This is a genomic window from Streptomyces scabichelini (genome assembly GCF_011045015.1).
Lineage (GTDB): Bacteria > Actinomycetota > Actinomycetes > Streptomycetales > Streptomycetaceae > Streptomyces > Streptomyces scabichelini.
On record NZ_JAAKZY010000042.1, the window covers coordinates 1 to 55930 of the forward strand.

The 55930-nt window shown below is 69.5% G+C and carries 55 protein-coding genes, 1 tRNA gene and 5 pseudogenes (1 of these 61 cut by a window edge); 30 read left to right on the forward strand and 31 right to left on the reverse strand.

The features are described from left to right. Window positions 1-300 precede the first annotated feature (300 nt). On the forward strand, window positions 301-1599 hold the full coding sequence (locus G5C60_RS15660; RefSeq protein WP_165259615.1) for an MFS transporter: 1299 nt from the start codon (window positions 301-303) through the stop codon (window positions 1597-1599). Between the two features lie 55 nt (window positions 1600-1654). Here the strand turns inward: G5C60_RS15660 and G5C60_RS15665 are convergent, their stop codons facing one another. Beyond that, window positions 1655-2566: a transketolase family protein gene (locus tag G5C60_RS15665; RefSeq protein ID WP_165259542.1), complete on the reverse strand. Its 912-nt coding sequence runs from the start codon at window positions 2564-2566 to the stop codon at window positions 1655-1657. Window positions 2567-2674: 108 nt separating this feature from the next. Continuing rightward, on the reverse strand, window positions 2675-3376 hold the full coding sequence (locus G5C60_RS15670) for a thiamine pyrophosphate-dependent enzyme (protein WP_165259544.1): 702 nt from the start codon (window positions 3374-3376) through the stop codon (window positions 2675-2677). Between the two features lie 139 nt (window positions 3377-3515). Between G5C60_RS15670 and G5C60_RS15675 the strand changes: the two genes are divergently transcribed. Next, a tRNA-Pro gene (locus tag G5C60_RS15675) sits at window positions 3516-3589 on the forward strand. A gap of 1946 nt (window positions 3590-5535) precedes the next feature. Here the strand turns inward: G5C60_RS15675 and G5C60_RS15680 are convergent. After that, window positions 5536-6072 carry a DUF4396 domain-containing protein gene (locus G5C60_RS15680; RefSeq protein WP_165259546.1) on the reverse strand — a complete coding sequence of 179 codons (537 nt, stop codon included), beginning with the start codon at window positions 6070-6072 and terminating at the stop codon, window positions 5536-5538. A gap of 319 nt (window positions 6073-6391) precedes the next feature. Here G5C60_RS15680 and G5C60_RS15685 point away from each other — a divergent pair. Beyond that, a pseudogene (locus G5C60_RS15685) lies at window positions 6392-6601 on the forward strand (MFS transporter); the annotation flags it as partial. Between the two features lie 119 nt (window positions 6602-6720). Further along, window positions 6721-7041, forward strand: coding sequence for a hypothetical protein (locus G5C60_RS51125; RefSeq protein ID WP_206439582.1), 321 nt, complete (start codon window positions 6721-6723; stop codon window positions 7039-7041). Window positions 7042-7632: 591 nt separating this feature from the next. Here G5C60_RS51125 and G5C60_RS53675 read toward each other — a convergent pair. The 4 genes from G5C60_RS53675 to G5C60_RS15710 all read right to left on the reverse strand — a co-directional run bounded on the left by G5C60_RS53675 (window position 7633) and on the right by G5C60_RS15710 (window position 11195). Then, window positions 7633-8265 carry a hypothetical protein gene (locus tag G5C60_RS53675; protein ID WP_165259548.1) on the reverse strand — a complete coding sequence of 211 codons (633 nt, stop codon included), beginning with the start codon at window positions 8263-8265 and terminating at the stop codon, window positions 7633-7635. Window positions 8266-8411: 146 nt separating this feature from the next. Further along, window positions 8412-9671, reverse strand: a complete 1260-nt coding sequence (locus G5C60_RS15700) for an Ig-like domain-containing protein (protein ID WP_165259550.1) — start codon at window positions 9669-9671, stop codon at window positions 8412-8414. A 517-nt stretch (window positions 9672-10188) separates the two neighbouring features. Then, on the reverse strand, window positions 10189-10650 hold the full coding sequence (locus tag G5C60_RS15705) for a hypothetical protein (protein WP_165259552.1): 462 nt from the start codon (window positions 10648-10650) through the stop codon (window positions 10189-10191). A 338-nt stretch (window positions 10651-10988) separates the two neighbouring features. Beyond that, the gene (locus G5C60_RS15710; protein ID WP_165259554.1) at window positions 10989-11195 is read right to left on the reverse strand and encodes a hypothetical protein; all 207 of its coding nucleotides are present in this window, start codon (window positions 11193-11195) and stop codon (window positions 10989-10991) included. Window positions 11196-11683: 488 nt separating this feature from the next. Between G5C60_RS15710 and G5C60_RS15715 the strand changes: the two genes are divergently transcribed. Then, entirely contained in the window at window positions 11684-12883 is a 1200-nt protein-coding gene (locus G5C60_RS15715) for a DegT/DnrJ/EryC1/StrS family aminotransferase (protein WP_165259617.1), read from the forward strand. 596 nt (window positions 12884-13479) lie between these two features. On the opposite strand, the gene G5C60_RS15720 is transcribed toward G5C60_RS15715, so the two are convergent. The 5 genes from G5C60_RS15720 to G5C60_RS15740 form a co-directional block, all read right to left on the reverse strand. After that, entirely contained in the window at window positions 13480-15798 is a 2319-nt protein-coding gene (locus G5C60_RS15720; protein WP_165259556.1) for a heavy metal translocating P-type ATPase, read from the reverse strand. A 111-nt stretch (window positions 15799-15909) separates the two neighbouring features. Further along, complete coding sequence (locus G5C60_RS15725; protein WP_165259558.1) at window positions 15910-16203, reverse strand: heavy-metal-associated domain-containing protein; 294 nt, start codon at window positions 16201-16203, stop codon at window positions 15910-15912. Between the two features lie 465 nt (window positions 16204-16668). Continuing rightward, window positions 16669-17559 carry a DUF5134 domain-containing protein gene (locus tag G5C60_RS15730; RefSeq protein ID WP_165259619.1) on the reverse strand — a complete coding sequence of 297 codons (891 nt, stop codon included), beginning with the start codon at window positions 17557-17559 and terminating at the stop codon, window positions 16669-16671. Window positions 17560-17772: 213 nt separating this feature from the next. Beyond that, the gene (locus G5C60_RS15735; RefSeq protein ID WP_165259560.1) at window positions 17773-18090 is read right to left on the reverse strand and encodes a hypothetical protein; all 318 of its coding nucleotides are present in this window, start codon (window positions 18088-18090) and stop codon (window positions 17773-17775) included. A gap of 10 nt (window positions 18091-18100) precedes the next feature. Then, entirely contained in the window at window positions 18101-18751 is a 651-nt protein-coding gene (locus G5C60_RS15740) for a hypothetical protein (protein ID WP_165259562.1), read from the reverse strand. Window positions 18752-19409: 658 nt separating this feature from the next. Here G5C60_RS15740 and G5C60_RS15745 point away from each other — a divergent pair. Beyond that, window positions 19410-19973: pseudogene (locus G5C60_RS15745) on the forward strand (cytochrome c biogenesis ResB family protein); the annotation flags it as partial. A gap of 95 nt (window positions 19974-20068) precedes the next feature. On the opposite strand, the gene G5C60_RS52070 reads toward G5C60_RS15745, so the two are convergent. Beyond that, window positions 20069-20236: a hypothetical protein gene (locus G5C60_RS52070; RefSeq protein ID WP_241266826.1), complete on the reverse strand. Its 168-nt coding sequence runs from the start codon at window positions 20234-20236 to the stop codon at window positions 20069-20071. A gap of 127 nt (window positions 20237-20363) precedes the next feature. Here G5C60_RS52070 and G5C60_RS52075 point away from each other — a divergent pair, with 127 nt between their 5' ends. Then, window positions 20364-20534, forward strand: coding sequence for a DUF6153 family protein (locus tag G5C60_RS52075; protein ID WP_241266827.1), 171 nt, complete (start codon window positions 20364-20366; stop codon window positions 20532-20534). Between the two features lie 76 nt (window positions 20535-20610). Beyond that, a complete protein-coding gene (locus G5C60_RS15755) occupies window positions 20611-22257 on the forward strand; it encodes a multicopper oxidase family protein (protein ID WP_165259566.1) in 1647 nt (548 codons plus the stop codon). Between the two features lie 130 nt (window positions 22258-22387). On the opposite strand, the gene G5C60_RS15760 is transcribed toward G5C60_RS15755, so the two are convergent. Then, window positions 22388-22642 carry a hypothetical protein gene (locus G5C60_RS15760; RefSeq protein WP_165259568.1) on the reverse strand — a complete coding sequence of 85 codons (255 nt, stop codon included), beginning with the start codon at window positions 22640-22642 and terminating at the stop codon, window positions 22388-22390. A 595-nt stretch (window positions 22643-23237) separates the two neighbouring features. On the opposite strand from G5C60_RS15760, the gene G5C60_RS15765 reads away from it, so the two are divergent. The 3 genes and pseudogenes from G5C60_RS15765 to G5C60_RS52080 all read left to right on the forward strand — a co-directional run. Then, on the forward strand, window positions 23238-23873 hold the full coding sequence (locus G5C60_RS15765; protein ID WP_165259570.1) for a class I SAM-dependent methyltransferase: 636 nt from the start codon (window positions 23238-23240) through the stop codon (window positions 23871-23873). Window positions 23874-23902: 29 nt separating this feature from the next. Next, a complete protein-coding gene (locus G5C60_RS15770) occupies window positions 23903-24550 on the forward strand; it encodes a DUF2218 domain-containing protein (protein ID WP_165259572.1) in 648 nt (215 codons plus the stop codon). Window positions 24551-24665: 115 nt separating this feature from the next. After that, window positions 24666-24829 (forward strand): annotated as a pseudogene (locus G5C60_RS52080) (transposase); the annotation flags it as partial. Window positions 24830-24922: 93 nt separating this feature from the next. On the opposite strand, the gene G5C60_RS15775 reads toward G5C60_RS52080, so the two are convergent. The 5 genes from G5C60_RS15775 to nicT form a co-directional block, all read right to left on the reverse strand. Continuing rightward, window positions 24923-26182, reverse strand: coding sequence for an aminotransferase class V-fold PLP-dependent enzyme (locus G5C60_RS15775; RefSeq protein ID WP_241266828.1), 1260 nt, complete (start codon window positions 26180-26182; stop codon window positions 24923-24925). Beyond that, window positions 26179-27009, reverse strand: coding sequence for an amino acid ABC transporter ATP-binding protein (locus G5C60_RS15780; RefSeq protein ID WP_165259576.1), 831 nt, complete (start codon window positions 27007-27009; stop codon window positions 26179-26181). Before G5C60_RS15780 ends, G5C60_RS15775 begins: the two co-directional genes overlap by 4 nt. Continuing rightward, the gene (locus tag G5C60_RS15785) at window positions 27006-27653 is read right to left on the reverse strand and encodes an amino acid ABC transporter permease (RefSeq protein ID WP_165259578.1); all 648 of its coding nucleotides are present in this window, start codon (window positions 27651-27653) and stop codon (window positions 27006-27008) included. The genes G5C60_RS15780 and G5C60_RS15785 overlap by 4 nt, the downstream gene beginning before the upstream one ends. Before the next feature lie 20 nt (window positions 27654-27673). After that, on the reverse strand, window positions 27674-28513 hold the full coding sequence (locus tag G5C60_RS15790; RefSeq protein ID WP_338145826.1) for a transporter substrate-binding domain-containing protein: 840 nt from the start codon (window positions 28511-28513) through the stop codon (window positions 27674-27676). Between the two features lie 315 nt (window positions 28514-28828). Further along, on the reverse strand, window positions 28829-29959 hold the full coding sequence (gene nicT, locus G5C60_RS15795; RefSeq protein WP_165259580.1) for a Nickel transporter NicT: 1131 nt from the start codon (window positions 29957-29959) through the stop codon (window positions 28829-28831). A gap of 89 nt (window positions 29960-30048) precedes the next feature. Between nicT and G5C60_RS15800 the strand changes: the two genes are divergently transcribed. Continuing rightward, a complete protein-coding gene (locus tag G5C60_RS15800) occupies window positions 30049-30408 on the forward strand; it encodes a hypothetical protein (RefSeq protein WP_241266829.1) in 360 nt (119 codons plus the stop codon). Window positions 30409-30558: 150 nt separating this feature from the next. On the opposite strand, the gene G5C60_RS15805 is transcribed toward G5C60_RS15800, so the two are convergent. From G5C60_RS15805 to G5C60_RS15820, 4 genes are all read right to left on the reverse strand, one after another. Then, on the reverse strand, window positions 30559-31434 hold the full coding sequence (locus tag G5C60_RS15805; protein ID WP_165259582.1) for a F510_1955 family glycosylhydrolase: 876 nt from the start codon (window positions 31432-31434) through the stop codon (window positions 30559-30561). Between the two features lie 32 nt (window positions 31435-31466). Continuing rightward, window positions 31467-32492 carry a C40 family peptidase gene (locus tag G5C60_RS15810; RefSeq protein ID WP_165259584.1) on the reverse strand — a complete coding sequence of 342 codons (1026 nt, stop codon included), beginning with the start codon at window positions 32490-32492 and terminating at the stop codon, window positions 31467-31469. A gap of 226 nt (window positions 32493-32718) precedes the next feature. Continuing rightward, complete coding sequence (locus G5C60_RS15815; protein WP_165259586.1) at window positions 32719-33630, reverse strand: M48 family metalloprotease; 912 nt, start codon at window positions 33628-33630, stop codon at window positions 32719-32721. After that, window positions 33627-34001 (reverse strand): BlaI/MecI/CopY family transcriptional regulator, encoded by a 375-nt coding sequence (locus G5C60_RS15820; protein ID WP_165259588.1) that lies wholly within the window; start codon window positions 33999-34001, stop codon window positions 33627-33629. The genes G5C60_RS15815 and G5C60_RS15820 overlap by 4 nt, the downstream gene beginning before the upstream one ends. A 207-nt stretch (window positions 34002-34208) precedes the next feature. On the opposite strand from G5C60_RS15820, the gene G5C60_RS15825 reads away from it, so the two are divergent. The 8 genes from G5C60_RS15825 (at window position 34209) to G5C60_RS15860 (ending at window position 43579) form a co-directional block, all read left to right on the forward strand. Next, window positions 34209-34622 carry a DUF6153 family protein gene (locus tag G5C60_RS15825; protein ID WP_338145827.1) on the forward strand — a complete coding sequence of 138 codons (414 nt, stop codon included), beginning with the start codon at window positions 34209-34211 and terminating at the stop codon, window positions 34620-34622. Between the two features lie 87 nt (window positions 34623-34709). Further along, window positions 34710-35360 (forward strand): DUF305 domain-containing protein, encoded by a 651-nt coding sequence (locus tag G5C60_RS15830; protein ID WP_165259589.1) that lies wholly within the window; start codon window positions 34710-34712, stop codon window positions 35358-35360. Between the two features lie 262 nt (window positions 35361-35622). Then, window positions 35623-36063, forward strand: coding sequence for a hypothetical protein (locus G5C60_RS15835; RefSeq protein ID WP_165259591.1), 441 nt, complete (start codon window positions 35623-35625; stop codon window positions 36061-36063). A 314-nt stretch (window positions 36064-36377) separates the two neighbouring features. Beyond that, window positions 36378-36716 (forward strand): hypothetical protein, encoded by a 339-nt coding sequence (locus G5C60_RS15840; RefSeq protein WP_165259593.1) that lies wholly within the window; start codon window positions 36378-36380, stop codon window positions 36714-36716. 106 nt (window positions 36717-36822) lie between these two features. Further along, complete coding sequence (locus tag G5C60_RS15845) at window positions 36823-37974, forward strand: PLP-dependent cysteine synthase family protein (protein ID WP_241266830.1); 1152 nt, start codon at window positions 36823-36825, stop codon at window positions 37972-37974. Beyond that, a complete protein-coding gene (locus tag G5C60_RS15850; RefSeq protein ID WP_165259595.1) occupies window positions 37974-39272 on the forward strand; it encodes an MDR family MFS transporter in 1299 nt (432 codons plus the stop codon). Before G5C60_RS15845 ends, G5C60_RS15850 begins: the two co-directional genes overlap by 1 nt. A gap of 359 nt (window positions 39273-39631) precedes the next feature. After that, window positions 39632-41224 (forward strand): phosphoglycerate dehydrogenase, encoded by a 1593-nt coding sequence (gene serA, locus G5C60_RS15855; RefSeq protein ID WP_165259597.1) that lies wholly within the window; start codon window positions 39632-39634, stop codon window positions 41222-41224. A gap of 615 nt (window positions 41225-41839) precedes the next feature. Then, window positions 41840-43579, forward strand: coding sequence for a VanW family protein (locus tag G5C60_RS15860; protein WP_420907377.1), 1740 nt, complete (start codon window positions 41840-41842; stop codon window positions 43577-43579). A 349-nt stretch (window positions 43580-43928) separates the two neighbouring features. Here G5C60_RS15860 and G5C60_RS53180 read toward each other — a convergent pair whose 3' ends face one another. Continuing rightward, window positions 43929-44063 (reverse strand): hypothetical protein, encoded by a 135-nt coding sequence (locus tag G5C60_RS53180; RefSeq protein WP_277611349.1) that lies wholly within the window; start codon window positions 44061-44063, stop codon window positions 43929-43931. Window positions 44064-44625: 562 nt separating this feature from the next. Between G5C60_RS53180 and G5C60_RS15865 the strand changes: the two genes are divergently transcribed. Further along, on the forward strand, window positions 44626-45267 hold the full coding sequence (locus tag G5C60_RS15865) for a GNAT family N-acetyltransferase (RefSeq protein ID WP_165259599.1): 642 nt from the start codon (window positions 44626-44628) through the stop codon (window positions 45265-45267). Window positions 45268-45371: 104 nt separating this feature from the next. After that, window positions 45372-46310 (forward strand): M15 family metallopeptidase, encoded by a 939-nt coding sequence (locus G5C60_RS15870; RefSeq protein WP_241266831.1) that lies wholly within the window; start codon window positions 45372-45374, stop codon window positions 46308-46310. 235 nt (window positions 46311-46545) lie between these two features. On the opposite strand, the gene G5C60_RS15875 is transcribed toward G5C60_RS15870, so the two are convergent. Continuing rightward, window positions 46546-46875, reverse strand: coding sequence for a hypothetical protein (locus tag G5C60_RS15875; RefSeq protein WP_165259601.1), 330 nt, complete (start codon window positions 46873-46875; stop codon window positions 46546-46548). Between the two features lie 65 nt (window positions 46876-46940). Here G5C60_RS15875 and G5C60_RS53680 point away from each other — a divergent pair, with 65 nt between their 5' ends. The 7 genes and pseudogenes from G5C60_RS53680 (at window position 46941) to G5C60_RS15895 (ending at window position 50828) form a co-directional block, all read left to right on the forward strand. Beyond that, the gene (locus G5C60_RS53680; RefSeq protein ID WP_338145830.1) at window positions 46941-47129 is read left to right on the forward strand and encodes a carbonic anhydrase; all 189 of its coding nucleotides are present in this window, start codon (window positions 46941-46943) and stop codon (window positions 47127-47129) included. After that, entirely contained in the window at window positions 47098-47265 is a 168-nt protein-coding gene (locus tag G5C60_RS53685) for a carbonic anhydrase (RefSeq protein WP_338145828.1), read from the forward strand. The genes G5C60_RS53680 and G5C60_RS53685 overlap by 32 nt, the downstream gene beginning before the upstream one ends. 12 nt (window positions 47266-47277) lie before the next feature. After that, on the forward strand, window positions 47278-47400 hold the full coding sequence (locus G5C60_RS54435) for a hypothetical protein (RefSeq protein ID WP_478503198.1): 123 nt from the start codon (window positions 47278-47280) through the stop codon (window positions 47398-47400). Between the two features lie 2 nt (window positions 47401-47402). Continuing rightward, a pseudogene (locus G5C60_RS54440) lies at window positions 47403-47466 on the forward strand (hypothetical protein); the annotation flags it as partial. A gap of 60 nt (window positions 47467-47526) precedes the next feature. Further along, window positions 47527-48042, forward strand: a pseudogene (locus G5C60_RS15885) (SulP family inorganic anion transporter); the annotation flags it as partial. A gap of 142 nt (window positions 48043-48184) precedes the next feature. Further along, the gene (locus G5C60_RS15890; RefSeq protein WP_338145829.1) at window positions 48185-48679 is read left to right on the forward strand and encodes a hypothetical protein; all 495 of its coding nucleotides are present in this window, start codon (window positions 48185-48187) and stop codon (window positions 48677-48679) included. An 82-nt stretch (window positions 48680-48761) separates the two neighbouring features. Continuing rightward, window positions 48762-50828: a copper resistance CopC/CopD family protein gene (locus G5C60_RS15895; RefSeq protein ID WP_165259603.1), complete on the forward strand. Its 2067-nt coding sequence runs from the start codon at window positions 48762-48764 to the stop codon at window positions 50826-50828. A gap of 22 nt (window positions 50829-50850) precedes the next feature. On the opposite strand, the gene G5C60_RS15900 is transcribed toward G5C60_RS15895, so the two are convergent. Beyond that, a complete protein-coding gene (locus G5C60_RS15900; protein WP_165259605.1) occupies window positions 50851-51576 on the reverse strand; it encodes a TetR/AcrR family transcriptional regulator in 726 nt (241 codons plus the stop codon). 108 nt (window positions 51577-51684) lie between these two features. Between G5C60_RS15900 and G5C60_RS15905 the strand changes: the two genes are divergently transcribed. Further along, complete coding sequence (locus tag G5C60_RS15905; RefSeq protein ID WP_206439574.1) at window positions 51685-53001, forward strand: MFS transporter; 1317 nt, start codon at window positions 51685-51687, stop codon at window positions 52999-53001. A gap of 7 nt (window positions 53002-53008) precedes the next feature. On the opposite strand, the gene G5C60_RS15910 is transcribed toward G5C60_RS15905, so the two are convergent. The 5 genes from G5C60_RS15910 to G5C60_RS15930 all read right to left on the reverse strand — a co-directional run. Beyond that, complete coding sequence (locus G5C60_RS15910; RefSeq protein ID WP_165259607.1) at window positions 53009-53485, reverse strand: DUF6174 domain-containing protein; 477 nt, start codon at window positions 53483-53485, stop codon at window positions 53009-53011. A 327-nt stretch (window positions 53486-53812) separates the two neighbouring features. Beyond that, complete coding sequence (locus G5C60_RS15915; protein ID WP_165259632.1) at window positions 53813-54556, reverse strand: DUF1775 domain-containing protein; 744 nt, start codon at window positions 54554-54556, stop codon at window positions 53813-53815. Then, on the reverse strand, window positions 54493-55305 hold the full coding sequence (locus G5C60_RS15920) for a hypothetical protein (protein ID WP_165259609.1): 813 nt from the start codon (window positions 55303-55305) through the stop codon (window positions 54493-54495). Before G5C60_RS15920 ends, G5C60_RS15915 begins: the two co-directional genes overlap by 64 nt. Window positions 55306-55368: 63 nt before the next feature. Then, complete coding sequence (locus G5C60_RS15925) at window positions 55369-55833, reverse strand: DUF3093 family protein (protein ID WP_165259634.1); 465 nt, start codon at window positions 55831-55833, stop codon at window positions 55369-55371. Between the two features lie 50 nt (window positions 55834-55883). Further along, window positions 55884-55930: the 3' portion of a carbonic anhydrase gene (locus G5C60_RS15930; RefSeq protein WP_165259611.1), read on the reverse strand. 526 nt of this gene lie beyond the right edge of the window; 47 of the gene's 573 nt are visible here — the last part of the coding sequence; its start codon lies off the right edge, out of view; the stop codon is at window positions 55884-55886.

A 55930-nucleotide genomic window follows, 5' to 3' on the forward strand; every position in this document is an offset into this window, starting at 1 on the left:
GCTCGGGGGCAGAGGCACAGGGGCTCGGGTGAAAGGGAGATCGGGAGACCGGAAGGGGCGGCACGGATGACCGGGACGCCACCAGGGCACGAGTCGCCGGGTCGGGATGGGGTGCGAGAGTCGCCGGGTCAGGATGTGAGGCGAGAGTCGCCCGGGCGTGACGTGGCGAAGAGTGAAGCCGCCGGGAGGTCCGGCGCGCCTGACGCGCTCGGCGGGGACGCCGGAGCCAATGGGACCGATAGGGCCGACGAGACTGATAGCGCCGATGAGACTGGTAGGGCCGAGAGGGCCCACGGGGTCATCGGAGCCGGCAAAGGGAGAGCCCGGCGGCCGCTCTGGTCCCGGGACTTCGGGCTCTTCTTCACCGCCCGGGCCGTGGCCGCCCTCGGTGACACCATGCTGCCGGTGGCGCTCGCCGCGGGCCTGCTGCAGCACGGGTACGGTGCGGGCGCGGTAGGCCTCGCGATGGCCGCGTCCGGCGCCTGCTTCGCCGGACTCGTGATCTTCGGCGGGGTCTTCGCCGACCGGTTCAGCACCCGTCTGCTGATGATGGGCGCGGACGTTGTCCGGCTGTTCACGCAGTCCCTGGCGGCCGCGTTCTTCTTCTCGGGCCGCGTGGTCCTCTGGGAGATCTGCGCGATCGGTGCGGTCAACGGCGCGGCGGCGGCCGTGTTCCAGCCCGGCGTGGCGAGTACGGTGCCACGGCTCGCGTCCGACGTGCAGGCGGCGAACGGCGCGATACGCGTCGCGGAGTCCACCGCGCAACTCGCGGGACCGGCCCTCGCCGGACTGCTGGTCGCCTTCACCTCGCCCGGCGGCGTCTTCGCCGCGCACGCGGGCACGTACGCGGTGAGCGCCCTGTGCCTGCTGCTGCTCCGTCTGCCGCCCATCGCGCTCGACGACCGCGGCGGCCGTACGGGCTTCCGGGCCGAACTGGCCGAGGGCTGGCGGGAGTTCAGGGCGCGTGCCTGGCTGTGGGGTGTCATCGCGTTCTGGTGCCTCAGGATGATCGTGGTCGTGGGCCCGACCGTCGTGCTCGTAGCCACCGTGGTCGTCGAGGAGCACGGGCCACAGGCGTACGGTCTGGTCAACTCCGCGCTCGGCGCGGGCACCGTCGTCGGCGGCCTGATCGCGCTGCGGCTGCGGCCTCACAGGATGCTGCGGGCCGGCTCCCTCGCGCTGTTCTGCTTCGCGGTGTTCCCGGCGAGCGTCGGAGCGGGGCTCGGCGTCCCGCTGATGGCGGCCGGGGCGGCCGTCGCGGGCGCCGGCCAGTCCTTCTGGGGCGTGATGTGGGCGACCAGCGTGCAGACCCAGGTCCCGCACGACGTCCTCAACCGCATCCACGCCTACGACGTCGCCGGCTCCCTGGCGATGTTGCCCGTCGGCCAGGCGCTCGCCGGACCGGCCGCCGGGATGTTCGGCGCGGAGCACGTGCTGCTCTCGGCCGGGGCCACGAGCCTTGTCGTCACGGCGGCCATGCTGGCGGTTCCCGCGATACGGGGTCTGGTCCGCGTGGACGCGCCCTTGCTCCCCGAGTCCGAGTCCGGGTCCGGGTCCGGGTCCGACAGTGCGATACGCCGGTCCGGCAGAGTCGCATGAGAACCCGGGCGCGTCGCACGAGAACCTGCCAGCGACGCACGTAAATCCGGCGGCGTCACACGAGAACCCGGCTGCCGACAAAGCCGCTGATCCGCTCCCGCAGCGCGCCCGCGTCCATTCCGTGTGCGGTCACATGCTCCTCGATCCGGCCGTAACGGCGCAGTTCGCGGCGGCCGACGCCGAGGCCGAGCACCCGGTGCGGGAGATCCGCGAGGGCGTCGTTCGCGGCGGACGTCGATGTGCCCGCCAGGTACGGTTCGACGAGTACGACATCAGTGCCGGCCGTCTCCGTGGCGCGGCGCAGCCCGGCCGCGTCGAAGGGCCGTACGGTCGTCGCGTACAACACGGTGACGTCGAGCCCTTCGGTGGCAGCGAGCACCGCGTCGAGCATCGGCCCGACGGCGACGACCACACCGGCGCGTCCCTCGCGGACGGTGAGGAACCGCTCGCCGTCGACAGCGAGTGCCTCCGAGTTCGACTGCACGGAAAGGCGTACGTACACCTTGTCGTCGCCCGCCGCGACCGCGTGCCGCAGCAACGTCTCCGCCTCGTCCGGGTGGCCCGGGACGTGCACGGTCCAGCCGTCGAGCGTGTCGAGCAGTGCCACATCGCCGGGTGCCATATGGGTGTAGCCGCCCGCGGGCCAGTCGAAGGAGCCGGCGGCGCTGACCAGCACCGCGCCCACGTCCTGGTGTCCGAGATCGAGCTTGACCTGCTCGAAGGGCCGCTCGACCAGGAAGCTCGCGAAGGTGTGCACCACGGGGCGCAGCCCGGCCAGTGCCAGGCCGGCGCCCGCCCCGATCAGCAGCTGCTCACGGATGCCGACGTTGATCACCCGGTCCGGGTGCCGGATCCGTGTCTCCTCGAAGTCGGCCCGACCGATCTCGGCGAGGACCACCGCGACGCGCGGATCCTGGTCGAGCAGCCGTGAGACGACGGGGGCGAAGCGGTCACGCATGGTGTCCATGTCGGAATTTCCCTTCGGGTGGTGGGTGAGGGATTCGGTGGCATTGGGTGCGGAGATCCGGTGGCACCGGTTGAGGGAGCTGGTGGCACTGACTGAGGGGTCCGGATCTCAGGCGGACTGGGGCTCGACCTGGGCGATGACCACCCGCGGTCGTCCGTGGTGCGGCGCGGTGAACGCGGCGTACAGCGCCTCGTGGTCCCGTCCGTCGACGGTTTCGGCGGACCAGCCCGCGGCCTCGAACCGCGCGGCGATCCCGCCCGGCCGGGCGTAGCTGGCGGAGGAGTTGTCGATCACGACGGTGTGCAGCCGGTCGAGCCCGGCGGGCCCGGCGTACGCGATCGCCTCGTGGTTGCTGCCCTCGTCCAGCTCGGCGTCCCCGACCAGCACCCATACGCCGGGGTCATGCAGCCCCTGGGCCCGCAGCCCCAGCGCCGTCCCGACCGCGATCGGCAACCCGTGCCCGAGCGAACCACTGCCGATCTCGGCGCCCGGCACGAGCACCCGGTCGGGATGGTGGCCGAGGTGAGAGTCGTACGATCCGAACCCCCGCAGCCAGTCGACCGGCACGAAGCCCTTGGCGGCGAGCACCGCGTAGTACGCCATCGGCCCGTGCCCCTTGGAGAGCAGGAACCGGTCCCGCTCCGGATCGTCCATCCGCTCCGGCGTGACCCGCAGGATCCGGTCGTAGAGCACCCACAGCACGTCGAGCGTGGACGTCGCCGCCGGCCCGTGTTTCTCGTCCCCGCTCATCAGGCTCATCAGCCCGGACAGGTCCGCGTACGTGTATCGCCGTTCCGCTGTCTTCAACATGCCGACGATCGTGCAACCTCGACCAAACTTGAGGTCAAGCGATGCTGTCCGGAACAAAAGGAGGGCGCGACCACCGGCCCGAGTGCGGTATTGTTTTCCTGCGCGTTCGGCCAGGGAAACCCCAGGTCACAACGGGCATCGGGACGTGGCGCAGCTTGGTAGCGCACTTGACTGGGGGTCAAGGGGTCGCAGGTTCAAATCCTGTCGTCCCGACAGCGGAATTCCGCGTTGTCGCAGTTCAGGGGTCATCTTCGGGTGGCCCCTGTTGCGTGTTCGGGCGCGGATCGGGAGCCTTCGTCCGCTCCCTGTGCTCCCATCGCTCCCAAGCGACGCGGACGGCGTCAATCAGTGGTGGACCGCGGGTCGCCCGATCCGGTCGAGGTCCGGTTGCTCCCACCGCCGGGGCCTGGTGCTCCCAGCCTTTTCTTTGCCCTCCAGCAAATGTCCCCTTGACTGCGAGGGCTCCCGGACCAGGTGGGCAACGCATCGAGGTCTTGAACGCTCTCGTGGGTGTCTGTGCAGGTGGGAGGGGTGGCGTCGGGGGTGCGCCCCGCCGTATGTGTCCCCATGGTTGAGGGCAAGGAGTGGTAGGCAGTCGTTGTGCGACCGTAAGTGGCTGGTTTCGGGGCAGAGCGAAGAGGCGCGGGGCTACGGTCTGGGGCTGGCTTGGCTGGCTGGTCAGGCGGGCGACCTCGGTGAGGTGGAGGGCGGAGTCGGCTGGCGCTGCTCGTGCGCGGTGCACACGGGTTGCCGCGTATGGCTCCGTCGGGCGGTGGTTTAGTTCAAGAGGTAGGGCATTGACCACAGGCTCGAGTCCCGGGATGAGCCGCGACCGAGGCCTGCTCGAGCTGTATCCCTGCGAAAACGGAGATTCAGTGCAAGTGGCGGCCGACGCGCGTCTGTCGAAGACCGCATCGATTGAGGGTCGTGACGTTGTGGAGTTCCGTTTCAATGTATAGGCCACCACGCGTTGCCGTGGGTTCGGCGAATTAGCAAACCGCCAGGTCAAACTGGGGTGATCCGAGTTCGGGTCGCCCCGTTTGCGTACCCGTGGCTGGATTTTGGCTGGATGGAGCTGAACGGCGAGTCAGTTCGGAGGGGTCGCGCGTATGCCCGCGTGCGCCGAGCGTTTTGGGTAATCGCGGCCTGGGGCCTGGATGGGGCGAACGGCCCTGTGGTCGCCCGGACGGGCCGGTTGGCCGGACGTTGTGGCGGCCGCGCGGCTGCACTTGGCCGCAGGTTCGAGTCCTGGGCAGGGCACCAGGCAGATGGGAACGGGCGTGAGCTGCGGGTTTCCGGCGCCCGGCCACCGGCACCTGCTCATCGTCACCGCCACGTTCGCCTCCGCTACCCGCTGGATTCCTTGGTCCCGTTCCTGGACTTCCTCCCAGTTGAAGCCGCCCAACTCCCGCGGCACGCCGCAACTTCACCCGCGGCGTCCTCGCCCACTGACACGGCCGGCTCGAACGCTGCGACGTCATCACCGGTGACTGTGGCTGAGGGTGGTGTCGGTGCCTGCTGCCGGTCGCCGCAGCCCGCGCGTGAGGCCGGACTGGCCGACTTGGCGCGGTTCGCGGTGGGGGACACCATGGCGCTGTCGTTCCCGACGGGGCGCCTTCGACGTGGTCCTGGCCACCTTCGGCGCGATGTTCGCACCCGATGCCGGCCGGACCGCCGCCGCACTGGTTCCGACTCTGTCGTCCTGGGGAGTGTTCGCCGTGGCGTCCTGGACGCCTGACGGTGTGATGGGCCGGATCGCCCCCACCGTCCTGGCCCACCGGATGACCGCCAGAGGCCCCGTCCCCGACCCGCTGGGGCGAGCCTGCACGCGCACGCTTGGTTTGCACCGGGCGCGCGTGCGGCACGGCCAAGTCGCGTACCCAAGAAGCAGCCCGCGTCTTCGAGGACGAGCCGGACCCGTTGCGTGCGCACCAGGGCGGCCGCCCTCCAGTCCGCCAGCCGCTGGGACCGTGCCGCCGCCCTGGCCGCGCTGTTTTACGACGACAACCAGTCCGACGACGGAGACTCCAGATGAAGATTCAGTACCTGCTGATCGTCGGGCAGGTCTCCGGGGAGGGCGCTGCGGTGGCGTGAACGCGGGCCAGGGCGCTCGTGTATCTCCAGGGACGCCCTGGCCCGCGCGCTGGTCGGGCGGGTTGTCAGTGGTAGGCGTGGACGACGGCGTGGCCCTTGCCGCGGCCGATCATCCACTTGTTCACCGGTGTGGTGATCAGGAACGCGACCCCGAACCCGCCCAGGAGGGCCGACCAGAACATAGCGTCGGAGAGGTGGGCGTCCATCGCGCCCGGGGTGAGGGCGATGATGCCGTTGTCGACGAACTCCATCACGGCGATGGAGACGGTGTCGGCGGCGAGTGCCACCTTGATCGCGGACCTGAGGTCCAGGCCGGCCCGGCGCACGGCGAACAGTGTGAACGAGTAGCCGAACAGGAACGCGAGCGTGATCGCGAGGACCATGGTCTGCACGTTGCCCCACATCAGCGCGGTGCCGATGACCATGCCGAGGATCTCGCCGATGGCGCACCCGGTCAGGCAGTGCAGCGTCGCCTTCGCCGCCATGCCCCAGGACACTCTCCCGTGGCCGCCGTGGGACATCGCGTGGTCGGCATGACCGTGGTGGCCCTCATGGGTGGTCTGGTCGTGCGCGGTGCCGGTGTGGTGAGCGCTGTGGTCCATGCCCTGCATCCCCATTCCCCTCGATAGCGCCCCGTCTTCGGGCCGCCTGCAGTCGTGAACGTTATACCCCAGGGGGGTATCTGCGCCAGAGGGTTTTCAAGCTTTGCTGACGGTCGGGTGGGTCACGGCCCGACCGTGTGACGCCTGTGGGTTCGTAGAGGTTGTCGGCGCCCCGAGGGGACCGGCGGTGCGCCTTGCGGTGATGTGGCGCATCGGTGGTGGCAGCAACAGCATGAGGTAAAGCGGGTCGGCACTTTCCAACAAGGCTGCGAACCAGATCCGGTCCTCCGGTGTGGGCATGCTCGCCTCGCAGAGGATCATGAACGCGTACGGGGTGACCTTCGCCGGCCTCCTTCTCCTGGGCGGCGCGCTGGGGGACCGCTACGGACGCAAGGGCGTCCTCCTCGCGGGCCTGGCCGTCTTCGCCCTCGCCTCGGGCGCCGTCCTGTGGACCGACGAAGTGAACCTGGGCATCGGGCTGCGCGGTCTGGCGGGAGTCGGAGCCGCCCTGGTCATGCCGATGACCCTGTCGATCATCACCCCGTCACCGAGGCGATCGTCGCCGCCCTCCCGCCCGCAAAACAGGGCGTCGCCTCCGCGCTCAGCGACCTCACCCGCGAACTCGGCGGAGTCCTCGGCATCGCCGTCATGGGCAGCGTCTTCAACACCACATACCGCTCCGACGCGGGAGACGCGGCGGTCGGCGGCCTGCCGGACGAGGCCGCCGACGCCGCGCGCGACTCCCTCGCGGGCGCTCTGCAGGTCGCCTCCGAGCTCGGCGGTCGCCTCGGGGCGCAGCTGGCCGACGCGGCCCGCGAGGCGTTCAACTCCGGAATGATCAACGCGCTGCTCGGCGGCATCGCGGTGGTCGTCCTCGGCGCGTCCGCCGCCGTAGCGCTGCTGCCACGTCGCGCCCGACCGCGGCCGGACGCCTCAGAAGTGAAGGACCCTCCGGCCACGTCACCGTGAGCCGTACCGGGAAGCGCGGTGCCGGCACGCCGCCCAGGCTCAGCGTTCCGGCGTGCAGCGCGGTCCGTAGTCTGAGGCGGTCAAGAGGGCCGTGAGCGCCTGCACAGGCGCTGCATAAAGCGGCAGAGACGTGTGGGCAGACGGTGTACTGCTGTCCAAGGCCGCCGTCCTCCTCGGATCTCCGATCTTCGCACTTCTGGCGCGTGTGCTGCTGACGCTGCGGGACAACACGTCCCGGCGGCTGTGCGAGGAGAAGCCCCTCGATGAGAACGCCGCCCCGTCTCCTGCGTCTCCCAGCAGGCCAATTCCATGCGACGCAGCACAAGGTCGCCCCGGACTGCCCGGATGAGGACCGCCTTGGTCAAAGAGGCGGGCCCCGGCGACCGTATTCGACAGTGATCCGCCCCCGGGCGCCGATGTGCCGTTGCTCCTCGCCCGGTCCGACAGCAGGGTGGCCGTCCTCACGGTCTCCGCCACGGCGGCGTACGAGCATGCGCATCCGACGGCCGTACCGACGTGTGTCTGGACGACGCGCTGTTCGGCGCCGTGGCTTCGGCCCGGTCGACAGATCCGGCGCGGCACTGCTGAGCGTCAGGACATGCCGGGCATGCCCTCCATGTCGTCGGACGAACCGGACCCGCCCGAGGTGCCGTCGGACGAACCGGAGCCGTCCGAGGACATCGCGGCCTTCTCTCCGGCGGGCGTGACCGCGTACCACTTGCTGTCCTTGGCCTGGCCCTTCATCTCACCGGCCTTGGCATCGCCCATGTAGCGGTACAGCGGCCGACCGGCGAGGGTGAGCTGCTTCATTCCGTCCGACCGGTCCATCGAGCCGACGAGGCTCTGCTCCATGCCCATCGCCTTGACGGAGTCCTGCGCCATGACCGGCATCCAGGTCTTCGCACAGTCACCGGTACACATCGACTTGGACGGGGACGCCTGGTCCATCTCGTAGCGGTAGAGGGTCATCCCCTTGTCGTCGGTGACGAAGGTACCCATGCCCTCCATCTCCTCGGTCATCAGCATGGAGGTGGTGGCCATCCCCATGTCCATGCCGTCCCCATCACCGTTGTCGGCCGGGGCGGAGGACGCGGGGGCCGAGGAGGCCGCGGCGGCATCGGAGTCCGTACTGGAAGAACTGTCCCCGGAGCTGCCGCACGCGGTCAGGAGGAGTGCGGAGGTGACGCCTGCGGCTGCGGCCAGGACAACACGTTGCCGGATCACGGAGGTTCCCTTCACTGAGCTCTGTTTCTACTTACTCACTTAGTACGTTGAAGCTCAGTGGACCGTTCAGTCACGGACGCCTCACATCACAAAGCCTTGCCCGCCGGCACACGGCCGTCGGAAGGCTCACGTCGGGTGCGTGGTGGTCAGGCCAGCGCGCTGCCCTTCTTCCACGCCTCCCAGTCGACGTTCCAGGCGCCGTAGCCGTTGTTCACGTCCACGGTGTCCGTGGACTTGACGACGGTCACGGGGTCGCCGTAGTTCACCCGGTCGTAGAACCACTTGGCGTTGGCGGTGCTCAGGCCGATGCAGCCGTGGCTGGCGTTGACCTTGCCGAACTTGCCCTCGTTCCACGGGGCGGCGTGGGCGTAGGTGCCCGAGGGGGTGAGCTGGACGTCCCACTTGACGGCGCCGAGGTCGTACGCCTCGGGGCCGAAGATGCCGACCGTGGCGGAGTTCATCCGGATCGTCGGGACCTTGCTGAGCACCACCATGGTGCCGTTCCAGGTCTCGAAGGTCTTCTTGCCCGTGGAGACCGGAAGGGTTTTGACGACCTTGCCGTTCTCGGCCACGGTCATCGTCTTCTTGACCACGTCAACCGTGCTGACGACCGACTTGCCGATGGTGAAGTCGATCTCGCGCTTCTGCGTGCCGACCAGGTCACCGTTCTTGAGGCCGACCAGGTCCATCCGCAGCTTCACTTTGGTGCCGGGCTTCCAGTACTCCTTGGGCCGGTAGTCGACGCGGTCCTTGCCGTCCCGGTCCTTCATCCAGCTCCACGCGCCCTCGACGGCCGGGGACGAGGTGACACTGAGCTTGCGCTCCACCGCCGCCTTGTCGTGGATCGCCTTGTTGAAGACGATCGACACCGGAAGGGCGACGCCGACGGTGGCGCCCTTGTCGACGTTGTAGGTGCCGACGAAGATCTCGTCCTTGCTGAGCGTCGTGAAGCTGCTGGTGCGGGTCGTCTTGTTGCCGTCGGACGCGGCGAGTTGGGCCTTGAGCGTGTAGGTGGTGCCGTACCCGGTGGTATGGGACGAGGTCCAGGAGGTGCCGTCGGACGACAGTGAGCCGTCGAGTGTCTTTCCGTCCCCTGCGGTGACGGTGACCGATGCCAGCTTTCCGTTGCTGGGCTGCACTGTGAGCGGCTCGCCGGGTATGACGTCCTTGCCGTCGGTGGCAGGGGAGACCGTGACGGCGGCCGACCCGTTCTTGCCGGAGTCCGCGTCCACCTCTGACCCCGGTTTCGAATCCGAGGCCGGCGATTCCTTCGAGGCGCCATTGGCGGCCTGGCTGCAGGCGGCCAGAGTCACGACCCCGGCCAGGGCGAGCGCCGCGAATCCCAGCCGCTTGCGCCGAGGCCGTCGCTCTGCGGGCTCCATGTGCCCCCGTCGGCTGTCCTGCACGGTCATCCTCCATCCAAGATGTAGCTAAGTGCTTTAGTAGACGAGTGCCGGGGGTACTCGGTTCCCGCAGTCGGGCTCGTGATTCAGGTGGCCTCCCCGCGGTGCGAAGCGGTGAGGGGCCCGTTGCAGACTCCCGCCAAGAACCTGAATCGCTTGATTGCGCGCCCGGAGGCGAGGCTCTGGCGACGCCCCGCCGGCCGTCGCCCAGCCGGTGCCCGGCGGCGGTCACGCTCGCCGAGTGGGCCTCGGTGTCGCCGAACAGTCAGTCGTAAGCGGCGCCGCCGCGTGCGGCGCTGCGGCTGCGCTGCACCGCGAGCGCCAGTCCGACGAGAACGGGCGCCCCCAGCAGTACCTCGGGCCACACGTCGAGCCACTAGCAGGGCCGGGCCGAGCGGGGCCAGGAACCACCAGCCGACCGGCGGGAACCAGGCGTAGAGAAGCGGTCCGCCGGCGACGGCGGCCGTCCCGGACCGGAGCGTAGGAGGGCTGGGGCGCGCGGCGCGCAGGGGACCGGCCTTCACGAAGGCACTGCGCAGACGTTCGCGGTGCGTAGTCGTCGTACGAGCACGTGGACCAGCAGCGCCACCGAGGCGACGGCGAGTACTGGTTGCAGCGGAGCGAAGTACGACAAGGCGCCGCTGACGCCGACGGCCAGCACCACGAGCTTGTTGCAGATCGGGCAGCCGACCGCGAAGGCGGACAGCAGGCCCGCGCCGAGGGCGCGAGCGGTCCGGGGACGCTCGGGCGGTCCGGCCTCGGGGGCGGGAGTTTCGGCCGGGCCGATGCGGACGTAGGTGGCTACCAGGAGCCCCTCCAGCACGGAACTGACCAGCCACACCGGGTAGTTCCACCACAACACTGGAGTCATCCGGGTGTAGAAGGGGGTCGGCACCACGCCCGTCGGCACGCCGATGACGAGTGCGGCGATCACCGTGACCGTTGCTGCCACCATCCATCTGCGGGCGGGCCAGGTGCGCATGAGGCTGCTCCTCGGGATCAGGCCGCCGACCGGACGGCGCGGCAAGCCGGGGAGCCTGGCAACGGCCTCCGGTCGGCGGCTGGCAGTCATGCTAAGGCACTAAATTAATTAGTAGCAATGAGGAGTGGATTCGGTGGTGGGGTGAGGTTCGATGACGGTCGCCGTGGGCAAGGCCGGTCATGCGTCACTGTCAGGGGTGCGTGTCGATCCGTCCGTGCAGCAGCAGGCTTCTGGTGCGCGCTGGCCAGGCGGGCTATGCCGTAGAAGATCGCGGCGAGAAGTGGGCCGCCGATCGGTATCGCTAGCGCGGCCATGGGGTCACGGGGGCAAGACCCGGTTCACAAGGTTTCGCGTGCGTCCTTCTGTGCGGCGCGCAGCTCGGCGATTTCCTTGCGCAGCTCGTCCAGCTCGAAGCGCGCCACGGGTGAGCCGACGGAGCTGCTTCGCCGTGATGCGTGCAGCCCTCCGCGCGTCATGAACCACATCATCAGGCCCATGCCGATCGGGCAGGCCAGGAGCAGCAACGGATAGAGGAACTGAGGCATGGGGGCCTCCCGGTGGGCCGCGGGGTGCTCATCGAACCCGCTCTAGCTACTAAGCAGTTTAGATAAGCAGGGGCGCTGGCGCCAGTCCGGGCGGCACTCGATCGCATTGTGTGACGGATCTGTCGCTCAGGGCGCCTCGGGGGCGGGGGTGGGTCTCGTTGGCTGTGGCGCGGTCGGCGAGGTCGATGGCCGGGTGTTCGTGTGTGGGTCAGAGGTGATGTGCTTGCCTTTATCTACTAAGGAGCTTAGCGTCTAGTTGGGTAGTCGACGCTCGATCTCCAGCGGCCGCCTTCTTTCGGCCCGCTGTGATCCCGCCCTCAAAGGACGTCACTGGTCACCGGTCACCGGTTGGGAGCTGGTCATCCCCGCACGGCTCTCCTTGCCTCAGGGAGGCTCGGGGTGACCGTATCGAATGGATAGGGGGAGGCGTGCGGTCAGCAGAGTCTCCACATCCATCGCCGTCGGCCGGCGGTGCCCTCGAAGATCTGATGCGGGAGCGGCTCGGCCGTGAGTGCGTGTATGTCCCGTCGTGCAGACTGGCCGTGTACTTGGCACTACGCCGCTGGTGCGCTCCTGGTGGAAGCGTGCTGATGTCGCCGGTCAACGACGACGTCATGGTGTTCGTCGTGCTGGCAGCCGGGCTGCGTCCCGTTATGGCGCCGGTGTCCCCTCGGGACGGGAATATCGACATTCGCGCGGTGCCGGAATCGACCTGGCGCAGTGTGGGCGCGGTGCTGACCACCAACGTCTACGGCATGCCGGACGGCGCGGACGAACTGCGCACTCGGTGTGACCGCATGGGCATCCCCCTCCTTGAGGACGCGGCACATGCGATCGGTACGACAGTGGGAGACCGCCCGATCGGCACCTTCGGAACAGCTGCGGCTTTCAGCCTGGGCAAGCATGCGAGGGCGACCGGTGGCGGATTCCTGGCGCTGGAGGACTCAGCCGACCGCAAGGCGCTGGAACAACTGCGTGATGAGTTGTTGGCGCCGCGGCAACTGCATCGGGACTTGGCGTACACGCTGCGCCCTGTCGCGCGCGCTGCGGTACAGCGGCTCCATCTGGTCCGACCCGTATGGAGGACCATGCGGACCCTGGGTCTGTTGGAACGCGAACGCTTTCGTATGGAGCTCCAAGAGCGGCACTTGCGGGAGGGTGTGGGCCGCAGTCCGGACCTGGGAACCTTCGACCGCTGGGTGCGAGTCGATCTGCACGGATACCGCAGGGAACACGGACGCGTTCTGCAGCGCACGCTGAGGTGGCGGATGAGTCGCCTGGACGCGGATCTGTCCCGGCGGCGTGAGGGGGCGAGGCTGCTGGGCGGCACCGTCTGGGCTGCCGCAGGTGTGCGGGACGCGGTCGCGGAGAGGGTGCAGGATCGCCACGTGCCGCCGTTGTTCCGCGTGCCCCTGATGGTGCGCGACCGGGACAGGCTGGTGGCACGTCTGGAGCGGTCCGGTGTCGTGATCGGGTACCTGTACGACCCGCCCTTGGACGACTTCGCCGGACCCGAGTTCGTGGAGCCGTCCCCGGCGCCTGAAGCGGCCCGCTGGTTCGCGGCGCACGCGCTGCCGGTGGACCCCCTCCTGGCGCGGAGGATGATGCGCCTGCTGCAACGGGAGGCTCCGCAGCCTGCGGCTCCGTTTCTGGGCCCGGCCCTCCGCGACCAGGCGCCGCGAGTGTGACTCCCGGCCGCCTGGGCCACGCCTCGCAGTTCTCATGCCGTTTGTCGGGCCGGGGCCACCGGGTCGAGCCCACGGTCTTCAGAGCAGGCGAGGCGGCGGGCCCGCCTTCGCTGGGCGGGCCCTGGCTGTGGCTCTGATGCCGTGTGGGCCCCGCCGCGCTCAGATCAGCTCAGTGACCGGTGTACTCGAAGATGTACAGCCCGAAGTCGCGGTCGGACGCCGCCACGTACACCTTCCCGGGGGGCACTGCCCGCCGGAGCCGGGAGCCCAGAACGAGGTGATGCCGGCCACCAACTGATCAGCACCGCGAAGGTACTTAGTGCGGTGATCGACCGTAAAGGTCTTTGACCTGATCTTGTTTTCCGGGAGTTGGGCTGAGCGCTGCAGGCGTCGGAGTCGTCGGTTAAGCGATGCGCGGCAGGTTTCCCGCGGGTCGGCAAGGTCTCCTGCGAACCGGCATGACGACCGCCGAGACACAGTTGGAGGGCTTCCGACAGGCTCGGGACTGAGCCGACGAGTCCGCGGGACGGGCTCGACACCGAGACGCCCGGCCTCATCGGGCCGGGCGTCTCAGCCGAAAGTGCCTACCCTTGCGCTCACTTGAAGGACCGCAGCCGCAGGCTGTTGGTCACCACGAACACCGACGAGAAGGCCATCGCGGCGCCCGCGATCATCGGGTTGAGCATGCCGGCGGCGGCGAGCGGCAGGGCAGCGACGTTGTAGCCGAAGGCCCAGAAGAGGTTGCCCTTGATGGTGGCGAGGGTCCTGCGGGAGAGGCGGATCGCGTCCGCCGCCACCCGCAGGTCGCCCCGAACGAGGGTGAGGTCGCCCGCCTCTATCGCCGCGTCCGTGCCGGTGCCCATGGCCAGGCCCAGGTCGGCGGTGGCGAGGGCGGCCGCGTCGTTGACGCCGTCGCCGACCATCGCGACCGAACGGCCCTCGCCCTGCAGCCGCTTGACGACGTCGACCTTGTCCTCGGGCAGGACCTCGGCGATCACCTCGTCGATGCCCACGGAACGGGCGACCGACTCGGCGACGAGCTGGTTGTCACCGGTCAGCAGGACGGGCTTCAGGCCGAGCGCGCGCAGTTCGGCCACCGCCTCGGCGCTGGTCTCCTTGACGGCGTCGGCGACGGTGAGGACGCCGCGCGCCTCGCCGTCCCAGGCGACGGCGGCCGCAGTACGCCCCTCCGCCTCCGCGGCGGCCTTGGCCTCGGCCAGCTCGCGGGGCAGCTCGATGACCCTCCCCCACTCTCGACTTCGCTCGAGCGGGGGGACCCCCATCGCGAGGAGCTTCTCGCGGCCGACGAGTACGGCGTGCCCGTCGACGACGCCCTGGACGCCGAGGCCGGCGACGTTCTCGAAGTTCTCCGGCACTGGCAGGCTTCCAACCCGCTCAGCGGCACCGGCCGCGATGGCCTGGGCGATCGGGTGCTCGGAGGCGTGCTCCAACGCGCCCGCCAGCCGCAGCAGTTCATCCTTGTCCACGCCCGATGCAGGGAACACGTCCTGAAGCTGCATCCGGCCCGTGGTCACCGTGCCGGTCTTGTCCAGGACGACGGTGTCGACACGGCGGGTGGACTCCAGGACCTCGGGCCCCTTGATGAGGATGCCGAGCTGGGCGCCGCGACCGGTGCCCACCATCAGGGCGGTCGGAGTGGCCAGACCCAGCGCGCACGGGCAGGCGATGATCAGGACCGCGACGGCGGCCGTGAAGGCGGCGGTGGCGTCACCCGTGGCGAACAGCCAGGTCAGCAAGGTGCCGAGGGCAAGGAGGATGACCACGGGGACGAAAACCGAGGAGATCCGGTCGGCGAGGCGCTGCACCTCGGCCTTGCCGTTCTGCGCGTCCTCGACGAGCCGTGCCATCCGGGCGAGTTGGGTGTCCGCGCCGATCCGAGTGGCCTCGACGACCAGGCGGCCGCCCGCGTTCACAGTCGCGCCGGTGACGGCATCGCCCACTGTCACGTCCACCGGCACGGACTCGCCGGTCAGCATGGAGGCGTCCACCGCCGAGGAGCCCTCGACGACGGTCCCGTCGGTGGCGACCTTCTCTCCAGGGCGTACGACGAAACGGTGGCCGACGGCCAACTGCGCGACCGGGATACGTACTTCCTTGCCGCCCCGCAGCACCGCGACGTCCTTCGCGCCCAGCTCCAGCAGCGCCCTCAGCGCCGCACCCGCCTTGCGCTTGGACTTCGCCTCCAGGTAGCGCCCGGCGAGGATGAACGTGGTCACCCCGGCCGCGGCCTCCAGGTAGATGGCGGAGGAGCCGTCCCCGCGGGAGATGGTGAACTCGAAGCCGTGCCGCATGCCCGGCATCCCGGCGTGCCCCCAGAACAGCGCCCACACCGACCAGCCGAGCGCGGCGAGCGTACCGATGGACACCAGCGTGTCCATGGTCGCGGCGCCGTGCCGGGCGTTCGTCCAGGCGGCCCGGTGGAAGGGGAGGGCGCCCCAGACCACGACCGGAGCCGCCAGCGTCAGCGACAGCCACTGCCAGTTGTCGAACTGCAGGGCCGGGACCATCGCCATCAGGACCACGGGCACGGTGAGCACCAGCGACACGTACAGACGCTGCCGGAGGGACAACAGTTCGCCGTCGACCGCCGGAGTGGTCTCGCCCTCGATTGGTTCAGCGGTGGCGGACGCGGGCGGGGGCGGCTCCTCGGCGGTGTAGCCGGTCTTCTCGACGGTGGCGATGAGGTCGGCGACGTCGATGCCGTCCGTGTAGGAGACCTTCGCCTTCTCGGTGGCGAAGTTGACGGTCGCGGTGACGCCGTCCATGCGGTTGAGCTTCTTCTCGATACGGGCCGCGCACGACGCGCAAGTCATGCCGCCGATCGAGAGCTCGACCGCGGAGGGGGGCGCGGGAGCCGTGTCGGGGACAGCCTTCTCGGGAGCCGTGCTGGTCATAGGCGTATCTCCAGGGGGAGGCCGGGACATACGGCGTCCGTATCAGCGGAGCGGTACGTCCCGGCGCGGGAGGAATTCGCGTGTTCGGGGCCGTGGGCCCGAAGGAGGTCGTCAGGCGCGGCCGACGAGCTCGTAGCCGGCCTCGTCGACGGCGGTGCGGACGGCTCCCTCGTCGAGCGGTGCGGCGGAGGTGACGGTGACCTCGCCGGTCTTGGCGACGGCCTTGACGGCGCTGACGCCGTCCAGTGCGGATATCTCCTGGGAAACTGCGCCCTCGCAGTGACCGCAGGTCATGCCGGACACCTTGTAGGTGGTGGTGACGCCGACGCCCTGGACGTCGACCGTGGCGCCGGAACCGCAGGAGCCGCAGCAAGAGCCGGAGCTGGAGTTCGTCTCGGTGGTCATGGCTACTTCCTCGGAGTGTGGGTGCGTGGGTTGCTTTTCGGGAGGGGCGTGGTCCCCGGCCCCGCCCGTGACGTCGACACTATACCCCCTAGGGGTACTCTGTCACCTGTGGTGGCGTACACGCTGTTTGTGCGGCCGAGGCCCTTTCTCGTTAACCTGCTTAGTAGACGTCGTGACCTGCGTGCGCAGGAACCCGGTGGCCGCCTGTCTCTGCTCGAGCGCGGTGCGCTCGCGGGCGGCCTGCCGGCCTGGACAGCGGAGGATTCTCGTGGCTGCTCGCCGAGCCGGTGCTGGACTGGACCGGGCGGTCGTGCTCGATGCGGCCCGGGAGGGGGCGAGCGGTACGGGACCGGCCGCGGCCGAGGTCTTCTCCCGCTCCACGCAGCACGCGGGCCTGCTGGGGCCGGTGCACGCGCTTGGCCCCTGGCGCGGTGTCCTATTGGGCAGCGACGACTCGACCGGCCTTCATGCGGCCATCATCAGCAGCATCGCGGACATGGTTCCGCCCATGCCGATGTGGGCTGCCAGTGCCGCGTCCGGCGCGGCCCCGAGCTTGCGGCGCCGTCCGTGGCCTGACCGCTGGCCCGTCCTGGTCCTGTCCCACACCGAGAGCGTCAGCGACGCCAGGTAGACGAGCACCGTGTCCGGCATGGCGAGCAGCCAGCGGCTCCAGCCTCCCCGGGAGTCGGCACCCCGGCCGTCCCGCCTGGTGCCCCGAACCCTTGCCCACACGGACGCACCGATCGACAACAGGAAGTAGACGGCGAGAGCCGCGATCACGAAGCGCCACAGGGAACCGGACCCGGCGGAGGAGCCGGCGTCGGCCGCGGCATTCGTCATGCCCGGCATGTCCATCCCGTGCATGGACCCCATGTCATGCATGGACCCCGCCCCATGCATGCCCTCCATGCCCTCCATCTCGTGCGTGCCCGTCGCGTCCGCCGTGTTCTCCATGCCCGGCATGTGCGCCATGGAGTGCCCGCCGCCCAGCGCCAGCACTGGACCGGACGACGTGCTCGTCATGGCCAGCGTCATGATCACCATGCCGAAGCTGCCGACGATCAGGTGCACCCAGTGACGGCCGTGCTTCCACCCGCCGACGCGCGTGTGCCTGACCGCCATCGCCACGCCCCCGAGCCCGAGGATGCCGAAGGCCACCGCCCACCACATGCCGTAGCCCGCGTACCAGCTGACCGTCGCCGGCAGGGCCATGGCCGCCATACACAGCCCCATCAGCAGGTCGCCGCCCGCCGCGAACCGGGTCTCACCGCTGGTGGTCACCAACCGGACCGCGCTGACCGCGGCCACCAGGACAGAGACCAACGCGATGGCCCAACTGAGCGCGAGGATTCCCATCTTCACCTTCCCGTTCGTCCGAGCTGGCGGGCCTGCGCTGCCGACGCCGCCTCGTCGTACGGAGCACCGCGTGGGGCGCTACCTGGGCATTGACTGCTAGTGCCCTTAGTACGTTTCGGAGTCGGAGGGTGTTCAGGTGGCCGGTGGGATTGCGTACCGCGATCCGGTCGACGGCTTGGAGGAGCACCGGAAACCGCCTGCGGCCGGACAGTCTCAACCGAAGTCGTTGACCTGGTCGACCGTCGAAGGACCGGTGGCCTGCCACTCCTGCGCGCTCAGCAGGCGGGTCCGCTCGGCGAGCCGGTGCAGGGCAGCGACGGCGCCTCGGTCGAGGGGTGCACCGCTGTAGCCGACGTAGGCGACCACGCCGGGCGTCGGTTCCCAGGCCAGTACACCGTTGCCGCCGAGCTCGGACGAGATGACCGCGGGCTTGCCGCGCACGGTGCCGGAGGGCTGTGCGTCTGAGGCGTACAGCAGGTCCTCTATGCCGCCGCAGCGGGCAACGCCGGTGAAGGTCAGGCCGCGGGACAACTCGCCGGCCTCACCGACTTCGCCCGATCCGTAACGGGGCCTCGCGCAGATAGTGCGGGCGTGCTGGGCCCGTGGACGCCACCGAGAGTCCGGAGGGCGGCCTGACCTGGGGACGCCCGGATGCGACCGTGGTCGCGGTGGCGATCTCCACGAGCTGCGACCGCGGCAGGTCACCGCGGACCCGTGCGTACGAGTCCGCGAGCGGCCAGACGATCTCACCGTCACGGGCCCAACCCTCTGCGCCACCGATCCCGACCGCGCGGCCGGCCCGAGGCTTTGAGACGGGGAACGTCACCACCGCGCCACTGCGGCCCAGCGAGCCGTCCGAACGCCGCACCGTCACCGTCCACGGACCGGCATTCGCCGTCCGGTCGTGCCGGTTCAGCGAACCCCGGCCCAAGGCGACTCCTGTGATCACCAGGCCGGGTGTCTCGTCCCAGGTGTCGGCACCGTCCGGACCGTCCGGGAAGGGGGTGTCGGTCGACGACGCCGGCGACGGGGGCCTCTGAGGTGCCGTTGACGGCGAGGTGTCTTCCCCAGCCACGACGATGAGGCTCACCACAAGCGCCGCGATCGTCACGACGGCCACCGCCGCCACGATCAACCAACGCGGCGGTCTCCACGGTGGCCGCTCCGGGCCGCCGCTGAGAATCTCGCTCATGCGCGTAGCCTCCTCCCTGGACGGACAGGCGTACGGCACGGGATGGCACCAGCGTCCTGAGCCCATCATGGGCGGACCGGCAGCCATGCCCGTGGTCACGACGTGTCGCGCAGCCGACGCGCCCGCGCGAGACGTCTGTTGGGCGCGCTTTACGAAGCACCTTCATGTCTTGTGTACACCGCCCGCTGCTCATCGGTTCCATCCCGGACGGAGGCGCACGGCCACATCGAAGTGAGGGGGAGACGGATGTCCTCGTAGGTTGTATTGGCGGCTTCCGGGCCACCCCTCCGGGGGCTGCGCCGTCAGGCGATGCCGCGCGAGGTCTCTTCCCTCTCCTTTGGTGATCTAAGGGTTTTCGTAGATGACCGGTCGGAACGTTCTGTTCCCTCGACTCTCGGGGTGCCTCACGTACCGGATATGGCATGTGCCAGACTCGACCCGTGGCTACTAACAATTTTCGTAGTCTCGCCGATCCTCCCACGCAAGGCGATTCCCCTACGAGCGAATTCGCGCCGCAGGCCGGCGAGCCCAAAGGGCTCGATCCGGCCGGCTGGCTGCGGTGGGGCTGGCGTTCGCGCCCTAGGAGGGGCGGCAGCCCGCCCAGGCCGCGGACTTCCGCAAGCGCTACCCGGATCTCGCCCCGCTCCTCGACAAGCTCGGCTTCTTCGACGTCTACGCGTCGCCCTGGTTCGCCGCCGTCTACCTGCTGCTCTTCATCTCGCCGGCCGGCTGCACCGTGCCGAGGACTCCGCAGTACGTACGAACCCTGCGGTCCCGTCCGCCGAGACCCCCAGCCGTCTGGACCGCCTGCCGCAGCACGCCGTCTGTGGCGTCCGCCGACCGGGGCGAGGTGCTGCTCACCGCAGGGGACCTGCTGCGACGTCGACGCTTTCGGGTCGCCGTCCGTATTCGATCATCGCCGTCTGACTGCTCGCCTTCGTCGCCGCCTGCGCCGAGTGGGCGCTCGGTGGCAGTGCCAAAGTCGTTCGCGTATCCGCTGCCGCCTCGTCGGCACAACGGACTCCGGTTGCGCCCTCACTCGGCCGGGCGAGGAGCGTGGCCGTGGACGGTGCGACAGGAAGCAGCACGCAAGTGCTGGCACCGCCCGCGGCCACGTCTCCGGAAGAACACCGAACCCCGGCGGGGCGACGGCCCTGGCGCGGCCGTTGACAGCTGGAGGGCTGCCGACCCGATAAAGAGCTCATCGCTGTTGAGGCCGTAAGGTGTTCCAGTACTCAGTACCCCCTGGGGGTAGGATGCGACTCCGGTGACCAGTCAGTACGGCACAGGTGGCAAACGCATGGCGATACGGGCAGCTCACAGCGGCGGCGGCATGGCCGTCCGCTGGGCGTACGGGGTGTTCCTCACTCTGTCCGTCGCGCTGGCCGTGCTCGTCCACCACGAGACGTCCATGACCTCCATGGCCTCAATGACCTCCATGGCGTCCATGACGGCCGCGTCGCCCACGTCGGCCTCGGCTCCCATGCCGGCTCCCGCCCACGCCGCTCATTCCATGGCGGGCGCGGCCCATGCGATGGCGGGCGAGGCGGCACCCTCCGCCTCGGAATCATCCGCGCACGGCGTTGATTCCGGCGCTTGTGCGATGCCTGGCATGCAGCACTGCACCACGGCGAGCGTCGGTTCCGTACAGCTGGCCGCGCCAGGCCAGAGCACGTTCGACCCGCCCGCGGACCTGGAGCGTGCCGCGGAAGCCCGTGTCCCCGCCAGTGCGGTCGGCCGTGCCCCGCCCGATCTGTCCGTCCTCTCGCAACTGCGCATATAGGCCGCGCCGGGCGGCGCGCGATGTGCCGTCCCTCCGCGACCACATCGGCAGTTTCGACACAGAGGACAACCACGTAATGAACAGCATCAACCGCCGCTCCGTCCTGCTCGCCGGGCTGGGAGTCGCAGGCGCCGGGGCACTCGCCGCCTGCACCAGCGCGAGCGGCTCCGGCAGCGGCACCGCCCTGATCAACCCCAACGCCTCGGCGGTCGCCGCCACCGAGAAGAAGCGCAAGGGCACGGGACGTCAGCAGAAGGTCACCCTGACCGCCGCACCGGCCGTGATCGACCTGGGCGGCGGGATCATGCCCAAGACCTCGGCCTTCGACGGCCGTACCCCGGGCAAGGAGGTCCGGCTCTCCGTCGGCGACACCCTGGTCGCCGAGCTGTCCAACCAGCTCCCGAACAGGACCGCCACGTCCATCCACTGGCACGGCATCGCGCTGCGCAACGACATGGATGGCGTGCCGCCCGCCACCCAGACCGCCGTCCGGGCCGGCTCCACCTTCACGTACAGGTTCATCACCGACGCGCCCGGCACGTACTTCTTCCACCCGCACGTCGGTGTCCAGCTCGACCGCGGCCTGTATGCCCCGCTGATCGTCGAGGACCCCAGGGAGCCGCTGTCGTACGACGACGAGTGGGTCGTCCTCCTCGACGACTGGGTCGACGGCGTCACCGGCACCCCCGACGAGGTCTTCGCCGAGCTCAAGCAGGGCATGGGCGGCATGGCGGGGCACGACATGGGGGAGAGCAGCCCCAGTTCCAGCTCCAGCTCCAGCGGTATGGAGGGCCACGACATGGGGGACATGGGCGGGATGGACATGGGGGACTCCGACTCCGCGTCCCCGTCGGCCTCCGCCTCCTCGTCCGGCGGCATGTCGATGAAGTTCATGCTCATGGGCGCCGAGAGCGACCTGCTCGGCGGCGACGCCGGTGACGTGAAGTACCCGCACCACCTGATCAACGGCCGGGTGGCGACCGACCCGGACGTCTACACCGGCAAGCCCGGCAAGAAGGTACGGCTGAGGATCATCAACGCGGGCGGGGACACCGCCTACCGCCTCGCCCTCGGCGGCCACAAGCTGACCATCACCCACACCGACGGCTTCCCGGTCCAGCACCAGGAGGTGGACGCCCTGCTGGTCGGCATGGGTGAGCGCTACGACGTCCTCGTCACCCTCGGGGACGGCGTCTTCCCGCTCGTCGCAGTGGCCGAGGGCAAGAACGCAAACGGGTTCGCGCTGGTGCGCACGGGCTCGGGGAGCGCCCCGAAGGCGACCGTCCGCCCGAAGGAACTGAACGGCATGATCATGACGGCCTCCCAGTTGCGCGCCGCAGACGACGTACGGTTGGAGACCGCCAAGACCGACGTGACGCACCAGCTCAAGCTGACCGGCGGCATGGACAAGTACAACTGGGCCATCAACGGCAAGCCCTTCGACATGGCCAACCCCGAGGCGAACCCGATCATGATCGAGGAAGGTCAGCGCGTACGGTTCGACTTCGTCAACGACACCGACATGTGGCACCCGATGCACCTGCACGGCCACACGTACCAGCTCGGCGACTCAGGGCCGCGCAAGGACACCGCGATCGTGCTGCCCAAGAAGAAGCTGTCCGTCTTCTTCGACGCCGACAACCCGGGCCAGTGGATGCTGCACTGCCACAACGCCTACCACGGCGAGGCCGGGATGATGGCCAACGTGGCCTATCCGGCCTGACCTTCACATCCGTTCATCTCGCGCCGTCCGGGCGGGCCCATCGGCTGGCGGTGGGTGCGTCCGGACGCGACGGGCGGAGTTGGCTCCGCTAAATTCATTAGTGCATTGATCGTAGTCGGCGCCCGAGTGGTTACGGCGAGATGTCACCCTCATGGGGATCGGTTTCAGGGACGGACCCCACCGGCTCTTCCCGCCTGCGCTGCCGCCGCTCCCTCCATATCAACTCTGCTATGAGGATCACCACAAGGATCGCTACCAGGGCCATCGTGAGGGCGTTGATGGTGGAGATCCCTGACAGGAACCCGTCTTCCTCCTTGACGTCCGAAGCGATGTGAATGGTGCTGGTGATGCTGCTCGGGATGTAGGTGTCGCTGTATCCGGTCATGTCCCCCTCCTGATCCCCCGCTGTCAGGGGTGTGCAACACCTACGTTACCTGAGAGAATCTAAGGTTCTTAGTAGATGTTGCTGCTCTCCAGCGCGCGTCTCAGTGGCTGTGTCCGGTTTCCGTGTGGTCGGCCTCGGCCTCGGCGTCGGTTGACGCGCTCGTCTCTGGTGTCGCGGATTCCGTGTCGGAAGTCGGGGACTCCTCTGTGGTGGCGTGCTCGTCGGACGTCTCGGTGCCCTCCCCGTGGCTGTGTCCGCTCTCTTCGGACGGCACCGCGAGCCACGGCAGACGGGGCAGCTGCCGAGCCCGCGTACGGGCTCGCGGCGGGGCTGTGGCCGTCCGTTCCGTGAGCGCGGCGTGATCATAGCGAGTCCGGACGACGCTGCGCCGTCGGCTTCAAGATCTTCCGCTCGCCTGTGGCGCCCCTTCCAGTACCCCGGCTTCGGCGCTCCTGGACGTTCTTGGAGTCATACGCCGCGCCGCTGGAGAGACACTGTGCATTGACATAGACAGACTGTATCGATAAAGCTGGTCATTGTCATGAGGTCCGGATGGCGATCCGGAGGCCCCGACGCGACGGGAAAGGACATCGGCATGGCCGGCTCACTCCATCACCCTCACCACCTCCACCCCGGCTCTGGGAAGGAGTCACCCGAGCCTGACGACCTGTACGCCGAGCCGCCGCCCTGGGACATCGGACGACCGCAACCGGCATTCCTAGCTCTCGCCGAGGCGAGTGCCGTCCGGGGCCGGGTGCTGGACGCCGGTTGCGGGACCGGTGAACACGCACTCATGTGTGCCGGGCTCGGCTTGGATGCCACGGGCGTCGACCTCGCCTCCCGGGCCCTGCGCACCGCCGAGGACAAGGCGCGCGAGCGGGGCCGTACGGCCCGGTTCCTGCACTGGGATGCCCTGAAGCTGGCCGACCTGCGGGAAACCTTCGACACCGTGCTCGACTGCGGCCTCTTCCACCTCTTCGACGGCGACGACCGCGCCGCCTACGTCGACAGCCTGCGGGCCGCGATCCGCCCAGGCGGCCGGTACTTCATGCTGTGCTTCAGCGACCGGCAGCCCGGCGAGTGGGGACGGGTGCACAAGCTCACGCGAGCTGAGATCGAGGCGTCCTTCGCTGACGGATGGCGGATCGATTCCATCGAGCCCAGCACGATCGACATCACCACCGACCCGGACGACATCCGGGCCTGGCTCGTCGCCCTCACCAGGATCTGAAACCCGTGAGCGGCCGGGAAGGGAACGCCATGCTGACCGCGGAAGCCCGCGTCGAGACCGAACGCGCGAGCCGCTACCTCGACCAACTCTGCCGGCACGCCCAGCAGATGAAAGGCCACCCCCACTATCGGCAGGGCGGTCACGACGGCGATGACACACACAGGCGCCCTTCGGTCCAGCACGTCGAATGGACCGACACCGACGGGACCGTCCGCCTGAGCCTGGGCCGGTGGACCTTGCGGGCCACTCCGGACGCACTCGTGCTGCACGTCGAGGCCACCACCGAGGAGGATCTGCAAGGGATGCGGGATCTCATCGGGGCACGCGTCGAAAAGGTCGGCAGGCGCGACCACCTGACGGTGGCCTGGCGACAGCCGCCGGAACCGCCCGGCGCTCTCCCCGGCGCGGGAGACCAGGCCGACACCCCGCGCCCGAAGGGGCACGGCAACAAGGGACACGTCAACGCGGGCGGCACGAGCCGCCGGTGGACCGTCCGGGCGGTCATCGGAGCCGTGGCGCTGCTGGCCGTCGCGCACCTGGTGCTGGGCGGCTCCGTGCTGGCGGCCTCGCAGTGGCTGGGCTGGGGCGCCGGTGCCGTCGTCGCGGCAGTCGTCCTCGTGAAGGTCGTCGGGATGGGCGGTTTCGTGGCCCACCACCGCCGCAGGCGCACCCGGTGACGTGGACGCGCGGGATCGCAGCCGACCTCGCCTCGGGGGCATTGAGGTGATGTGGGCGACGCAGCGTTCGCCGGGGTTTCTGGCCGATGACGTCGACGGCCGCTGCTGACCACCGTCGGCGGACAACCCCGACCGACTGCGCTCGGTAGCCTCCTTCGCCCACCTGTGCGGCGCCGCCCCACCGCCACCGCCTCAACCGCGGCGGGTGACCGCCAGGCCAACCGCGCCCTGCACACCAGCGTGCTGGTCCGCATGCGCCACGACTCCCGCACCCGCGCTTAAGTCACTCGCCGCACCGCCGAAAGTATGAACTGTTCACGCTTTTCGCAGTTCGTGCCCCGGCCGAGGGGGGATTGGCCAACAGCGCCCCGATCAAGGGCAGGCCACCGCGCGCGTCTCCCCGCGGACGGCTCGGATGAGGGCGCCGATTTCGTCCTCGGTGTTGTAGTAGTGGACCGATGCCCTGAGGACCTCCTTGAGGCCGCGGTCGTCCATGTCCAGGCGGGTGGAGGGCGTCCGGGACACGCTGATGTTGATTCCCTGTCCGGCCAGGGACGACTTCACCCGATCCGCGTCGACGCCGTCCACCGTGAAGGTGGTGATGCCGCAACGCTGGACACCCAGATCTCTGACGCGCACGCCGGGGAGCTCCGCGAGTCGGCCCCGCAGCGACTCCGCGAGTGCGGTGACACGCGTCTGGATCCGGGGCAGTCCCCACCCGAGGGCATGGTCGATGGCGGCGCCCAGGCCGAGCTGAGCGGCGTAGTTGGCCTCCCAGGTCTCGAACCTGCGTGCGTCCGGCCGCATTTCGTACCGGTCACGCGCCGTCCAGGTGGCGGCGTGCAGATCGAGAACCGGCGGGACGAGCTGGTCGAGTACGGCCCGGCGCACATAGAGCAGTCCGGTCCCGCGCGGTCCGCGCAGATACTTGCGACCGGTGGTGGAGAGCAGGTCGCAGCCGATCTCCCCGACGTCGACGGCGAGTTGCCCCACCGACTGGCAGGCGTCGAGGAGGTACAGCGCCCCTGCCGCACGGGCGATCTTGCCGACCTCGGCCGCGGGATTCACCAGGCCCCCGTTGGTGGGGACATGGGTGACCGAGATGACCCGGACGCGCTCGTCCACCGCCGCCCTCAGGGCGTCGACCGAGATCTGTCCGTACTCGTCGTTGGGGATGACGTCCACCTGGACCCCGTACCGCTCGGCGACCTGGAGGTACGCGATGAAGTTGCTGCCGTACTCGGCCATGCTGGTCAGGACGCGGTCTCCGCGGCGGAACGGGATGCCGTAGAACGCCATGTCCCAGGCGCGGGTGGCATTGTCGACCAGTGCGATCTCCTCGCGGTCGCAGCCGAGGAGCCGCGCCGCGGAGTCGTACACCGACTCGATGCTCTCGGCGGCGTGAGCGGCTGCCTCGTAGCCACCCATGTCCGCTTCCAAGTGTAGGTGGCGGGTGGCCGCTTCGACGACCTGCCGGGGCATCAGCGCGGCGCCGGCGTTGTTGAAGTGCACCACCTTGGTGCATCCCGGGGTGTCGGCGCGCGCCCGGGCGATGTCCTCAGACGAGTAGTCCGAGTAGTCCGGGTGGTCGCTGTGCCACGCGGGCTGCCGTACGTTTCGTGTGGCCGTCAACTCACGTGCTCCCATCGTGTCGGCTTCTGTGGCCCTTCCTCCACGGCCTCCGGGCCTGGCGCATCGTGCGCGACGAGGCGCAGGAACGCCTTCGCGCGAGGGTGGACCGGATGGTTCAGGAAGTCCTGCGGGCGTCCCGATTCGAGGACGACACCGCCGTCCATGAAGACCACCCGGTCGGCCACCTCCCTGGCGAACTCCACCTCGTGGGTGACGACGACCATCGTCATGCCGTCGTGTGCGAGTTCGCGCATCACTTCCAGGACCTCCGCATGCAGCTCGGGATCGAGTGCCGAGGTCGGCTCGTCGAAGAGGACGACTTCCGGTTCCATGGCCAGCGCCCGGGCGATGGCGACCCGCTGCTTCTGGCCGCCGGACAGCCGCGAGGGGTACTCGGCGGCCTTGTCGGTGAGGCCGACCCGGTCGAGCAGTTCCCTGCCCAGCGCCACGGCGGTGTCCTTGGGCATACGCCGCACGGAGAGCGGTCCTTCGATGACATTGCCCAGGGCTGTCATGTGAGGGAACAGGTTGAACTGCTGGAACACCATGGCGGTACGGTGCCGGATCGTCCGCACCTTCCGGACGCGCTCCCGCCTGCGCACCGCGCCGCCGCACTCCACGGAGCAGCCGCAGACGGCCACCGTGCCGGCGTCGGGCTCCTCCAGCAGGTTCATACAGCGGATGAGCGTGGTCTTGCCGGAGCCCGAGGGCCCCATCACCACGACCACCTCCCCGCGAGCCACGGTGAGGTCGACGCCCTTCAGCACTTCGAGGGCTCCGAACCGCTTGTGCAGGCCGCGTATGTCTATCTGGTCCGGCCGGTTCATGCGTACGCCCTCCCCAATCGGCGCTCCAGAGCGCCTTGGCCCACGGACAGCAGGGTGTTGATCAGCCAGTAGGCCGCACCTGCCACGAGAAACGCCTCCATGTAGCGGAACGTCGAGCTGCCGATGCTCTCCGCGGCCCTGGTGAGCTCGACGACGGTGACCGCGGAGGCCAGCGAGGTGTCCTTCATCAGCGCGATGAACCGGCTGCCGATGGGAGGCAGGGCGACCCGCATCGCCTGCGGGGCGACGATCCGGCGAAGCATCCTCCAGTACGGCATGCCCATCGAGTGGGCCGCCTCCCACTGCCCGTGGTCGACGGCGATGATGCCGGCACGGAAGTTCTCGCTGAGGTAGGCGGCGGCGTACACCGTGAGCGCGAGGATCGCCGAGGGGACCGGCTCGATCATGATGCCGATCTGCGGGAGACCGTAGTAGACCAGCATGATCTGGATCAGCAGTGGTGTCCCCCGGAATACCGACACGTACGCGATGGCGAGACCCTTCAGAAGCCGGAACCGGGAGATCCTGGCCAGTCCCACCAGCGCGCCGAGGGCGCATCCGAGGACGAAGGACACCACTCCGAGCATCAGGGTGATGCCCATGGCGCTGAGGAGTTCGGGGAAGTCCTGGACGATCAGATCCATGGCTGTTTTCCTCCTCTCCGTCAGCCCGCTTGGTCCGCGGGCAGGTCGCGGAGCTCTTCGGCCATGTCGAGTCCGCCGAGCCAGCGGCGGGAGATGGCCGACAGAGTGCCGTCGTCGATCATCTCGCCCAGGGCCTTGTCGACCTTCTGCTTGAAGTCCTTCTGGCCCTTGCGGAACGTCATGCCGTTGACCTCGGTCTCCAGCAGTGCTCCCGTGGCCTTGACCGGCAGGTTGTTCTTGTCGGCGAGATAGGCGCCCTGGAACTTCGAGACGAGCGCCGCGTCGGCCCGGCCCCGCCCGACGTCCGTGAGCGCGAGCGTGGCGTTCTTGTACGTCTTGATCTGCGCGCCCGGGATCTTCGTACGGGCGTAGTCGGCCTGGGTGGTGCCTTCCGTCACCGCGATGCGTTTACCGCGCAGGGAGGGGAGGCCAGTGACGGACGTGTTGTCCTCGCCCACGAATACGGAGACGCCGTTGACCTCGTAGGGACGGGAGAAGCCGACCTGCTTCTTGCGCTCGTCGGTGATCGTCTGGCCCGAGATGACGATGTCGAACCGGTTGGCCTGCACACCGCCGATGAAGCTGCCGAAGTCGGATCCGATGAACTCGACCTTGTCGATGCCGAGTCGCTCGGCCAGCTCATGCGCCACGTCGACGTCGTAACCGGCGGGCTTGTTGTCGTCGAGGAAGTTCCACGGCGGGTTCGCCTCGGTGAGTGCGACTCGCAGGGTGTCCTTGGAGCGTGCCGTGTCGAGGGTGTTGGCGGAGGAGCCGGCCGAGCAGCCGACGGTCAGCACCGTGCCGGAGACGAATACTGCCGCAAGTCGACGACGTCGGGAGGAGGTCGGAGTGATGAACACGATCGCGGTCCTTCCTGCGCAGCAGTCGGGGCCTTACGCGATGGCATGAAGCCGGCCCGTCTCGATGACGGGTAAGTCGCGTGTGGGGGCAGGGTGGAGGACTGCGGCTGATCGGAGGTTAGGGGCGCATCCGCAGAGTGCGCCTTACTGTAGAAAGACGTCAAGTACCCCCGTGGGGTATTTACGTGGAGGTAACAACGGTGCGATCGCCCTTTGTTGGCCCACGGGACGTCAAACGGTCTTTCGGGAACATCTCGGCGCCCGGCCGGACTGTCGCCGAGGACGCCCCAGGCCGGCCCCCAACTCCCCGGACAATCAGTCCTCTTCTGCGATGCGGGGCTTGAGGGCCCACTTCTCCTCTATGTGGCCGTACCGCCAGATCAGCAGCGCGGCGGCCCAGGTGACGACGAAGAGCAGGACGACGGCGTACCCGACGCTGTTGAGGTCGATGCGACCGATCCACTCCCAGAACGTGCCGTGCAGAGAAAGCTTCTCCGCGGCGATCGACAGCAGCTCGACCGTGCCGATGAGCAGTGCGGCGGCGACCGACAGGCCGGTGATGGTGATGTTGTAGAAGACCTTGCGGACCGGGTTGGAGAAGGCCCAGGAGTACGCGAAGTTCATGAACGAGCCGTCGATCGTGTCGAGCAGGCTCATCCCGGCCGCGAACAGCACCGGCAGGCAGAGGATCGCGTACCAGGGGATGCCGGCGCCTGCCGCGCCCGCCGCCAGGAAGAGGAGTGAGACCTCGGTGGCGGTGTCGAAGCCGAGGCCGAAGAGGAAGCCCAGCGGGTACATGTGCCAGGGCTTGCCAACGGCTCGCGTCGCACGACCCAGGATGCGGCTCATCAGCCCGCCACCGGCGGTGAGCTGTGCCTCCAGGTCGGCCTCGGTGTGGCGACCGGCCCGCATCCGGCGGAACACGCGCAGGATGCCGATCAGCGCAACGAGGTTGAAGGCCGCGATGACGTAGAGGAAGACGCCGGAGGCCGAGGTGCCGATGAGGCCGAGCGTCTGTTGCAGCGCGGAGCCGTCGTCCTGTACCGGACCGGCGAGGGAGCGCACGCCGAGCGCGAAGAGCAGGGCGAGCAGGAAGACGACGGTCGAGTGCCCGAGGGAGAACCAGAAGCCCACGGACAGTGGACGTTGGCCATCGGAGATCAGCTTGCGGGTGGTGTTGTCGATCGCGGCGATGTGGTCCGCGTCGAAGGCGTGCCGCATGCCGAGGATGTACGCGGTGACGCCGAGGCCGACGCCGAACGCTCCCTGGCTGCCGCCGAGTTCGAAGTGCTGCGGGACGACGACGAGCAGCAGCGTGCCCCAGCCGATGACGTGCAGGGCGAGGATCGCGGCGGCCAGTCCGCCGGCCCGGGCCCATTCGCGCGGGGTGAGTGCTCCGCGTACGCGCCGGACGAGGCCGGGCTGGGGGTGGGGCGCAACGGTCATGGGGGTGTCCTTGATCCAGGTCGTGCTTACATCGCACCCATTCTCTATGGCGCTTAGTAGTTAGGTGCAAAGAGATTGCAATAACTTGGATGGGGCTGCTGTTCGGGCTGCTCACCGAGCACGTCACTTCGTCGGTCGGTCGGTCGGTCGGTCGGTCGGTCGGTCGGCTCGGTGCCGTCGCCGTCTTCCTCGCCCTCGCCGTCGCGGGTCTGACCAGTCAGGACGCCCAGACGGTGCGTGGTGCCTATCTCGCGATGGAGCTGACCGGCTGGCTCGTCCTGGTCCCGTTGAGCCTCGCTTCACTGCTCACCAGGGTTGTCCAGGCCCTGGGTACCTCGTGGGGCCTGTTCCGTCACTACTGGGTCCTGTTCAAGCTGGTGATCACCGTTGTCGCGACCGTTCGGCCCGCAGCCCGAGGCGATCAAGCAGCAGGTCTGACCGTCTCCTGATACCGGGACAAGCGGAACGCGCCTGGCCGGTAACGGCTTGAACGCGGAGGGAGACACCAGCGAGTGACGCCCGTGAGGCAAGAGCCGGTGCGCTCGCGCCGTCCTCGAAGACCGCGCGGACGGGGTTCCTGCCGGCCTTCGAAGCCGGGGTCAGGAAGCCAGTGGCGCGAGTTCGGTGAAGCTCTTGCCGCCGTCACGCGATTCGTACACGCCCGTCATCGTCGCCGCGAGGATGTGGTCGGGGTTCACGGCGGTCAGCGCCTGGGGCTGTCCGCCGGGCACGGTCGTGAGTTCCTTCCATGTCTTGCCGCCGTCCGCGCTGCTGCTCAGCTTCCCGGACGTGCTGATGCCGAAGAGGGACTTCTCCGCGGGCCAGGAGACGAATGCCTGCACCGGCTCGGCCGCCTTGGCGAAGGTACGGCCGCCGTCGGTGCTCGTGACGACACCCTCCGCCGTGGTGGCCAGCAGCTTGTCCCCGGGGGAGTTCACCGCGAGGTCGAGGGCCTCCAGGGTCGCGCCGTCCTCCCAGCTCTTCAGGTCGCTGCTCGTCCGGATCCGGCCGCCCTCGTATCCATGGACGGTGCCCTTGGCCGACTCCAGGGAGTGGAAGTCGGCCTCCCCCGACAAGGACCGGCTTGTCCAGGTACGGCCCGCGTCCTTGCTCTCGATCAGGCCGACATTGCCCGGACGGTCGCTACCGGGGGCACCGTGTCCGCTGGCGATGAAGGTGTTCTCACGGGTGATGGTGAAGCCCATGAAGTCGTCCTTGCGGTCGCCGACGAGCTTCGGCTTCTCACCCTTGGCCACGGTGTACAGGCCGCTGTGCGTGGCGACGTACACACGTCCGTCAGCGGGATCGACACCCAGGCCGTGAACATGGGACAGAGTCCCCGACGAGTCCGGTCCGTCTGCTGCCGCGTCCACGTCCGCGCCAGAAGAGCCGCCTCCGCACGCGGCGAGAACCAAGGCAGCGATCGATGCGCTTGCCATGGCGAGCAGGGGGCGGACAACCGGGCGTGCGGTCACTGAAGTTCCTCGGGTGGTACGGGGGTTGGTGCTCAGGGCCTGCTGGCGGCGAAGAACGGCATGGAGTCCACGGGGACGATCTCCACGTTCTTGCCGGTGCGCGGCGCGTGGATGGCCTTGCCATTGCCGACGTACATGCCGTTGTGCTGGTTGTCGTTGTACCAGTAGATGATGTCGCCGGGCTGCATGTCCGACTTGGCCACCTTCCGGCCGGCGTCGTACTGCTGCTTGACGGTGCGCGGCAGCGAGACGCCCGCCGCGCGCCAGGCGGACCCGGTCAGGCCCGAGCAGTCGAAGGAGTTGGGGCCGGTGGAGCCCCATTCGTAGGGCTTGCCGAGCTGCGCGTACGCGAAGTCGAGCGCGGCCTTGCCGCGGCCGCTGGCCGGGCCGTTGTACGTCGCCGGGGAGTCACTGGCGCCCGCGGCGGCGTCCTCACGCTCCTGAGCGGCCTCCATCTTGGCGCGCTGGGCGGCGGTCAGGCTGTTGAGGAGCTTGCGGGCCTTCGCCAGCTTGTCCTGGACCTCGTCCTTCGTCTTCGCGGCCTTGGTGCGCGTCTCCTCCAGAGCCTTCAGCCGCTGCTGTGCGGCCATGCGCTCCTGCGCGATTTCGCGCTGCTTGCTCTGCATGGCACTCAGGGCCTCGGCCTGCCGGTTGCTCGTACGGTCGAGCATCTGGGCCTTGTCGAGGTAGTCGTCCGGGTCGCCGGACAGGAAGAGCTGCACGCTCGGGTCGATGCCGCCGCTGCGGTACTGCGCGGCCGCCAACGGGCCTATCTCCTCGCGCAGTTCGTTGATCTCCTGCTGCTTGCGGGCCAGCCGGTCCTGTGCGCGGTCGGCCTCGCGCTGCAGTTTCTTCTGCTTCTCGCGGATGGCGTTGTACTCCTCGGTGGGGCCTTCGGCCTCCTCGTAGAGCTTCTCCACCTGCTTGCGCACCTCGTCCACCGTGGGCTTGGGGGCCGCCTGGCTCTGCGTCGGCAGGAGGCTGACGGCGCCGGCGGCCATGCCGAGGGTGGCGATCCGGGCGCGGCTGGGCGGCTTCGGCCGACGGTGCGTTCCCATCGTGGAGTGACTCCTCTGTGCGTCTGTGGACCGAGCGACGGGCTCTGGTCGTCGGGCGACACCAGTCGGCTTCGGCACTGCCCCATGGATCCGACACTGGGTGCGAGCCTTGGCCCGCGCCCAGCACCACATTCATAGAGTGCCTTTAGAACTTAGTAGCTTCGTATTACGTATCGCAAGTGCATCCGAGTCACAGCGGCCTCACGCGGAGCACGTCTGCTCGGCGTCAGCCGAGACCTGGCGGGCAGGCGACCAGCAGCGGCAGCAGCGGCACCGTCACGACCGCGGCGGCCGCAGAACCCCACAGGGCGGGGTGCGGAGCCTTGCGGGGGCCGAGGACTCGCTTCAGGCGGATCAGGACGTTCTGGCCGCCCGCCGCCAGGGCGCCCTTCGGAGTGCGGGCCGCCGCCATCTCGTACATCGCCGTGGCCAGCACCTCGTGGGAGTGGCTGCGCAGTGCGCGGTCGTCCGCGATCATCTCCAGCAGGAGCGCCGTCTGCTCCCGCGCATGGCGGGCCAGCGGCAGCCACCGGAACACCGAGTGGAAGGCTTCCACGGCGGCCAGGAACAGGTGGTGGCGACCTGCGATGTGGGCCTGCTCATGCTCCAGCACGGCGGCGAGCTGCTCGGGCGTCAGCTCGCGTACGGCCGCGTCACTGATCACGATCCGGGGATCACGGCCGGGCAGACAGTAGGCGGCGGGCACGTCGTACGGCAGGACGGTGGCGCTGAACAGGGCCGAGTGGCGGCCCACCAGGTCGATGGCATCCCGGTGCTCCGTCCGCACGCGACGGGCTCGTACGACATGGAAGACGAAGCTCGCCACCAGGGCGATCCCGATCGCGGCGGGGACACCGACGGCAAGCCGGTCCGCGGTGTTCGGGTCGGGCTGAGCCGTGCCCACGTCCACTCCGCAGGTGTGCAGCAGGCCCACCAGGCCCGCGTGCAGGTGCTCGGCCGGCATGGCCAGGCTGTACGCGGCCAGCGCGGCCCCGATCGAGAAGGAGACCGCCAGGGCGTGCCACGCGGCTGCCGCCAGAGCGGGGGCCCGGTGCTGCCAGCTGCCGAGCAGCATGAGGCGGGGGGCGACGAACCCCACAGCCGCCGTGTAGCCGACCAGAGCCGGGGCCGCGTTCACGACTCGGCCTTGTCCTGTCGTCCCGCTGTCCGCAGAGCCTTGCGCAGGGCGGCCATCTCGTCAGCGGACATGTTCGAGACGAATTCGACCAGTGCGGCCGGGCGGTCCTTGCTCTCTCCCAAACCGTCCTCCATGAGTGCGGCGGCGTAAGCCTCTCGGCTGCGCACCGGGGAGTACAGCCAGGCACGCCCCTGCTTGCCCCGCAGCAGCCAGCCCTTGGTGTACAGAATGTTGGTGACGGTCATCACCGTGGTGTACGCGACGGGACGAGTCTTGTTGATGTCGTCGACGACCTCACGCACGGTCGCCGGACGGTCCCACGTCCACAGACGATCCATGATCTCTGCCTCGAGATCCCCCAGCCGTCGCATCGCCCAGACTCCCTTTCGCCATCGAGTACGCAAAGCCATAGTAGACGGCCGCTCGGTCGGGCTGTCGATGCGAAGTGAAACGTCACGCCCGCCCTGTGAGTTCGTACCCCGCCTCGTCGATCGCCTCGCGCGCCCCAGTGTCTCCGGGTCTACTCCCCGTGGCCTCCGGGATGCAGGGGGCTGTCGATCTGTGCCTACGATGAAGTCGTGACCCGCTTCGGACAGCTCGCTCGACCGCACTCGACGGTGCGGTCCGGTGGGCTGCTCGTGTGCGCCCTGCTGCTGGGCCTGCTCGGCATGCACGGACTCGGGCCGGTTCCCGAGGGCACCGCCGTCTCGGGGCACGAGCGGATGGTGTCGGTCGCGTACACGGACGTCATGGCATCGATGCCGGGCGAGTGCGATCACGGCGAGGGCGGCTGTTCGGACCACACGGACCATGCCGATCCGACCTGTGCTTCGGCGTCCGTCGCCGGAGGCCCCGTGGTGACGCCGGTGCTCCTGTCCGATGTGGCGGCCTGCGCCGGTGCGGTGGACGTGCCTGCCTCTTCGGCCGGCAGTGATCCCGATGGCGCTCGCGCTCCACCTTCACTCTCCGAACTCCAGGTCCTGCGGATATAGAGCGACCCGCGCGACGCCGTACGCCCACAGGGGGCGGCGCCGCGTCTCGGCATGCCCTTCGCAGATCCGAACGCAGGAGTTCATCTCATGACCGCACACCGCAAGCTCATCCGCCGTACCGCTCTCGCCGCCACCGCGGGAGTGGCCGCCCTCGTGCTCTCCGCCTGTGGCGGCGGAGGGCACGACATGGGGTCCATGGGCTCCGACTCTGCCAGCACGTCCGCATCCGCCTCGGCCAAGGCCGGCAAGCACAACGACGCCGACGTCTCCTTTGCCACGGAGATGATCCAGCACCACCGTCAGGCCGTCGAGATGGCCGACCTGGCCGCCGACCGCGCCTCTTCGCAGGAGGTCAAGGACCTCGCCACGAAGATCAAGGGGGCGCAGGACCCGGAGATCAAGACCATGTCCGGCTGGCTCACCTCGTGGGGCGAGGAGGTCCCCGAGGACATGTCCGGCATGGAGGGCATGGAGGGCCACGACATGGGTGACATGTCGTCCGACATGCCCGGCATGATGAGCAGCGAGGACATGGACAAGCTGGAGAAGGCCTCCGGCGCCGAGTTCGACAAGATGTTCCTCGAGATGATGGTCGAGCATCACGAGGGCGCCATCAAGATGGCCAAGACCGAGAAGGCGAACGGCGAGTACGGTCCCGCCGTAAAGCTCGCGGACGACGTGATCACCGCTCAGACCGCCGAGATCGAGCAGATGAACAAGATGCTCGGCAAGAGCTGACGCAGTGACAGAAACGGTGTGGCCGGGCGGTGCACGTCACCCGCCGGCCGCACCGTTTTCCGTTCGCCACCGCCGTCGCGCGGTGGCGAACAAGCGTTTGCGAATGATGAAGTCCCCATCTCTTGGGCGCGGTCGGTCCCAACGCGTGCCCCTGTGTGCCGTCATGTGGCTGGGTTCACGCGATGTTCTCCTGAGACGGCGTGCCGGGGCATCGCGATCAGGTTAGGATCACGGCATGATTACGGCCTGGTTTCCTTCCTGTATGCCTAAGAGTCGCTCGTCAGCGGCTCTGTGGCGTGTGCTGGGACTGGGCCTGTTCCTCTTCGGTCTGCTGTATACGCACGCGGCCAGCCCGGACACGACGGTGAGTCACCTCGCTTCCGACAAGGGCGTCTCGGCGTCGGGGGTTCACTTCGAGCCAACTGCCGAGCGTGAAAACGTTGCGAGTGCCACGTCGATGCAGGAGGCGGGTGAGCAGCCCGACGGCCATCACGACGGCCACGGACAGCAGCACGCCGGTGAGGAATGCGTGGTGGGGCAGCCTTCGCAGGGTCCCGCCATGGCTGTGCCCTGCCTGTCTCCGCTGAGCTCGGAGAGCGGCGACGAGGCGCCCGGCTTCGCGCCCGCCCGTCACACCACCGCGGCACGGGACTTCGCGACCCCGAGAACCCAAGCGGCAGACTCCGCGGTTCTTCGTATCTAGGCCAGCGCCTTCCGAACCGGTCGACCCTTCCCGGGACTTCTGGACTCGGCCCAAGGCCGTGTCAGTCTTCCCCCGGCGACCGGTCCATGGCGTCTGACCTCCTGCGCACAGCGCCCCACAGCGTGGTGCGGGGACGGTCGACGGCTCTCTTCCCTCACCCCCCACCGATCCCTGCCTCGACCGGGAGAGTTCCCGTAGGGCAGTGACCGCCGCGCGGAGGACCTGTGCCGCCCATCCCTGCCCTTTCCCGTGCCGATGACTTATGCGTACGTCCGCTCCGGAGGAGCCTGCTCGTCCGGAGCACGCTGTACGCCTTGCTGTTGATGCTGCTGGCGGGCCTCGGCGATCAACACCATGAGCCGGAGTCGCCCGTTCGACTGGCCGCGGCTTCGAGTGAAGTCCCTGGGCCCGCGGAGGGCTCCGACGGCGAGAGCCTCGACGCGTCCGAGGCGCCCGAGCATTGCCACGGTCCGCGCCCCGGGCAGGCCGTCTCCCCGCAGTCGTCCCCTCGGATCCCGCCGCCCGCCGACACCGTCCTGTCGCTGACGGACGCCACAGCAACTCCCGTACGCCAGCCCCCAGGCACCGTTCGAAGACTGCTGCCCAGCGGCGGCCGGTCCGCTCTCACCGCCATCTGCCGGTGGCGCATATAGGAGCCACCCCGCGGGTCGGCCCTGGTCGGCCCGCCGCGCGACGCGATTTGGCCGTCGCGCGAGACGAGCATCCACACGCGTCCCTACCGATACGAGAGCGAAACAAATGCACTCCATGACCAAGAGTGACCCCACTGCCGCCGGCTCCGGCTCCGCCCTACGGGGGCTTGTCGGCAACACCCCGCTCCTGCACGTCTCCCAGCCCTTCACCGAGCCGGACCGCGGCTTCTGGGCGAAGCTGGAGGGCTTCAACCCCGGCGGCATCAAGGACCGTCCGGGCCTGCACATGGTCGAGCGCGCCCGCGCCCGCGGCGACCTCCAGCCGGGCGCCAGGATCATCGAGTCGACCAGCGGAACCCTCGGTCTGGGTCTCGCCCTGGCCGGAATGGTCTACGGGCACCCCGTCACGCTGGTGACCGATCCAGGGCTGGAGATGTCCATGTCCCGGCTGCTGACCGCGTACGGGGCCCAGGTCAATGTCGTCTCCGAGCCGCACCCCACCGGGGGCTGGCAGCAGGCCCGCCGCGACCGGGTCGCCAAGCTGATGGAGCAGCACCCCGGCTCGTGGTGCCCGGATCAGTACAACAACCCCGACAACACCAGCGCGTACACCCCGCTCGCCCTCGAACTGGCCACGGAGCTCGGCCATATCGACGTGCTGGTGTGCAGCGTGGGCACCGGCGGACACTCCGCCGGAGTCTCCCGCGTACTCCAACAGCTCTATCCCGACCTGAAGTTGGTCGGGGTCGACACCATCGGGTCGACGATCTTCGGGCAGCCCGCCCGCCCCCGCCTGATGCGGGGCCTGGGCTCCAGCATCTACCCGCGCAATGTCGCCTACGACAACTTCAGCGAGGTGCATTGGGTCGCCCCGGCCGAGGCGGTGTGGACCTGCCGACGGCTGGCCGCCTCCCACTACGCCACCGGCGGCTGGAGCGTCGGCGCGGTGGCGATGGTCGCCGGCTGGCTGGCCCGCACCCTGCCCGCCGACACCCGCATCGCGGCGATCTTCCCCGACGGCCCGCAGCGCTACCTCGGCACGGTCTACGACGACGACTACTGCGCCGCCCACGGCCTGCTCCACGCCCCGCCGGCGCCCGAACCGGAGGTGATCGGCCGCCTGGACGAGAAGGAGGTCACCCGCTGGACGCGGTGCACCACCGTGGTCGACCCGCTCACCCTGGCAAGCGAAGGGCAGAACGCCGACGTCCTGGAACTTGCCGGTGCCGCCGAGGCCGACTCCGAGGAGACGGCCTGATGAAGAGCACCCTCGCGCAGATTCGTACCTACGAGCGCAGCGTCCAGCTGTTGATGGTGAATCAGTTCACCATCAACCTCGGCTTCTACATGCTGATGCCGTACCTGGCCGCGCATCTGGCAGGTCCCGTGGGCCTGGCGGGCTGGCTGGTCGGCCTGATCCTCGGCGTACGCAACTTCAGCCAGCAGGGCATGTTCCTTCTCGGTGGAACGCTGGCCGACCGGCTCGGCTACAAGCCCATGATCATCGCCGGCCTTGTGTTGCGCATCGTCGGCTTCGCGACCCTCGGACTCGTGGAGTCCGTACCCGCCCTGCTGGCCGCTTCGGCGGCGACGGGGCTGGCAGGGGCGCTGTTCAATCCCGCCGTACGAGCCTATGTCGCGGCGGACGCGGGTGAGCGGCGGGTCGAGGCGTTCGCCCTGTTCAACGTCTTCTACCAGGCCGGGATCCTGCTCGGCCCGCTGGTGGGCATGCTGCTGACCGGCGTGAGCTTCCGCGTCACCTGCCTTGTCGCGGCCGGGATCTTCGCTCTGCTGAGTATCGTCCAGATCCGGGCCCTGCCCGCCCGTCGGGGCGACGACGCGGGGCGCGGACAGGACCAGGAAGGCGTGCTGTCCCAGTGGCGGGGCATCGTGTCCAACCGGCCGTTCCTGCTGTTCTCGGTTGCCATGATCGGCTTCTACGTCATGCAGTTCCAGGTCTATCTGGCCCTGCCGCTGGAGGTACGGCGCCTGGGTGGTGACGGGACGTTCGGCACGGCGGCGGTGGCGGTGCTGTTCGCCGTCTCGGGCCTCAGCACCATCCTCTTCCAGACCAAGGTGACCGCCTGGTGCAAGGCCCGCATGGAACCGGGCCGCGCACTGACCTGGGGGCTGCTGACCATGGGGCTGGGGTTTGTTCCGCTGCTGGCGGCCACCGCGGTCCCGGTACCGGACGGCGGAGTGGGGCTGTGGCTGCTCGCGGCCGTGCCGCCGGCACTCTCCGCGCTGCTCCTCGCGATCGGCACGATGATCGCGTACCCCTTCGAGATGGACACCATCGTCCGTCTCTCCGGTGACCGCCTCGTCGCCACCCACTACGGCCTGTACAACACCATCTGCGGCATCGGCATCACCCTCGGAAACCTGCTGACGGGTGCCGCGCTCGACGCCGCCCGGGATGCCGGGATGTCCGCGCTGCCGTGGCTGGCGCTGTTCGCACTCGGCCTCGCCTGCGCGGCCGCCCTCTACGGGCTGCACCGCACGGGCCGCCTGGCACCACCGGTGCGCGGGGCGCAGCCAGAGCCCGCGAACGCATAACACGACGTTCCTGTGCTGGAGGGGACGGACGAGTTCGCTTCCGTCCCCTCCGGCCGGCCACGCCACGTCGATGGTTGGGCCTGTACGTCGGCGCTTTGCACCCACGCACATAAGCACCGCCGGGCGCTCCCTGCCCGTGCCACTGGCATCCGGCCCGGCCCGTCGACCTGCCGCCAGGACGTGTACGTCAGGAGGCACTTGAGCATCATGCCGCCGTCTCCCCGTGCGCGGCGCGGCACGTTACGTCTCCCTGCCGGGCGCACTCCTCCAGCACCCGCAGAACTACATCGCAAGCCGCCACCGCTTTCGGCCGCCGAGACGGTCGTCCGTCAAGCAACAGGTAAGGACTGAAGACCACAGTGAGCCAGAAACCCGCCGTACTGATCGCTGAAGAGCTGTCACCGGCCACCGTCGACGCACTCGGTCCCGACTTTGAGATCCGGCACTGCAACGGTGCCGAACGAGCCGAGCTCGTCACGGCGATCGCCGATGTCGACGCGATCCTCGTGCGCAGCGCGACCAAGGTCGACGCCGAGGCCATTGCCGCGGCCAAGAACCTGAAAGTCGTCGCCCGCGCCGGTGTCGGCCTGGACAACGTCGACGTATCCGCCGCCACCCAGGCCGGCGTGATGGTCGTCAACGCCCCCACGTCCAACATCGTCACGGCCGCCGAGCTCGCCTGCGGCCTGCTGATCGCCACGGCACGCAACATCCCGCAGGCCGACACCGCCCTGAAGAACGGCGAGTGGAAGCGCAGCAAGTACACGGGCGTGGAGCTGAGCGATAAGACCCTCGGCATCGTCGGCCTCGGCCGCATCGGTGTCCTGGTCGCCCGGCGCATGTCCGCCTTCGGCATGAAGATCGTCGCCTATGACCCGTACGTACGGCCCGCGCCGGCCGCGCAGATGGGCGTCAAGCTGCTCTCACTGGACGAGCTGCTCGAGGTCTCGGACTTCATCACCGTTCACCTGCCGAAGACCCCGGAGACTGTGGGCCTGATCGGTGAGGAGGCGCTGCACAAGGTCCAGCCGCACGTTCGGATAGTCAACGCCGCGCGCGGCGGGATCGTCGACGAGCAGGCGCTGTTCAACGCGCTGAAGGAGGGCAGGGTCGCGGGCGCGGGCCTGGATGTGTACGCGCAGGAGCCCTGCACGGACTCCCCGCTCTTCCACTTCGACCAGGTCGTGTGCACCCCGCACCTCGGCGCCTCCACCGACGAGGCCCAGGAGAAGGCGGGTATCGCCGTCGCCCGTTCCGTCCGGCTCGCGCTCGCGGGCGAGATGGTTCCCGACGCGGTCAACGTGCAAAGCGGCGTCATCGCGGAAGACGTACGCCCCTGGCTGCCGCTCGCCGAGAAGCTCGGCCGGATCTTCAGCGCTCTGGCGGGCGAGGTCGCCGTCCGGCTCGACGTCGAGGTGTACGGCGAGATCACCCAGCACGACGTCAAGGTCCTCGAACTCTCCGCGCTCAAGGGCGTCTTCCAGGACGTCGTCGGCGAGACCGTGTCCTACGTGAACGCCCCGCTCTTCGCGCAGCAGCGCGGCGTCGAGGCCCACCTGACCACCAGCTCCAAGTCCCCGGACCACCGCAACATGGTGACCGTCCGCGGCACACTCGCCGATGGTGAGGAGGTCTCGCTCTCCGGCACCCTTGTCGGCCCCAAGCACATCCAGAAAATCGTGTCGTTGGGTGAGCACGACATCGACCTGGCGATGGCCAACCACTTGGTCTTCCTGCGCTACGCCGACCGCCCCGGTGTCATCGGCACCGTCGGCCGCGTTCTCGGCGAGGCGGGCCTGAACATCGCCGGCATGCAGGTCTCCAGGGCGGCCCTCGGCGGTGAGGCGCTGGTGGTCCTGGACGTCGACAACAACGTCCCGGCCGACGTTCTCAGCGAGATCGCCCAGGAGGTCGGGGCCACCTCGGCCCGTTCGGTCAGCCTGGAGAACTGACCGACCGCGCAAGCGTACGGGCGACTTGGGCGCGGTGCACCGCGCCCAAGTCCCGCAGCGCACGTCACGGGCGGGCGGTGGCAGTGAGATGTCGAACAGCGATCCATTCGTCTGCGTCCGTCCCCGGCTACAGGCGATGGTGACCGAGGTTACTCCTCTGCAACTAATTGACTTAGTTCGCTAGGAGATAAGGTGGGTCGACCAGCCGAGGAATCGGCCCGGCGGCGAGACGGAACGGCACCGCCGCCCTCGCTCACCTCGGAGAACAGGAGCTGTTGTGCCCATCGCGCAGTGGTCGGCCCGCCCCGCGCCATGTCGCGGCCCGCTCCGGTCGCCTAGGGAGTCGGGCGTACTGCCGTCGGTGCTCCGCCGCCCGCGGCCTGGTTCCGGCGGCTCGGGTCTCCGCTCGGTGGAACCGGCGGCAGGGCCTGTCCCTCAGTGCGTCGCCCTGTCCGTAGGGACCGCCGCCCCGACGGGGCGGTAGGCGGCGGCTCCGGAGCCCGACCGGTGACAGAGCTTACGGAATCACCACGATCCTCTTCTTATCAGCCGGCATGCGGCCCCCTGTGCGGGCCCGGCCCGCAGCACGCGACAGTCACAGACTGAGGAGAACCAGTGAGTAGCTCATCCCTTCTCGACCCACCCCACGACACCACGTCGGCCGGTCGTCGCCGAATAGACCGCCGTGTCGCGCTCGTGGCCGGGGCGGTGGGTGTCGGTTTCGGCGGGCTGTATCTGGTGGGCCTGCTGGTCTCCGGTGACGATGTCCCCGCGGGTACCCGGGTGAGCGGTGTGGACATCGGCGGGCTGAGCCGCTCGCAGGCGCGGGAGAAGCTGGACAGCAGCCTGGGCGGGGCCTGGTCGGAGGCGGTGAAGGTGCGTCTCGGCGACAGTGCCGGCACCGTCGACGTGGACGGCATCTCCCTGGACGGTGAGGAGACCGTCGCCCAGGCCGCACAGGCGGGGTCCGACCCGTTCACCGTGATCGGCCGCCTGTTCACGAGCGGTGACCGCGACATCGAACCCGTGGTCCGCGTGGACAAGGCGAAAGCCCGCGCATCACTGGCCGAGGAGGCCAAGACGTACGACCGGAAGGCGCGGGAGGGTGACGTCACCTTCCACGCAGGTGAGCCCGTGCCGGCGCGGCCGGTCGCCGGGCGGTCCCTGGACGTGGACGGCGCGGTTGAGGCGCTGGCTTCGGCGGTGCCGGGTCAGGGGAAGGGGCCGGTGCGGCTGCCGGTCCGCACGACCGAACCCCGGGTCGGAGTGGCGGAGGTGAACCGTGCGATGAAGGAGTTCGCCACCCCCGCGATGTCGGCGCCGGTCACGCTCACCGTGGGCGGCCGGGAGATCGAGATCAGCGCGGCGACGCTCGGCAAGCACCTCACCATGAAGCCGGACGGGGACAGGCGGCTGACCCCCGTGCTTGACGGCAAGGGGCTCCTGGCTGATCCGGCGGTGGCAAGTCCGCTCGCGCCGGCCACCGACGAGGCGGTCAACGCGAAGCTGCGCCTGGACGGCGGGCGAGTGGCGGTGGCCTCGGACGGCAATCGCGGACAGGAGGTCACGGCCCGGGCGCTCCAGAAGGCCGTGCTGCCGCTGCTGACCGAGACCGGGGCAGCCCGCACAGGGGCGGTGGACACCGAGGCGGTGGAGCCCAAGCTGACCCGCGACAACGTCGGCCGCCTGGGCATCAAGGAGCAGATATCGACCTTCACGGTGAACTTCGAGCCCGCCCCCTACCGCGTCAAGAACATCGGCCGTGCCGCAGAACTGATCAACGGGTCGGTCGTACTGCCCGACGAGACCTGGAGCTTCAACCGCACCGTGGGGGAGCGGACCGAGGCCAACGGGTTCGTGGAGGGCGTCATCATCAACAACGACCAGTTCGAGAAGGCGGCCGGGGGCGGCGTCTCCGCGGTGGCCACCACGGTCTTCAACGCCGTCTTCTTCGCCGGCGTGAAGCCGGTGGAGTACGGGGCGCACTCGTTCTACATCGAGCGCTACCCGGAGGGCCGGGAGGCGACGGTGGCCTGGGGCAGCCTCGACCTGAAGTTCAAGAACGACTCGGGCAACGCCATCTACATCGACGCACGCGCCACGGACACCTCGATCACGATCACCTTCCTCGGCACCAAGAAGTACGACGCGGTCGAAGCGGTCAAGGGCTCGCGCACCAACGTGAAGCAGCCGGCAACCCGCGAGGGAGCATCCGGAGAGAAGTGCGTGCCCCAGACCCCGCTCGAAGGCTTCAACGTCGCGGTCGACCGGGTCTTCAAGAACGACGGCAAGGACGTCAAGCAGGAGACCTTCAAGACCCGGTACGTGCCCCGCGACGAAGTCACCTGCGACTGAGTGACGGCCGGGGGAGAGCGCCGGACCCTGCGGCACACTCCGGGCCGGAGCCGGCCGACAGCGCCCCGCGCACCGCGGTCGTCGACTGCCGACCAACGGGATGGCCCGGTCGGCGGAGCCCGCCGGCAGGTATGCGGCTGAGCGCGGTGTGGTTCCCAGTCGCCCACCAGGGCTGGGCGGTCGGCCCGCGGGCGGGCCTGCGCCTCGGGGATTCCCGGCGGTTTCTCGGTGCCGAGGGCGGTGCGGAACAGCGCTCGGTTGAAGCCCTCCTGGGCCTCGCGGATCTCGTCGCCCCTCACCGGCCACGGGATGCCGTCACCGGTGCCGTACGCCTGAGGCAGATCCGGGATCAGGGCGTCGGCGGCGACGTCGCACCGCACGAGCGGAACGCGCTGCTGCGGCTGCCGCCGTCGAGCAGGACCTCGGCGTGGCCCGGCTGGAGTGTGTATCGCCGGGCGAGTTGGTCACGGGCGGCGTCGTCCACGGTGAGGAGGCCGGTGGTCGCTGTTCACCTGGAACGAGCAAATCGCGCTCCTCCAGGCGTCCCGGAACGGGACCGCCGACCCGTCCCGCCGTTGGTCGAACCGGCTCCACGGCCTTTGGCGGAGCCTTGCGCCGCGCCCGCCGCGCGATGGCGAGGGTGCTCAGCGCGAAAACCACGGCGAAGGCCGGTCCGGCCCAGATCCCGGGCACCACGGATGTGAAGCCCTGGGAGAGCAGCCGCTCCGGGTTCCACGCCAACAGGGAACAGGCAGCAGGCGTCACCGACGGGATCGACGTCTCGCTCACACCGACGAGGCTCGGTCATCATGCGGGACTCCCATGTGCTTTGCCTGGTTGAACCCGGGCCGTTGGTCAGGACAGGGGTACTTAGCTACTAAGTTCCTACGCAGTGTAGTAGTTTCTGCTGCGTGGACGCCGACATGCGCTCAGCCGCACCTCCGAGCCCTGCCCAAGTCGCCCCGGGCCAGATCCCCGCCGGGCCTCCGAGTCCGGTGACGGGAGACGCCCGCTCCGCGGAGCACGGCGGCCTTCGAATACGGTCCATGGGCCCCGACGACCTCCCCTTCGTGATCGCCGAGCACCTGAGGCACTTTCCGGACAGCTTCTTCGCCCGGCTCGGGCCGAAGTTCCTGACCGCGTACAACGGGACCTACCTCACCGGTCCGGACACGCGCGCCTACGTCGCGGAGATGGGCGGGCAGCCGGTGGGCTTCCTCATCGGTGCGACCGACCCGGCGGCGCACCGCCGCCATGTGCTGCGCGGCCACGGGCGCGGACTGCTGTTCCGCGCCCTGGGCGGCCTGTGCCGCCGGCCCGGCCTCGCGCTGCACTTCCTGCGTACTCGGCTGGTGCGCTACGGCCGCAAGCTGATACCGAACCGTACGGCCCGGCAGGCTCCCGCTGCCGGTCACTCTGGCGTCACCGCTGTCCTGGACTACGTCGTCGTGGCCGAGCACGCCCGATGCCATGGCATAGGGGCTCGGTTGGTCGCGCGGTTCGTGGAGGATGCCACCGATGCGGGCTGCACGCGTGTCACTCTTGTCACCGCCGCCGAGGGCGGGGCAGGACCGTATTACGACCGGCTCGGCTGGCGGCGTCAGGGAGAGATCCGCACGCCCGAGGGCCGCTGCCTCCTCACGTACGACCTTCCGCTGAACGAGGGCACGACGCCAGAGCGACACTGAGATACCGGCCCTGGCTGACCACCCCGCCCCATCAGATCATCCCCATACCGGGATCGCGGCCGTGCCCGGCACGGGTGCCCCCTGAGCACTCCAGGAGACTTTGCTTGACCAGCCACGCACCGGAGACGGAGCGCATGCGCGACGCGACCCACCTCCACTACCCGAGCAGGGACATGGCACCTTCGGCCCGCAAGGGTGGGCGGCGCCGGAAGCTCGCCCTCGGCAGCCTTGTGCTGCTCTCCACGACGGCGCTTCTGGCCGGCGGCTGCTCGTCCCCGTCGGCCACGGGGGCCGCCCCGTCAACGCAGGATGCCGACAGCTCCGACGGAACCTCGGTGCGCCCCTCCGCGACTCCCAGTCCGGCACCCACGCCATCGCCCACACCGTCCCTGGACGCCGCCGTCAAAGAGATCACGGACGCTCAGTGGTCCCGCATGGTGGCGGCGGGACTGTGGCGCAAGGGCTGTCCCGACGTCCGCGACCAGCTGCGCCGCGTGGAGATGAACTACGCGGGCTTCGACGGCAAGGTGCACCGAGGCGTCCTCGTGGTCAACGCCGACGTGACGGCCAGCGTTGTCCGCATCTTCACGCGACTGTTCGAGGAAGGCTTCCCCATCCGCCGTATGCAGCCGATGGAGGCCTACGACGGAGACCTGAACGCGAGCCTGCGCGATGACAACACCTCCGCGTTCAACTGCCGCCGTCCCGACCAGATCAACGCCCCGTTCAGTGAGTCCCCGCACGCCAACGGCCGAGCCATCGACATCAACCCGCTCGAGAACCCATGGATCAACATGCGGACCAAGAAATGGCAGCCGAGTGCCAAATACAAGGCACGCACGGAGGGGAAGGGCAAGATCATCAAGGGGGGCCTGGTCTGGCGGGCGTTCACGGAGGAGGGCTGGGTCTGGCAGGACATCAAGGTGCCCGACTACATGCACTTCGACACCGGGTACCCGTCCAAGCCCTTCAAGGGGCCGTCGGCCGCCCCCTCAAACACCCTCTCGAACTCCACGGGCGAGGAGTCGAGCCCCGCGGGGTGAGTGGGAGACACCGGTCGGTTGCGTCCGCACCCGCTCGGCTGTGACACCCGTGGGCCAGGAAACCCAGGCAGATCACCCAGTGCGGTGAGCAGCATGGTCAGAGCCGGGCAGAGCGCCGCGATCCGCGTGGTCCAACGCCGCGTGGTCCAACGCGTTCCGCGGGCCGTGTCCGGCTCCCCAACACAGTTGATGTCAGGCGGGTCATGTGGGCGAGCCGACGGCTTTGCCCGGACGCTCAGTGGTCATGGCCGGCCTTGTCCGTCTCCGGGTAGACGAAGGTGCGGGTGACGAGGTGGTTGGGGGCGGTCAGGGTTTCGTGGAGGATACGACCGGTCTCGTCGAGGGTGAGGTCGAGCTGGGTGTGCTCGGCGGGATACGCCAGGGCCAGGCGGCGGTGGCTGTTCTCGTCCGGCAGGCGGGTGATGACGGGGGCGGTGCCGCTGCCGTACGGCTCGGAGGCGAGGAACTCCTTGCCGGTCAGGGGGAGTTGCCCGAGGTCGCCGAGGCCGCGCGCGGTGTTGCTGGTGACCAGTTCGTGGAGGATGAAGCGCGGGGTCTTCTGCATGGCGGCCACGGTCTCGCGCAGCAGGCCGGTGTCCAGTCCAGGCCCTGCAGGTGCCGAACATCGTCGTGTGCGGCCATTCGCACTGCGGCGCCGTCCAGAGGACGATGCGCGAGCAGAACGTCCAGACGATGCCGCTCGTACGGCACTGGCTGTCCCGGGCGACACCACGCCCGGACCGACGAGCCGTGGCAGACCCAAGGGATCGGCGAGGACCCGGTCGCCGTGACCCAGCAGCACGTACTCACTCAGCTTGACCAACTGCGCAGCTACCCGTTCATCTCCCGGCGCCTGTCCTCCGGACGGCTGCGGCCGCATGCCTGGTACTACACCGTCGAAACCGGCGAAGTCCGTGCCGCCGCGCCCGGCCGCCGCACCTTCAAGCCCTTGTGACCCGCTCCGACCATGGCCCCGCACACCTGCCTGTCCGCTCCGGTCGCCCTGATCACCGGCATCGTGGGCGGCCTGGTCACCGCGGGCTGCTGCCGGGCAGCAGCCTCCAGGTCAGCGGGCCCGCCGCGGGCCTGACCGTGCTCGTTCTCACCGCCGTCCAGGAGTACGGCCTGCCCGCCCTCGGTGTGATGGTCCTCGTCACCGGGCTTCTCCAACTCGCCCTCGGCGCCCTGCGGTTGGGCCAGTATTTTCGCGCCATCTCACGGCGTGTGGCTACTGCTGTTCGCCGCGCTGCTGCCCGGCGCCCTCGGCGTGATCCCGACCGCCGCGCTCGCCGGTGTCCTCATCCACGCGGGTTTCAAGCTGCTGCCGGTCAAGGAACTGGGGCCGCTGTGGCGCGAACACCGGGGTGAAGCCGTGGTGTTGGTGATCACGGCGGGGGCGATCCTGGTCACCAACCTGTTCGAGGGCGTGTTGATCGGGCTGCTGCTCGCGGTGGTGAAGACGGCCTGGGAGATCTCGCACGTCCACATCGGCGTTGACGACTCCGACACGGGCGGTGGCCCGGTGCGGGTGCGGATTCGCGGCCATGCCACCTTCCTGCGCCTGCCGCGCATCCTCGACGCCCTGGAGCAACTGCCCGCCGATCGGCCGATCGAGCTCAACCTCGCCGGGCTGCGGCACCTCGACCACGCCTGCATGAGCGCCCTGCAGAACTGGGCAGATCAGCACAACGCCCACACCGTTCAGCCCGAGCGCACCCGCGTCTCAGCATGAGTGAGGGCCCGTGGGGCGGTGTTCCGGCCGCCCCACGGCCTTTAGTTACATACGGTGAACACCCACCGGCGTTCACCCGTACCCCTTGTCGTATGCCTGGCCGCCGGCGCGGGCGGGAGCAACCCGGACACGGAGAGGCAACGTGCCAGAGAAGCCACAGCGAGGACGCACCGGCCGCACCCTGCCCACTGCCCGCCTGGTGCGTGGCGCCGCACTGACCGCAAGCCTGGCTCTCCTTCCCCTGGCCGCGGCCTGTGGCGGGGGCGAGGACGGTGCCGCGGCGGACGGAAAGTCCTCGACCAGTCCCGTGGCTGAGGTCGTGGCCCCGGCGAAGGTCGAGGTGATCGCTTCCCTGACCGGCTGCAAGGCCAAGATCCGTATCGACGCGGACCAACTGCGCCAGGGCCTCTGCCACACGAAGAAGGTCGACTACCTCATCACCACCTTCCCCGAGGAGAAGTACAAAGAGACCTGGCTGGACAGCGCCGCCATCTACGGGGGCAAATACCTGGTCGGTTCCCGCTGGGTCGTCAGCGCGAAAGAGCCGGAGATGCTGGAGACGTTCCGGGCCAAGCTCGGCGGGACCGTTCGGGAACTGAGCGGCGTGGGCCCGAACCCGTCCCCGAGCGCGCCGTAGCGGCAGCCGCGCCCTCGATCACCCCGCAGCCCCCACGGGCCACACCGCACCGTACGACCCACCAAAACCCGGAGGCTTCTCCATGCCCACGGCACCGCGCCGGACCAGGACGCCGCTGACCGCTCTCCTCCTGGTCGGCGCCGTGCTGGCCCTCCTGTTCGGCGGCGCCGGATCCGCCTCCGCCCACGCCATTCTGACCAGGTCCGACCCAGCAGATGTCTCCGTCCTCAAGACCGCCCCGAAGCAGATCACACTCGCCTTCAGCGAAACTGTCAGCTTCTCCGGCGCCTCACTGCGCGTCCTGTCCCCGAAGAATGTGCGGGTCGACCGCGGGCCGGTCACGCACGCCGACGGGAAAAGGGACACCGCCCGGGTGCTGCTGGCGGGCAAGCTGCCCGAGGGCACCTACACGGTGTCCTGGCGGGTCATCTCCGCGGACAGCCACCCGGTCTCCGGGGCGTTCACCTTCTCCATCGGCACGCCATCCGCCGCCACCGCCGCAGTGCCGGACGAGTCCCCGGACGACACCGCCGCCTCCCGCCTCTACGGCTCCTTCCGCTACGTCGCGTACGGCGGCCTGGCCCTGCTCATCGGCGCCGCCGTCTTCACCCTCGTCTGCTGGCCCGCCGCGGCCGGGCTGCGGCCACTGCGCAAGCTGCTGATCGGTGGCTGGACGGCGCTGTTCGCCTCCACCGTCGTTCTGCTGTTGCTCCGCGGCCCGTACGAGACCGGACGGGGGTTCACTGCGGTGTTCGACCTGTCGCTGCTGGGCCGGACCATCACCGGCAGGTCCGGGGCGGCCCTGGGCGCGCGGCTGTTGCTGCTGGCCTCTGTGGGCATCCTCGCAGTGCTGCTCGCCGCCCGGCACCGCCGCACGGCCGAGCAGACGCGGCAGGAGTCCGCCGCCGACGCAGCCGATCGTACGGACACGAGGTCCACCACCCGCGTGGGCGCGACCGCTCCGCCCGCCGACCATCCGCAGTTCGGTACCGGGGCGCGTGCGGCGGGCGCGCTGTTCGCCCTGGGCCTGGCCCTGACCTGGGCCGCCGCCGAGCACGCCTCCACCGGTATCCAGGTGCCGCTGGCGATCCCCGTCTCCGTGCTGCACCTGCTCGCCATGGCGGTGTGGCTGGGCGGTCTGGTCGCGCTGACCCTCGCCCTGTTCCGGGCACCCGCCGGCACGGTGATCCCGGCAGCGGCCGTCGCGCGCTTCTCCTGGCTGGCGTTCACCGCGGTCGCCGTCCTCGTTGTCACCGGGGTTTACCAGTCCTGGCGGCAGCTCGGCTCCTTGGACGCGCTCACCTCCACCGAGTACGGCAATCTCCTCAGGCTCAAGGTCGCCGCCGTGTTCCTGGTGCTGACCGCGGCGGCCTTCTCCCGCCGGTGGACCGCGCAACTCAGCCAGGAACCGCAGACGACGGAAACCCACTCGGCGGCGGAGCCGCAACGCGTACGGGTGGCCGAGCGCGTGGGTGTCGGCGCCTCCGCGGGCAGCGGCACGACCGAGGGCGGGGACGACGCCGGGCTACTCGGCCCGGGCGATCCCACCGACAGCTCCAACCCGCTCGACTCCAACCTGTCCGACCCCGACCCGTCCGGCTCCTCCCCGTCCGCGTCCGACTCGTCCGGCCCTCCGTCCTCCTCCGACCGGTACCGGCGCGGGCTGCGCCGGTCGGTCGCCGCCGAAGCCGTACTCGGTGTCGTCGTCGTGGCGATCACCACGGTGCTCACCGGAACCCAGCCCAGCCGCGCCGCCGAGGAGAGCGCCGCAGCTGCCACCGCATCGCGGCGGCCCCCGGCGGCGGTGGTGACGGTCCCCTTCGACGTCGGTACGCCGAACGGGCAAGGCAAGGTGCAGATCACCTTCGACCCGGGGCAGGTCGGCGACAACACGGTGCAGGCCCTGGTGTTCGGACCCGACACCGGTGTCTCCACTGTCCCCGAACTCCGTCTCACCCTCACCCATCGCGAGCAGCGGATCGGCCCACTGGACGCGAAGCTCGTGGACAGGAAGGGGCATTGGTGGACGGAGAACCTGCGGCTTCCGCTGCCCGGCACCTGGACCATGCGCGTCACCGTGCGCACCAGCGACATCGACCAGGTCACCGTCTCCAAGAACGTCACCATCAGGCCGCTACCGGACTACTGACCGGCCACTACTGACCGGCCACTCAAGCCTGCGCGCGGGCGGCGATCCCGTCGATGTAGACGTCCAGGGAGAACTCGAAGAGCGTGTCGGGCGGGTCGGGCTCCAACTCGCCGGCCCGCTTCAGGCTCGGCAGTTCCTCTTCCGTCTTCGGCAGTTTCCCGTCCGTCTCGGAGCGCAGCCACGGCGGCGGCAGTTGTCGCAGATCCGCGGGTTGCAGATGGGCGGGCGGCCGGTCGTACAGGATGTCCTGTAGTTCCACGAAGCCCACGACGAGCCGGATCGTCTCCATGCATGCGCGGTAGGCGTCCCGCAGCGACAGCCCCACGCTCTCGAAGAAGCCGATCAGGGCGTCCACGTTGCGCAGCATCGCCGGATGCCTGGCCATGGTGATGTTCTCGGTCAATGCGAGGGTGGTCATGCCGGGATGGCGCCGGTAGTGCGCGCGCAAGTCCCGGCAGTAGGAGCGCAGGCTGTCCCGCCATCGCCCCGGCTCCAACTCGGGTGGCTGCCATTCGGATTCGAAGATCTCGGCGGCGACGGTGAGCAGGTCGCGCCGGTCCTCGACGTAGTTGTAGAGCGCGCGGGGTGAGACGCCCAGGTCGGCCGCGAGTGACCGCATGGTCAGTTCGGCCGGAGGGTGCTGGTCGAGGAAGTCCAGCGCCGCCTGGCCGACCGACTCGCGGGTGAGGGTGGGGCGGCCCTTGCGGTGGGTCGGCCGCCGCCTGGCCGGAGGGTCAACGCTGCTCATCAGGCAATGAGGCTAGCAACTGCTTAAACTTCACACATGTTGACTTTAATGCGCTCGGTCGACACAGTGACCCTGGTAAGGCTCGCCTAACTTTCCTGGAGTTGCCGCATGCGCCGCCCGGCCCGCCTCGCCATGGACCTCAGCCCGCTCCGCGAGAGCCGGGACTTCCGCCTGCTGTACGCCGGCTTCCTCGGCGCGATGTTCGGCACCCTGATGACGAGCGTCGCGGTGGCTGTGCAGATCTACGAACTCACCGAATCGGCCCTGCACATCGGCCTGGTCAGTCTCGCGCGGGCCTGCCCTGTGGTGGTCGGCGTGCTGATCGGGGGAGTCCTCGCCGACCGCCACGACCGCCGTGTGCTGATGCTGGCCACGCGGCTCCCACTGACCCTCATGGCGGCGGCCCTGGCGGTCAACGCCCTGCTGCCGGAGCCGCAGTTGTGGCTCATCTACGTCGCCACCGCCCTGACCGGGCTGCTCGCCGGACTCGGCGGCCCGGCCATGCTGGCGGCCATCCCGTCCCTCGTGGGCACCGAGCGCCTCGCGGCGGCGGGCGCGCTCACCTCCGCCTCCACCCAACTCGCGGCTCTGCTGGGGCCCGCCGTGGGTGGTCTGCTCGTCGCGGGCCCCGGCCTCGCCGCCTGCTTCGCCGTGGACGCGGTCGGGTTCCTGGTCTTCTCGGCGGCCCTGTGCTTCGTACGGCCGCTCCCTCCGACGGCGGCGGATGCGGGCAAGGGCGTACGGCAGGCGTTCGCGGCGGTTGCGGACGGCGTGCGCTTCGTCCGTGGCCACCGCCTCATCGTGGGGCTGCTGCTCATCGACGTCGCGGCGATGGTCTTCACGATGCCGCAGGCGCTGTATCCGGTCCTGGCCGACCAGCAGTTCGGCGGCGGCCCTGGCGTGGTGGGCCTGCTGTACGCCGCGCCCGCCCTCGGCGCGCTGATCGGCGCGGCCACCAGCGGCTGGACCGGCCGCGCCGGCGGTCACGCCCTGATCGGTGCGGTCCTGCTGTGGGGGCTGTCCCTGACGGGCTTCGGCGCCACCTCCTATCTTCCGGTCGCTCTCGTCCTGCTGGCCCTCGCCGGCCTGGGCGACCTGATATCGGAGACCCTGCGCACGGCGCTCCTCCAGCACGGCACCCCCGACGAACTACGCGGCCGGGTCAGTAGCTTGTGGATGGTCCAGGCGACAGTCTCGCCCGCCCTGGGCAACGCCGCCGTCGGCTTCCTCGCCGAACTGACCAGCGCCCGCACCGCCGTGGTCACCGGCGGCCTGGTCTGCGTCATCGCCACGCTGGCGGTCGCGGCGGCCTTCCCGGCTCTCCGCCGTGCCCGGCTCACTGCGCCACCCGCCGAGGATCCGCGGCACGCCCTCGGTGTCGATCCCGCCGATGCGGCGGCGCCGACGGACGGGTCGACGCGCTGAATGCGCCCTAGGCGCCGGCCGGTTCGTAGGCGCTGATGACGTACAGGGCCTCGTCGTCGATGGCGTTCTTGTCCCAGTCCAGCGAGATCCGCACCGGATGCCCGTCGGCCGTGTACTCCACCTCCGCCGTGTCCGCCCGGTCGCTCCGGGCCTGCTCCAGCTCCTCCAACAACTCGCCGATGGTGGGCACTTCACCGGGCAACTGCTTCACCACTCGCCGACCGCTCTCGTCGAGCCCGACCGCCTTGGCCACCTCGCCGTCTCGGACCGTCACCCGGAAGGTCCCGAGCAGGGTCCGTTCGCCTTCACTCGACTTCAGCGTGTACGTGTACAAGGAGGGCTCCTCCCAATTCGTCTCGCTCTGCGCGGCGGCGCCCGAGGGCGCGGTCTCGGTGCCACAGGCGGAAGTTGCGCACATCAGCACACCGATCACGGCGGCAGCGGAAGCGGCGCGGGCACGGGCACGGGAGCGTACGGCAGTCATGGCAGCTCCTTCGACGACGGCTACTGCTATGACGCCGGTCAGCCCGCGAACGTTCGGGGAGCCGGCTCCGGCAGACAGGCCGCCGCCCCTTCGACGCCGGCTAACGCATTGAGCTCAGCACCTGGCCCTGTTCGCGTATATCGCCGACAACATCGATGTCGCCAACCGCGCGTGCGCAGGACGACATGTGCCGTCCCGGACCGTCACCCGGAAGCCCCCTGCCAGGGCGTGTAGTCGACGTCAGCGAGACCCACACCACAACGTGCTGGTGGGAACTTCTGTCCGTGGGGGTGGAATTGGTTCCGCCCCCACAGACGCGGCGACCGGTCAGCTCTGTGACGAGGCGGTGCGCCGCTTGGACAGCCACCATGCTCCGCCGCCCACGACGAGCAGCGCCACGATCACCCCGCCGATGACCAAGCCCGCCGAGCTGTCCTCGTCCTCCTCGGCGGCCTTGGCGTCGGTCTCGGAGCCGGCGGCCTCAGCGGTCGGCTCGGTGGCCGAGGGGGTCGGGCTGGGCGTGGCGCTTTCGCTGGGGCTGGGGCTGGGACTCGGGCCGGCCGGCTTGGCGCCCGGGGCCGCGGGCTTCAACTTCAGGACCGGGGCCGGCTGTTCGGACTTCTCGCCGCCGCTGGGCAGTTCGATCCAGCGGGAGACTTCGCCGTCGCTGTAGGTCTCGACGGTCTTGAAAGCGATCTCCTTCGCGTCCGGCAGCTGCCGGACCTTGATCTTGTGCTCGGCGTCGACGCCGACCTTCAGGGCGGGGCCGCCGATGGTGTATCCGTCGCTGGTGGCCTTCAGCTTCCAGCCCTTGGGCGCCTCGCCGAGTGTCACGTCACCGGGAGCGATGCCTTCGGGCAGCACGACGCGCATTTCGGTGAAGCCCGCCGAGTCGGACTCGGCCTCGGAGACGAAGCTGAGAGTGACGTTCTCGGCCAGGGCCTGCGGGGTGTCGGCCTCGACCTCCGCGTGCGCGGCGGCCGGTGCGGCCAGGGCGAGCGTGGCCGTCAGCGCGGCGGCACCGGCGAGTGCGATACGACGGCCCGCACGGGCCACCGCGTGGTGGGACACGGACACAGGGGAACTCCTTGTTGGTACGGAAAGAACCGGCCCCACAGACACCGGGGCCGGTGACGGACCGGAAGCTGCTCCCTGCGCGGTGGCCCCCTGCGCACCACCGTGTGCTCCAGTACGTCGTCCCCTGCTTGTACCGCCACATCGAAGGAGGCGTCCGGCCGCCGGTCGGGCAGCGCGAACAACACCCTGCCGGTGCCGTGGACCGGACGCGGCAGTACATGGGCCAGGGCGGCCGCGGCCGCCCTGGCGAGCGTGCGGAGTGTGCCGAGCGCGGCCGTCATCCGCGCATCCGTCCGGTGCAGCAGCCAGGCCACGATCAGCGCGGCGACCCCGTGCACGGTCGTCATCGCCGCCCCGGCGTGGTGCCAGGCGTGACCGTCCCCCGCCGCTGCAGCGCCATGCCCGGCGTGCATGGCGTGTCCCGGTACCGCCGCCTGCGTGTCGCCGTCCGCGAAGGACAGCGCGAGATGCAGCATCCCTTGCGTCGCCAACGTGAACACCACGGTCGCGGTCGGCGCGTAACGGCGCCGTGCCAGCGGCCAGACCGCTACGAACTGGGCCACGACCGCCGCGCCCACCAGCCGCCAGGGCACCGTCCCTTCGGCGATCGCGTGATGGCCGAAGGTCGCGAGCACGGTACCGAGCACGGCGAACAGACCGGCCCGTGCGCACGTGCCCGCGCGGCCGGCCCGGCCCGTCTCCCCGGCACGCCGCTCGTCCCCGGTCACGTGATCATGAGGCACGGTCGCCCATCATCCCCCACCAGTTGGCGGCCGTCCTGGAAACTGCCGTTCGACGCCGCACGATCAGGCTCGGGCACTGATCGCCTCGGCGAGCCGGTCGGGGGTGCGGGTGGAGAGGTAGAGGTAGGGGGTGGGATCGTCCGGGTCGATGACCTCGATGCGTACCGCGGTCGTGATGTAGCTGCGCATCAGCATGAAAGCCCGCAGGTCCGCCTTGTACGTACGCCATGCCCGCGCCTCCTCACCTTCCAGAACCTCAGCATCACCCAGTGCTTTCAGGGGGATGCGGGCGTCACCGGCAACCAGCAGTTCCCCTGTGACCCGGATCCGCATCGAGCCCTGCGCGCTGACGTAGAAACCGGCGAGGCACGTACCCGCCACCAGGGCGATGAGGGCGGCGATCAGACCGTACGGCAGGAAGACCAGGGCCATGGAGAGGCCGAAGAGTGCGGCGATGACCCACCAGGCTTTGGGTGCCGTGAGGTGTTCGTCGTACCTGAGGGTCTTGTCGAGGGTCACGGCGGTCACCTTGTCGTATACGTCGGGGTCGGCGGGGCTGTTCACGGGGTTCACGGGGTTCACAGGGGGAGGAAGGCGCTGGCGCGCGGCTGGTACTGGAGGCAGG

Bases quoted from the DNA above. Each gene is read 5' to 3' on its own strand.
- G5C60_RS15720 (WP_165259556.1), bottom strand. From the start codon at position 15,798: ATGACCAGCACGGCTCCCGAGAAGGCTGTCCCCGACACGGCTCCCGCG.
- nicT (WP_165259580.1), bottom strand. From the start codon at position 29,959: ATGACCGTTGCGCCCCACCCCCAGCCCGGCCTCGTCCGGCGCGTACGC.
- G5C60_RS51125 (WP_206439582.1), top strand. From the start codon at position 6,721: ATGGGCAGCGTCTTCAACACCACATACCGCTCCGACGCGGGAGACGCG.
- G5C60_RS15725 (WP_165259558.1), bottom strand. From the start codon at position 16,203: ATGACCACCGAGACGAACTCCAGCTCCGGCTCTTGCTGCGGCTCCTGC.
- G5C60_RS15705 (WP_165259552.1), bottom strand. From the start codon at position 10,650: ATGCGCACCTGGCCCGCCCGCAGATGGATGGTGGCAGCAACGGTCACG.
- G5C60_RS15810 (WP_165259584.1), bottom strand. From the start codon at position 32,492: ATGGGAACGCACCGTCGGCCGAAGCCGCCCAGCCGCGCCCGGATCGCC.
- G5C60_RS15835 (WP_165259591.1), top strand. From the start codon at position 35,623: ATGCCTAAGAGTCGCTCGTCAGCGGCTCTGTGGCGTGTGCTGGGACTG.
- G5C60_RS15780 (WP_165259576.1), bottom strand. From the start codon at position 27,009: ATGAACCGGCCGGACCAGATAGACATACGCGGCCTGCACAAGCGGTTC.
- G5C60_RS15710 (WP_165259554.1), bottom strand. From the start codon at position 11,195: ATGCCTCAGTTCCTCTATCCGTTGCTGCTCCTGGCCTGCCCGATCGGC.
- G5C60_RS15770 (WP_165259572.1), top strand. From the start codon at position 23,903: ATGCTGACCGCGGAAGCCCGCGTCGAGACCGAACGCGCGAGCCGCTAC.
- G5C60_RS15760 (WP_165259568.1), bottom strand. From the start codon at position 22,642: ATGACCGGATACAGCGACACCTACATCCCGAGCAGCATCACCAGCACC.
- G5C60_RS15850 (WP_165259595.1), top strand. From the start codon at position 37,974: ATGAAGAGCACCCTCGCGCAGATTCGTACCTACGAGCGCAGCGTCCAG.
- G5C60_RS52075 (WP_241266827.1), top strand. From the start codon at position 20,364: ATGCAGCACTGCACCACGGCGAGCGTCGGTTCCGTACAGCTGGCCGCG.
- G5C60_RS15765 (WP_165259570.1), top strand. From the start codon at position 23,238: ATGGCCGGCTCACTCCATCACCCTCACCACCTCCACCCCGGCTCTGGG.
- G5C60_RS54435 (WP_478503198.1), top strand. From the start codon at position 47,278: ATGGCCCCGCACACCTGCCTGTCCGCTCCGGTCGCCCTGATCACCGGC.
- G5C60_RS15910 (WP_165259607.1), bottom strand. From the start codon at position 53,485: ATGACTGCCGTACGCTCCCGTGCCCGTGCCCGCGCCGCTTCCGCTGCC.
- G5C60_RS15785 (WP_165259578.1), bottom strand. From the start codon at position 27,653: ATGGATCTGATCGTCCAGGACTTCCCCGAACTCCTCAGCGCCATGGGC.
- G5C60_RS15730 (WP_165259619.1), bottom strand. From the start codon at position 17,559: ATGGGAATCCTCGCGCTCAGTTGGGCCATCGCGTTGGTCTCTGTCCTG.
- G5C60_RS15820 (WP_165259588.1), bottom strand. From the start codon at position 34,001: ATGCGACGGCTGGGGGATCTCGAGGCAGAGATCATGGATCGTCTGTGG.
- G5C60_RS15865 (WP_165259599.1), top strand. From the start codon at position 44,626: ATGGGCCCCGACGACCTCCCCTTCGTGATCGCCGAGCACCTGAGGCAC.
- G5C60_RS52070 (WP_241266826.1), bottom strand. From the start codon at position 20,236: ATGGGAGCCGAGGCCGACGTGGGCGACGCGGCCGTCATGGACGCCATG.
- G5C60_RS15895 (WP_165259603.1), top strand. From the start codon at position 48,762: ATGCCCACGGCACCGCGCCGGACCAGGACGCCGCTGACCGCTCTCCTC.
- G5C60_RS15680 (WP_165259546.1), bottom strand. From the start codon at position 6,072: ATGGACCACAGCGCTCACCACACCGGCACCGCGCACGACCAGACCACC.
- G5C60_RS15715 (WP_165259617.1), top strand. From the start codon at position 11,684: ATGCGGGAGCGGCTCGGCCGTGAGTGCGTGTATGTCCCGTCGTGCAGA.
- G5C60_RS15845 (WP_241266830.1), top strand. From the start codon at position 36,823: ATGCACTCCATGACCAAGAGTGACCCCACTGCCGCCGGCTCCGGCTCC.
- G5C60_RS15830 (WP_165259589.1), top strand. From the start codon at position 34,710: ATGACCGCACACCGCAAGCTCATCCGCCGTACCGCTCTCGCCGCCACC.
- G5C60_RS15665 (WP_165259542.1), bottom strand. From the start codon at position 2,566: ATGGACACCATGCGTGACCGCTTCGCCCCCGTCGTCTCACGGCTGCTC.
- G5C60_RS15740 (WP_165259562.1), bottom strand. From the start codon at position 18,751: ATGAGCGAGATTCTCAGCGGCGGCCCGGAGCGGCCACCGTGGAGACCG.
- G5C60_RS15670 (WP_165259544.1), bottom strand. From the start codon at position 3,376: ATGTTGAAGACAGCGGAACGGCGATACACGTACGCGGACCTGTCCGGG.
- G5C60_RS15875 (WP_165259601.1), bottom strand. From the start codon at position 46,875: ATGCAGAAGACCCCGCGCTTCATCCTCCACGAACTGGTCACCAGCAAC.
- G5C60_RS15800 (WP_241266829.1), top strand. From the start codon at position 30,049: ATGGGGCTGCTGTTCGGGCTGCTCACCGAGCACGTCACTTCGTCGGTC.
- G5C60_RS15905 (WP_206439574.1), top strand. From the start codon at position 51,685: ATGCGCCGCCCGGCCCGCCTCGCCATGGACCTCAGCCCGCTCCGCGAG.
- G5C60_RS15900 (WP_165259605.1), bottom strand. From the start codon at position 51,576: ATGAGCAGCGTTGACCCTCCGGCCAGGCGGCGGCCGACCCACCGCAAG.
- G5C60_RS15755 (WP_165259566.1), top strand. From the start codon at position 20,611: ATGAACAGCATCAACCGCCGCTCCGTCCTGCTCGCCGGGCTGGGAGTC.